Below are 57,081 nucleotides of genomic sequence, written 5' to 3' on the forward strand. Positions count from 1 at the left end.
CGTAAATCTCCAACCCAATCTTCAGCAAGACCTGCTAAATCAGGACGTCCAATAGAATCGACAAATAAAATATCCCCTGTTAACAAATATTTGCTATCGACAACAAATGATGTAGAGCCAATTGTATGACCTGGTGAGTAGATAGCTCCTACATCTATTTTGGACGTTCCAATTTGAACAGTCACTCCATCAACTAACGGTGTATACGGAAAAACAACCTCTTCTGCATCTTTCGGTGGTAAGTAATAGACTGCACCAGTGGCCTCAGCTATATGACGTCCACCCGAAATATGATCGGCATGTAAATGCGTATCAAAAATATGTCTGATTTTCACATTCTTCTGTTCTGCAAAACTTGTAAATACATCTGTAAAACGAACAGCATCAATGATTGCTGCCTCTCCTTCAGATATCACCATGTAAGAAAGACAGCCCTTCCCTAAACGTACGAATTGATAAAGTTCTCCACCGCCTGTTAAATCTCCAACTTTAATAGGCTCTAAATACTCACTCCAAGATTTCATGCCCCCTGCTAAATAAGCAACATCACGACCAGCTTCTGACAACATTTCAGCGACCATCAATGATGATCCCTCTTTAGCACAAACTACAAGAATTTTTTTATTGGAGGGGATTTTCGGCAAAATCTCCTCCACACCATCTAGCAGTTCAAAATATGGTACATTTAAATATTCAAATCGATGACCTTCAATTTTCCAATCTTCGAACGCATCTGCATTACGAACATCTAAAATAAACAACTCTTCATTGTTAATGACCTTTTTAGCAATTTGTGAAGCGTCCCATTTCTGCGTTGACATATATATAACCCCCATAGGTATAATTTCGAAGTTTTTAGAGTGGAGAGCGTTTTTCACTCTCCGCCTTCATTGCACAAAAACCATTTAGAAAGTTAGTGATGGTGCTGCATCTTTTGCAAATTCAAGGAAGGTTACAGCTCCACCCACTGCAATACCGTCAATAAAATCATCCGTCGATAAACTCATTACATCCATAGTCATTTGACAAGCAATAAATGTCACACCTAATTCTTGTGCCATTTCCACTAGTTGAGGTATGGTCGGAACATTAGCTTTCGCAAAACCTTCTGCATAATGCTCTGCTCCAGCAGGCATTGGTAATGCATGCATGCCTTGCTTATGAATCAGATTTAAACCTTCAAACGTGAAAAAGATTGCTACCTCCTTCTCAGAAGCTGCAGCTGCTGTTGCGATGTTAAACACCTTATACGCATCAAATAAACCACCGTTACTTGCAATAATCGCTACTTTGTTTGACATAATAAAATTCCTCCAATTAAATGTTTTTTGTTAAATCACCTTTCCAGGATGTCATTCCTGGTAAGACGTTAAATACCTTTGCAAAACCACGTGAAGCTAGCTTCTGCGCAGCCATATCACTACGCTTGCCAGTACGACAAATAACATAGATCTCCTGCTCTTTATCGAGCTCCGAAAGACGTGTATCTAATTCACTAATCGGAATAGATTTAGCGCCTTCAATATGCCCGAAAGCAAATTCAGCTTCCTCTCGTACATCAAGAATTAATCCATCACGATTGGTGATCTGCTCTAGGTCAATTGTTTGATCAAATGTAACTTCTTCTATTAGATCGTTTGTACATTTGCGAATATAGTGCTTTAGCACGCCATCATTTTCTAATGTGCCAATATATTGGTGACCTACAGTTTCTGCCCATGCTGCAACATCAGCTTTTGATCCTTTATCTGTCGCAGATACTTCTAATATTTGACCATCCACTAAATCAGCCATTGCTTTTTTCGTTTTCACAATTGGCATTGGGCAAGAAAGGCCCTTGGCATCTAGCTGAAAATCCACCTTCATACTCATTACAACCTCCATATACCTATAAGGGTATTATTTTTAACAAAAAAATTTAGCGATAATCGATTATTGTACTTCGCCCTCCCAGGCTAACATACCACCAACCATATTTGAGACTTCAAAGCCTTTACTTTCTAATATTTCGGTAGCACGGCCACTACGAGCACCAGATCGACAAACCATTATATATTGTTCATTTTTATTTAAATCCTGTATTCGAAACTCTAATAAGCCAAGTGGTATATGCATGACACCAGGAATATGCCCTGCTGCTACCTCATCTACCTCTCGTACATCAATAAGGTTCAACTTTTTTTCCTGTTCTATCGCTTGTTGTACTTCTTTTGCTGTAATTTCCCTCATTTGCTCTCCTCCTAATATGCGCTCATTCCACCACGAACATTTGTAACACGCTCAAAGCCTTGCTTTTTCAATTGCTTACATGCCTGACTACTCCGCATACCACTTTGACAAATAACTATTACTTCTTTATCTTTTGGTAGTTTGTCAAAGCTCGATCCAAGTGGCATGTTTTTAAATTGTGAGATATGACGGCCTTTATACTCAGCTGGCGTGCGTACATCTATAAATATCTTATCCTTATCATTCAGCACATTTTTTAATTGAGTGGTAGAGATCGACTGGACGCCCTTCGTTGGTTTCAATCGCCAAATGAAAAATGCTGCGATAATCGCAATAATGATCCATGTTTCCAAATTTTTAGTCCTCCTTTTATATACGTTAAAGGGTATATTAAATCTATCGGCTTTTCACAACTAAATCCATTGCCTCTTGGATGGCTGAGTTCACTTTTTCCGTATCCCCTTCAGCACTAGATACACAATCCAATAAATTCTCACTAACAATAACACCTATCGTCCGATCAACCGCAGAACGCACCGCAGATAGCTGTGTAATCACATCTTTACAGTTTTGATCCTCTTCCATCATGCGTAAAATACCACGCAATTGACCTTCTATTCGTTTCACTCGATTAGCTGTTTTAGAACCATAAGCCATTCTGTTCCAGCCTCCTTTCAAAACGATAGATTAAACTCGCTTACGTGATTCATATTATACCCTAGCAGGTATATTGTCAACGTGAAAGCTTCAAATCTTTTTCTTAAAGGCCTCAATCCGTTGGCTACTACGTTTCATCCGTCAACTTGGCCTATCTATATTTATCTTCAACAAAAAAACCCCGCTATGAGTTGGTACTCATAACAGGGAATCCACCATTCTATTTAGCTAATTGCATGGCTGGTCCGAAGAACTCATAGTGAATTTTCTCATCTTCCACGCCAATTTCTTGTAAATTTTTAATAACAGCTTCCATAAAGCCTACTGGTCCACATACATAAACATCAGCGTTATCAGCTACTCTTTCTGCTAATAATTCTTTTGTAATAATTTTGTCTTCATCAGAGTATAGAGCTGTATAAGATGCATTTGGTAGCCCATTTACTTTCTCTTGAATATCATCGCTAAACGCTACAACTTTTTCATTACGTGCACATTGGATAAAGTTAACTTTATTCGTTGTATCATCTTTTAAAGATTGCAACATACTGTTTAATGGTGTTACACCAATACCACCACTAACAAATGTAATTGGAGCAGTAGTTTCTTCTAAAACAAACAACCCAGCAGGAGCGCTTACGTCGACTAAATCTCCCACTTGTAAGTCATCGTGAATAAAGTTTGAAACTTTGCCGTTTGGTGTATGATCACTTTCACGTTTCACAGAAATACGGTAACCATCTTCTGCACTTGCTTGTGAAAGTGTGTATTGACGATTCATTAAATACTCTTCACCAGGTACCTTCACACGTATGCTGATGTATTGACCTGGCTCGTAAGCAGGTAGTGATGAGCCATCTTCATTTACAAAATAAACAGATGTAACTAATTCACTTTCTACAACTTTTTTCGCCACTTTTAATGGTTTAAATAGGCGCCATCCACCAGTATTCTCCGTTTTTTGGTATAACTCTTCTTCTACTTGAATGAAAATATCTGCTATAACGCCATATGTCTCAGCCCATGCATTAATAATGTCATCTGTTGCCGCATCGCCAAGTACTTCTTTAATCGCCTTTAATAAGTTTTCTCCAACGATTGGATAATGTTCAGGTAAAATACCTAAACTACGGTGTTTATGCGCAATAAGCATTACTGCCGGTAAAATAGCTTCTAAATTTTCAATATGAACTGCAGCAGCATAAACTGTGTTTGCTAATGCTGTTTGCTGACGACCTTTTTCTTGGTTAGTGTGGTTAAAAATATTCAGTAATTCTGGATGAGCTTGAAACATATTTTTATAAAACGTCTTTGTAATCTCTACACCATGTACTTCTAATACAGGGACTGTTGCCTTAATGATTTGAATTGTTTCTTGTTTTAACATATCGCATACCATCCTTTCGTGATTACAATATAACGCTTTCATTTTCTTAAAGCAATATATTAAATACATCTTTAACAAAATGGACATAATTAATGTATTTTAAATACATCTTTAAAAGGGGTTTGAAAATATTATACTTCATTGTAAAAATGCTATAATTATTTTGAATTATAGAAAGTAGGGTGTTCTTATGCGCTTAACTTTATACACAGATTATTCTCTGCGCACACTTATTTACTTAGGTGCAAAGGAAGATGGTCAATTATCAACTATTCAAGAGATTTCAGAGGCTTATAATATATCGAAAAACCATTTAATGAAGGTGACGCACCAACTAGGATTATTAGGCTATATTGAAACAATCCGTGGACGAGGTGGAGGTATTCGCTTAGCTATCGACCCAAAAACCGTTACCATTGGTGAAATTGTTCGTCATACAGAAGAGGATTTTCATTTAGTAGAATGTTTCGATAAAGAGAATAATTTATGTAAAATAGCTCCTGAGTGTCAGCTAAAAGGTGTCTTGTATGAAGCTTTACAAGCGTACCTAACCGTGCTGGATCGCTACACATTGGATGACTTCTTACATTCGAAGGAAAAATTAATGGCCCTCCTGCTCGGTAAATAAAAATACCCGCTCAACCTTTGTTGGCGGGTATTTCTTTATGAAAATGTTTATAATTGCTTGGAAAAGAAAATCATATCTAAAGCACGAATGCCATTTTCAAAAATTGGCTCTGAGTAGTCACGAAAGAAATCTTTTTCAATGGACTCCATGCGAAAACCTGCCTTTTGATAAAAAGCTATATTATCAATACTTGAATTGGCTGTTCCAACTAAAAGAGTTTGATAGCCCTCCATCTGGCAAATAGATGTAAGCTGTCGTAATGCCTCTTTACCAATCCCTTTCCCTTGGTATTTTGGCATAATAGCAATATTCTTCAACTCAATGGTTGCATTAGATTGAGGAATTAATAAAGCCACTCCCGCAAGCTGTTCTCCACATTTAATTTCATATAAGGTACCCTCATCTAAGTATTTTCGAATAGCCTCTTCACTCTCATCAGCTAGTAAAAGTTGCGGTAAAAAGACTTCTCGCTTGCCATCTACTTTTTTAAGAGCTGTACGATATTGAACAAAATCCGCACGTTCAAAAACATTTAAAACACATGGTTGTTTTTCCTTCACTTCTAGCCATGAGTGCTCCTCTGGGTAATCTTTTTCCACATCTAACCGAATAAAAGGCAGCTTTTCCTGTGCCTTTTGTGAACGAATATTAACCTTCCTAGCTCCTGCAAAAACTCGTGCCAATCCTAGCTCAAAAAAGGCAATATCTAAAATAGCTGTTTTAGCCTCAAGATTATAACCTTTCCCCCAAAATTGATAGCCGAGCCAAGACCCGATATGACAACTGTTTTTATGATGGTCTATAAACATTAATGCGGTCACACCGATTAATTGCCCCTCCTCATTTAAAACAACACGAGGAACTGTCTTCCCTTCTTCTTCATCTATACATTCACGTTTAATAAAATGAATTGTATCTTCTACTTTTCCAACAGGTAACCCAAGTGCATCTCGAACCTGTGGCATAGAAGACAACTCATGCATGGCCTCAGCATATTTGATAGCGTGTTTCACTAAAGTTACTGTCATCTTCTATTCCCCCTTTACTAACATTCTATTGTTATACTCCATTCCATCAACTATAAGATAGCTGCCAGGAGACGCCAAAGCAATCTTGAACCCACGCAAATTGTTTAGAAAACCCATAATTATCAAGTGGCATTAACGCTTGTCCACTCTCCACTATTTGAGCAACTAAATTCTTTATTTCTTCCTCAGAATCACATTCTATAAAGATAGAGGTTGATGGCGTAAACGTAAAATCATGTTGAATGACACTATCATTCAACATCAGTTTCAACCCCTTTAAATGTAGGATTGCCATCGCTACCTGCCGAGAATTTTTCATGTATTCTATCGTTACGACCTCTAAATCTTGAAACCACTGCTGATATTGTTCAATAGCTTCATGGGCTTGTCCTTGAAACATTAAAAAAGTTGTCGCGCTTTTCATCTATTTTTTCGCTCCTTCATAATGTGAAATCCACTCTGCTGGCGTCATTTTTGTCATAAGCTCACCAATTAAATCAAATGGAATATTCTTTGTGCTTGTAAAACGAATACAACTTTTCCCCATATTTAATTTTGTCGGTACTCGCCTTGCATACTCTTCCTGAAACCAAGAAAGCAATGCTTGATCTGCATATATTCCCATGTGATATAGCGCTATATGACGTTTTTGGGCTGCAAGACTAATAAAAGGTAATGGCGTATTGGCTGTCACATGATAGCCCTTAGGATAGGTTGCCAATGGAACAACATAACTGACCATGTCATATTGCATAGTTTGCTCAAAACCTTCTGGTAAATTTGCTTCTACAACATCTACAAGCTTACTAAAGGCATCACGCCATTTTTCTTCTACTTGCTCCATATATATGCTCTTCATACCTTAGCCTCACTTTGTTGTTTATTTTCCTGCTTCATCATTTACTTGTGCTTTGCGATACAATTCCTTTGTTTTGTAGCCTAAACGAATAATTTCACGCATCTCCTGTAGGCGCGCTTCTTGTGTTTCCTGTTTTTTTGCACTATAGATATAGCGTGCCCAATCCCTTTGATATCCTGGAGTTAGCCCATCATAAAACGCTAAATCATCCTGATTATCGGCAAGCAAATCTCGTAATGGAGAGATCATACTCTCATAATCACTAACACATTGACTATTTGCTGTTTTCTTCTTCCCTCTACCTTTAGCATCTTTCTTAATGCTTAAGATCGAAAATGTCTCATCTAGTGACATCAAGCTAGAAAACTTAAAATCACTACCAACGATGTATTTTTCCTCGTCCACGTGGATTGCTGGAAAAATCTCATCACGGTGGATAAACTGTTGATATTTTTTATTACCCTTTTTAGGATATACAAAAAATAAATAGCCTTGCTCCATTAGACTATTATCTTTTAACACTTTTTGTAAATAAGTTACCATGTCATCTACCGAAAACGCAAAAGAAATAATACGGTCATAGGGTGCCTCTCCAGAATGAAAAACCCCGTCTAATAACAAATCATGTGGCTGGTTGTGTATGGTAATGGATAAGTCATCCTTCAGTTTAAATTTCTTTTGCATAGCTTAAACTCCTCTTCTAGCTCTCATTTTTAGCATCTAACAATGGGCTCATACATTTGCATCTTAGTTTTGATAGTATACTGAATAAATGGGAACTTGGGAACAAAAAATAAACGCTTGAAAATGTATCAAGCGTTTACGTTTAAACTTTATTTTATTTTGCTAGTAACTACTATCCCTTTAATAATTGGTACAGTTATCCCAATTATTATAATTGGCAAGAACCACCACCCTAATGAAGTTGTCTCGCCAAGACCAATGCGGACCATTTGAAACGATATACATGCAAATAAAATAACACAGAAATTTTTTACTTCGTTTAACATTTTTCTGCTATTTAAATAAAATGATTCCACATTCCGTTCATTCAAACGAGCTGGATAGTTATGCATATGTGGTGCCTTCTCTAAAAGACCCATTATAATCCATAAAAACATCCCTATAAACGGAAGAATAATGAGCTCTATTTTTGAACCCCATCGGTCAACCTCACCCTTACCATTAAAATGACCTGGAATTTCTTCAGGCAATTTACCCCACATCACCATGATATAAATGATAGATGAGACAAATATTATAGCACCAATATAGTCCCAAATCTTTTCAGATTTAGTTTTAGGTATGTTTAAAATTGGTCTATACATTTCATATCACCTCAGTTCATCTTCTTAACTAATTTACGTTACTACTACTGTATAAGTTTCAAAATTTATGAAAATTGGCTTAATATTCAACACACACCATTAACTATCGCTTTATTTTTAGAGTGTTATAGCAATAAATCTACTTTTTTTATTACTTCAAGCACAACTTTCTACCATCTTCAAACTATTTATTACAGTAAAAATACTCATAATACTTTGTAAAATTCGTATAATCTGATATAAATGATATATATACATATTTCATTAATTTGTAACATTTCTACTAAATGCTGAGAAAGGAAATTTCACCTATGCGATTTACTATCTACAAGAAATTATTACTCGGTTTTTTTATAGTGATTTTGGTTCTCGTTGCTACAATCGGCTTAAACATAAAGCAGCTTGATTCTGTGAACAAAACATATCGTACATTACTGGAGGAACAAACAACGAAATCTATCTCTATTCAGGAATTACGCGTCATTGCCAAACAAGAGATTGTCAGTTTGCGTGGCTATTTGCTGCTCGGAGATAAACAAAACCTTCAAAGTAATCAGGATTCACGCGCAGAATTCAAACAAAAATCTGAAGATCTAATGGCTTCTTTGACTTCCGAAAAATCCATTAAGCTTCTAGAAGCTATTAATAAAAGTGAGCAAAATGTTCAACAATTTGCGGATCGTATGTTTGAGTTAAAGGCTTCGGGAGAAACAGAAAAGTACGAAAAGTTAGATAGTACACAAGGACGTTTAATTATTAAACAATTTGACGAACGCGTTGAAAATCTTTCTGATTATCAAAATGAGTATATTGATGGAAAAATTGCTGCTACATCCAAACAAATTCAAGATATTAAGATCCAAATGATTCTTCTTGGGGGCCTTTCTGTTGTCATAAGTCTGATAATTGCAATGGTTGTAGGTAGCCTAATGTCTCGTCCAATCAACGGCATGGCGAAGGCAGCGAAAAAAATAGCAGAAGGTGACTTAACAGCTGAACAGATTCATATCAAAAATCGCGATGAAGTTGGTGATTTAGCACTAGCATTTAATCAAATGGCTGTTAATTTGAAGGATTTAATCACAAATGTACGTCACAACACTGTACAAGTTAGTGGCTCTGCTGCTGAATTAACAGCAAGTGCTGACCAAACAATCCAAGCTACAGAGCAAATCACATCTTCGATTCAAGAAGTGGCTAGTGGCTCTGAAGCTCAAGGCAAAAATGCTACAGAAAGCTCCGAAGCAATGAAAAACATGACAAAGGGCATACAACAATTAGCTTCTACTACTGCGGCAGTTTCTGAGCTAGCAATGGAAACAAATTCAGAGGCTCAGAAAGGAAATGAATCTTTACATCGAGTTATTTCGCAAATGACTACGATAAACACTGCTGTCTTAGAATCTGCAAGCGTTGTCAAAAATTTAGACGGACATTCTATTGAAATAGGAAATATCATTGGTATTATTACAGATATTGCAGAACAGACAAATTTATTAGCGCTCAATGCAGCTATCGAGGCGGCTCGTGCAGGTGATCATGGAAGAGGTTTTGCCGTTGTGGCAGATGAAGTGAAAAAGTTAGCTGAGCAATCCAAAAAATCAGCTGAGCAAATTGCTACTTTGATTGCTGAAATTCAACAAGATACAAATCGTGCTGTGAAGGTGATGGATACTGGTACACAAGAAGTTCAAATTGGTATGCAAGTGGTTCAGATAGCTGAAGAGGGTTTTTCCAAAATTGTGGAGCTTGTTGAACAAGTGTCGATGCAAATTCAAGAAGCAACAACAGTTTCGGAGGAAATGTCATCCAGTGCAGAGCAAATTTATGCATCCTTTGATGAAATAGCAACCATTGCTCAAATGTCTTCAAGTAATTTACAAAATGTCGCTTCTGCCTCTGAAGAGCAGTTAGCAACTATCGAGGAAGTAGCTGCCTCCGCAGCAACGCTTTCAAATATGGCTGAAGAGCTTCAAACTGAAGTCTCTCGTTTTAAATTAGACTAAAAAGAAAACTGCTCGACTTTCCTCTAGGAAACGAGCAGTTTTTTTCTATGTATGTACTATTGCTCACTTATATTTTGCGCTTAAAAGATTGAGCATTTCTATAATAGCTGCTTCCACACTCGGAACTTGCAAAGTAGCCTTCTCACGAACCTGATGCTCCCCCACACAAACACTTTCCTTTGCCTTCAAAAACATCGAGGCATCGTTCGCATCATTTCCAAATGCAATATACTCTCCTTCTACTACACCTAATTTAGTTAAGCCATTCCACTTATCAATGCCATTAGGGCTTAAATCTATAATATTTTCTGATGTATGTTCATAAAGCGAAACCGGAAGTTTCTGTAGCTCAAATAATACCTCATCTATATGCTCCCCAGGAAATAAAACAACTTTTACAATATCATGAATATCTTGCAACGCTACTTTTTTAGCTATTTCTAGAGGATCAAGATTTTGATAAATTGGATGATCCTCACTGCCTGTATAAGCATAATCCCAATGGCTATCTACTAGGTATGGTAATTGAAATATTGTAATGATCTGCAGAATTGCGCCAACTATATCAGTCTCAAATGTAGTTACCTCCATCGTTTTTCCATCACAAGCGACAAATGCTCCATTTCCACCTACCATTGGATATTCTCGCATCGTCACTGGCAATACAGGTAATAGATCGCGTATTGGTCTAGCGGAGGCAAAAATGACTTCATGCCCACTCTTTCTACATGCTTCTAAAGCATTGGTGATACCTTCGCTTAAGGGCTCTCCCTTAAAACAAATTGTACCGTCTAAATCAAAGACAAATTTCATGGTCTTCCTACCTTTCAAACGTCATTTCACAGCTTTTATTATCTCACAGAAATGACTATTTTTAGAGGCTACTTATTCATTTCACTAATTATCAAATATTTAATAAAGCAAATATTACTTTAGACAGAATTAAAAAAATTTTTAGAAAATTATTGACAGGCTATTAATATCCAAGTAATATTGCTTTCAACAACACATTGTAGGCCAAGATTGGAAATAGTAAAAGTGGTTGTGTACTTGTAGAGAGCCGATGGTTGGTGTAAATCGGTAGACACACATTTTGAACTCGTCCATGAGCTACTCCCTGAACAATTTAGTAAGGGATGTCGGTTTCCCCCGTTAACAGGATAGACAGTGATAGCTGTCGATAAGGGGACTTTTTCTGTAAAGAAAAGGTCAATTAGAGTGGTACCGCGAGCATAAACTCGTCTCTATTTTCAGATAGAGATGGGTTTTTTTGTTTTTTAATGAATCATTGGCCTAAGTGTAGATTTTAGATACTGATTACTACAAAAGGAGTGTTTAAAAATGGGAAGAAAAATTTGGGTATTTGATACAACATTACGAGATGGCGAACAGGTGCCAGGAGCAAAGCTAAATTTATATGAAAAAGTAGAGATTGCACAGCAACTTAAAAAATTGGGTGTCGATATTATCGAAGCTGGATTCCCTGCTTCATCACAGGGGGATTTTGATGCAGTCAAAGCTGTAGCAGAGAAGGTCGGTAATACAAGTGATATTATGATTACAGCATTAGCACGTGCTGTAAAGGCAGATATTGACGCTGTCTATAACGCTGTGAAATACGCTGAAAATCCTATGATTCACATGGTACTTGGAACATCAGATATACATGTGGAAAAAAAATTCAGCAAATCAAAAGATCAAATTCTACAAATTGGTGTAGATGCCGTAAAATATGCCAAAACGCTATTGCCACAAGTTCAATATTCCACAGAGGATGCATCCCGTTCAGATTTTGAGTATCTTTGGAAGACAATTGAAGCTGTTATGAGAGCTGGCGCTACTATTATTAACGTTCCTGATACAGTCGGCTATGCAGAACCAGAGGAATTCGGTGAAATGATCTATAAATTGAACAACCGTATGAAAAATTTAGACGACAGCGTTCTTCTTAGCGTTCATTGCCACAATGACCTTGGAATGGCGACAGCTAATACACTTGCTGCCATTAAAAATGGTGCCGATAAAGTAGAATGTACAATTAATGGTATTGGTGAACGTGCAGGTAATGCGGCATTAGAAGAAGTTGTCATGGCTCTAAAAACTCGTAGCAACGTCTACAATGCTGATACACGTATTAACACAAAAGAAATTATTAATACTTCTCGCCTTGTTTCTAGCTTTATGGGCTTAGATGTTCAAGTCAATAAAGCCATTACGGGAGATAATGCATTTGCCCATTCATCTGGCATTCATCAAGACGGATTACTAAAATCTCGTGATGCCTATGAAATTGTGCATCCTGAAGACGTAGGACTTGATGATATGGAGCTTGTACTAACAGCACGTTCAGGTCGTCATGCAGTAAAAAATGCTCTTGAAAAATTAGGGTTTTCGAATCTTTCTACAGATGAATTCGAAGGAATCTTTGAAGGCTTCCTAAAACTAGCGGACGCCAAAAAGGAAGTATATGATCACGATTTATACGTTATAGTTGAAAGCTATTACGAAAAACATGATGCTTCTAACAAAAATGCGACACATTACAGTGACCAATTCTTTGATATCGAAGATTTACAAGTCGTCAGCAATACAAGCTTCCCTTCTGCGAGCGTTAAAGTTCGTAAAGGTAATGAAGTATTTAAAGCCAGCGCGGTTGGCTCAGGTCCAATCGATGCCCTTTATTCAGCGATTGCAGAAATTACAAACATGGATGTAAAGCTAGTGGAATATAATATTAACAGTGTTTCGCGTGGCAAAGAGGCGTTAGGAAAAGTAAAAATCACGATTGAGCATGAAGGTGAAAAGTATATGGCTAAAGCAGCAGATACTGATATTCTAAAAGCGAGTGCCCTAGCCTATATTAATGCCATCAATAGCATTGTCGTGGCAAAATTAACACCTGTCATGAATTAAAACAAGAAAAGCAGTATGGCTAATTAGTCATACTGCTTTTTCGATCCTAGACACTATCTCTTACTAATTTTTGATATTCCTCTTCAATTAATTCTATGTCAAGACGTTCAAACAAGGGTGTTACATCATGAATGGTTTTAGGTAAATCCACTTGCTCATGCCACATCATTCCATCTATACCTAACATATTTCTTACTTTCTCTGCGGAAAACGGTAGGAATGGATGTAGTAACTGTCCAAGATTGGCAATAATATAGACGCAGGTTGCTAGTGTACAATTGCCAGCCTCCACATCTTCTTTTACTTGTAACCATGGCTGTTGTTCATCGAAGTAGCGATTAGTTCCACGAATATACTCAAAAATGGACTCTAATGCTTGCTTGAAATGACCACCCTCAATAAGAATACCCACTTCGTTAAATAGCTGAATGGTTTGTTTACGAATAGTACTATCCACCTCAGCCTGTGGCACTTGACTAGCAAAAGATTTCTCTATAAATTTCAATGTTCGGTTCACAAAATTACCATAGGCACCAAGTAATTCGCCATTATGGCTGTAAATAAATTCTCGCCATGAAAAATCCGTATCGTGATTTTCCGGTGCATTCATCGTTAAGAAGTAGCGAATAGAGTCCGCATCATAACGACTTAAAATATAAGGAACCCAAACAGCCCAGTTTTGACTAGTAGATAATTTGCGTTTTTCCAAGGTTAAATATTCATTAGATACGATATGTGTTGGCAATGCTTTAGCACCTATCCCCATCAAAATAGCTGGCCAAATAACTGTGTGGAATGGGATATTGTCCTTTCCATGGACATAGTACGAAATGGTTTCTTCATTCCATAAGTCTTCAATCGCCACATGATGTTGCTTTGCCCATTCTAGGCTAGCAGTTAAATACCCTGCTACTGCTTCAATCCACACATATATTTTCTTACCTTCAAAGCCTGGGACTGGAACATCTATTCCATTTGGTAAATCTCTCGTTACTGCTCGGTCAGGAACGCCCTCTGCTAAGTAGCGCTCAGTCAATCCTAAGGCATTGTCCCGCCAACGTTTTTCTGCCTTCGCCTCGGTTAAAAAGGACTCTAATTTTCCTTGAAATTGACTAAAGGTAAAATAAAAATGCTCTGTCTCTCGAATGACTGGCTCATTCCCACATATTTTACAGCACTTGTCGATTAAATCCAGTGGGTCTAAAATTTCCGAGCAGTTATCACATTGATCCCCTCTTGCCTTTGCACCACAATTTGGGCATATTCCTTCTACAAATCGATCTGGTAAAAATTGCTGATCCGTCTCACAGTAAGCCTGTTCAATTTTCTTTTTATATAAAAAATTGTTGGCAAGTAGCTGTAAAAATAAGCCCTTAACGGATTCATGATGGTGCACTGCGTCTGTTCTTGTGTATAAATCATAAGTAAATCCTAGCTCATTAAAACATCTTGTAAATTCATCATGATAATGATTAGCAATCGCCTCGGTTGTTGTGTTTTCCTGTGCTGCACGAATAGAAATTGGCGTACCATTACAGTCACTACCTGATACATATAATACTTGCTCACCTTTTTGTCGGTAATATCTAGCCAAAATATCACCTGGTAATAGTGCGGCTACATGTCCTAAATGCAAAGAGCCATTTGCATACGGCCAAGCGCCTCCAATAACAATGGTCATTCTAAATTGCTCCCCTCACATAAAAAATGGTAAAAAAAAATCGCCCTAATCAAATCTGATTAGGACGAGTATACCCGTGTTACCACCTATATTTACAAATAGCTCACACTATTTGCCTCATTCAGTACGTCTCCATCTAAATAAGAGATACTGCCGCTGTTGTAACGAGTGCCCATCTCGTCGTAATCTACTCGCTAAAAAGCTTTCGGTACGAAGCTCAAAGGTCATTTTCAAAAGGGTTCATTTACCTCATTTCCACCAACAGAGGCTCTCTACAAAATGCTGATCCAATTTACTTTTCCTTTTCAATGCTTTGTCTATAGGATTGGCACTATTTTACGCTTTCTTGTGATGAAATGCAATAATTGCCGTTAAATTGCTCTCACTTTTCAAAAAAGCTCCAATGTTGAGCGGTTTGTAATTTATTAACCTATCTTTATGTTTAATAACTCCGTCAAATCATCTATTACAATATTTGCCTTTCGCAATTCATGGTCCTGAGCAAAATCGAAACGGACACCTACTGAGAGAAGCTGATTATCGTGGGCAGCCTGTATATCCGAAGAACGATCTCCAACTACCACCCCGTCCTGTATTCCGTTCTCTTTCACTACTTTTTTAACTAAGTCCGATTTATGCCCACTTGCAATAGATTGAATGCTATAGGTTCCTCTTATAAAACGGTCTAACTGATATGTCTCTACAATTGCTTGTAAATAATCAACCTGCCCATTACTTGCTATGTATAAAGGATAGCTTTTTGACAATGCGGCAAGAGTTTGTTCAGCATTTGGATAGAGCGCACCCTTACGCTTATGGATTTGCTCCGTCAACTTTTCATGAAATAGCATATTGCTCTCTTCACGTATTTCTTTTGCATGCATTGGACATAAGGTCTCCCATACTACCGGTAGAGGGACACCCATAATTTCTCGATATTTTTCTATTGGTGTTTCTCCCTGCCATAAGCCCTTTGTACGCAGCACATCAAATGTGGCATCAAGTGCAGGCTCTAAAATAAGATTTGTTTGAAATAAGGTACCATCCATATCAAAAATAAAAGCTTTCGTCATAGTAATTCCTCCGCGATTAATTATCAAAAAACTCCATATGTAATTTTTCCTTCTTATAATAATCCAAACGATCTTGCAAAGTTCCCGTATGAAATTCAAACTTATGTCCATCAGGGTCAGTAAAGTAGATTGATTGTTTATCTTTTTCATCTCTTTGTCGACCATCTAAAATATTGACCTTCAATTGCACCAAATGATCATACATTTTATCGAATTCATCCTCAGAGATAGTGAAAGCGATATGTGTATAGGAGTGAATGATGTCATTGCGCGGGATATCTTTTTCTACATTAAGGGCAAGCCACAGCCCATTTACATCAAAATAGGCTGTGTTGTTCCCCTTTACTAATAACTTGGCATCGAAAACATTTTCATAAAATGCAATGGATTTTTCAAGATCAGACACTGAAAATAATAGATGATTGATGCTTTGTATTGTCATATGTGTGCTCCTATTCACTTTTTTCCTTTTTTAAATCCTTTGGAAATTTGCTTCCACTTACGTTGCTCCTCAAGCTTAGCCTGCACATTTGTTTTACGTTCCATATAAGCCAATTCCCTTTGTAGCTTAAAATAACTTTGCAGACGGTATTGATCGAGTTCACCATCTGTAATTGCTTGCCGCACTGCACAATAAGGCTCATTTTGATGCGTACAATCACGATAACGGCAAGCTGTTGCTAATTCCTCAATATCTTGAAAGCTAGAAGTTAAACTATCACCTTGATTCCATAATTGTAGCTCACGCATTCCTGGTGTATCAATCAAACAACCGCCAGCAGGTAACATTACTAACTCTCGATGGGTCGTTGTATGGCGCCCCTTAGCATCATCCTCACGAATCCCTGCTACCTTCATCAGCATTTCGCCACATAGCGCATTCGTTAATGTGGATTTCCCAGCACCCGAAGAGCCTAGTAATGCCCCAGTGACACCCTCTGTAAATAATGCTTGAATGTCTATTAGGCCTTCTCCAGATACAGCACTCGTTACAAAAATATCTACACCAAAGGCTATAGATTCAACTTCTTGCACTAAACTTGAAGCATCCTCACACAAATCTGCCTTTGTCAGAACAACAATGGGCTTTGCACCTGAATCCCAGGCAGCCACTAGATATCGCTCCAAACGACGAATATTAAAATCAGCATTCAAGCTCATGACAAGTAACACAATATCCACATTCGATGCAACAATTTGTTCCTGAATTTCCGTACCAGCCACTTTTCGTGAAAAAGCAGATTTTCGTTGGAATAATTGATGAATAATTGCCCGTTCCTCACCAGGCATTTTCTCCACCAATACCCAATCACCAACTGCTGGGTAATCTTCTCGAGCTAAAGATGTATAGGCATAATGACCAGCAATTGTCGCAAGCCATTCCCCTTCTTGTGCTAACACACGGTAGGAATGCTTATGCTCTAAAGTAACCCTCGCAGGCACACAATTCTTAAACTTAGTCTGTTTCTTCATTTCTATCATTTGTTCTTCAAAATACGTTGTAAAACCTAATGTTGTTAAATTCAATTTATTTTCCTCCTAAATGTGCATATCTATGATGCCTCTGCCTAGACATCAGCCAGAGACTTCATCTTGATTCATCAAATTTTGAACCACGATAAAAAAACCTTGTATCTACGCAATTCGGTAGTTACAAGGTTTCACACGCACGTTTAAAAGGATATACAAATACCTCGAGCTAAGCACGACGTCACTTTGTATATTTTAGGCGTGTGAAATGAAACAAACCGAATTGCAGTTCGCTAAAAATAGATCTATTCATCATGTCACATCACCTACTTTCCATTTAGTTGTTACCAATATAGCTAAAATTTAGGGAATTGTCAAATACAATATTATAAGCATGTATTCACTTCCTTAACGCATAGAATGAACAAGACCAATAAATACGAGGAGATGTTGAATTGCCTAAAATCATTTCTATTAGCACACATCAACCACCTTACACATTACAGCAAGCAAATGCAGAGGAACTAACGAAGGAGCTTTTCTATGCAAAGATCCCAAAATTAGAGCGCTATTTAAAGGTTTTTGAAAATGGTGGAATTGAAACTCGCCATTTTTGCGTACCACCAGAATGGCATCGTACAAATCACTCCTTTGAGGAACGCAATGATTTATATATTGAACTAGCTACGCAATACAGTGTAAGCGTCATCCAGGCATGTTTACAAAATGAAGCCTTCTTACGTTCACCCATTTCTCCTGAAGAAATTGATGCCATCATATTTGTTAGTAGTACAGGAATTTCAACACCTAGCATTGATGCACGTGTCATGAATAAGCTTCCTTTCACAGATCAGCTTAAACGTATTCCACTATGGGGATTAGGATGTGCAGGTGGAGCAGCTGGTGTTAGCAGGGCTTATGATTTTTGTAAAGCACACCCAAATGCAAAGGTACTTGTTGTTTGTGTTGAATTATGTAGCCTCACTTTTCAGCCAAATGATTTTTCAAAAAGTAATTTAATCGGTGCTTCACTTTTTGCCGACGGTGCCGCTTGTATTCTTGTTTGTGGTGATGAAATAACAATTGACACAAACAAATCATCACCACATATTATTGCTACAGGCTCTAAGTGGATGCCAGATTCAGAAAATGTAATGGGTTGGGATGTTAAAAATAATGGACTTCATGTCATCTTTCAAAAGAGTATCCCTGCTATTATTACAAATTGGCTTGGGCCATTCATTGAACAGTTTCTACTGGAGCAAGGAATTTACAGTGAGCAACTTACGCATTTCATTGCGCATCCTGGAGGAAAAAAGGTCTTAAAAGCCTATGAAGACACGCTTTATCTTTCTTCCCAAAAAACCGACATTTCTCGGGAAATATTACGCCGACATGGCAATATGTCGTCGCCAACAGTGTTATATGTATTAGAACAATTTATGTTACAAGAAGGACAAGTGGAGGATACAGGTTTACTCGTCGCTCTTGGCCCTGGTTTTTGTGCAGAAGCTGTATTATTAAACTGGAGGGAGTAGCATGATCATCTATCTAATTTTGACTCTTGTCATTCTACAAAGATTGACAGAGGTTATCATTGCAAAACGTAACGAGAAATGGATGCTTGCTCAAGGAGCTTATGAGGTAGGTAACTCTCACTACCCTTATATGGTCACTATGCATATTAGTTTTTTCTTATTTTTAATTGTCGAAGTAGTAACAAATAACAATGGTATTTCGCCCTTATTTCCATTATTTTTTACTTTATTTGTAGCTGTGCAGGCATTGCGTATTTGGTGTATTCGCTCTTTAGGCACTTTTTGGAATACAAAAATTCTTATTTTACCTGATGCACATGTCGTGCGTAAGGGGCCCTATGAATATATGCGCCACCCTAATTATGCTGTCGTTTGTTTGGAAATTCTCCTTCTACCCATTATGTTCCAGGCTTACTTTACAGCGTTTTGCTTTACACTATTAAACATTACAATGCTTTCTGTGAGAATCCCTGTAGAAGAAAAAGCATTACGTGATGCCACTAATTATAATCGTGTCTTTGAAAAGAAGATTTCGGAATCCTAACCGAAATCTTCTTTCTCATTAATGCCATTCCCAGTTAAATGGATCTTGTAGTAGTTCCCATGAGCTGCTAAACTCTTCATCTGTTAATAGACAGTTGTCCAGCTGTTGGATAATGAGCTCTCTATCCAGATCAATACCAATAAGAACAAGCTGAGTCATACGATCTCCGAACTCATGATCCCAAGCTTCCAACACCTCAGGGCTTTGTTGGAAAACATCTTGCTGTTGAGCTTTCGGTAATGCCGCTACCCAATAAGAAACAGGTTCAATTTTTGCAGATGAACCAGCCTGCGATAGCAATAACGCGACATCTTGATGTTTTGCACTCCAAACAATTCCTTTTGCTCGCACAATCGATTCTGGCATTTGGTCACACCACTCAACAAAGCGCATAGGATGGAAGGGTCTTCTACGTGCATAGGTAAACGAGGATATCCCGTACTCCTCTGTCTCTGGTGTATGATTTTCATGACCTAGTTCCAATTCTTTTAACCAGCCAGCTGATTCTGAGACACGCTCAAAGTCAAAGCGCCCTGTATTTAAAATTTCAGCAGGGTCAATTTCACCATTAACCGTTCGGATGATTTTTGCTTCAGGCTGTAGCGCACGCAATATACGTTCTAAACGATCAAGCTCTTCTACTGATACTACATCACATTTATTTAAAATAAGGACATCACAAAATTCAATTTGATCAATAAGCAGATCTGCAACATCACGTTCATCTAATTCCCCAATTGCTTCCTTACGCTCTAACAAGCTCTCCCCTGATCGAAAATCATGCCAAAAACGATGAGCATCCACGACGGTTACCATCGTATCCAATTGACAAAATCTCGTTAAATCAATGCCAAGCTCTTCATCTAAATAGCTAAATGTTTGTGCGACTGGAATCGGCTCACTAATCCCCGTCGATTCAATCAAAATGTAATCAATATTGCCAAGCTTCGCAAGACGTTCCACCTCCTGTAATAAATCTTCTCGCAATGTACAACAAATACACCCATTGGATAGCTCCACAAATTTTTCTTCTGTTCGCGAGATCCCACTACCATTGGCAACAAGTTCCGCATCAATATTAATTTCACTCATATCATTCACAATAACAGCAACACGTAAATCCTTTTCGTTTTGTAGGACATGATTCATCATTGTGGTCTTACCAGAACCTAAGTACCCACTTAATACAGTAACAGGAATTCTCTTTGTCATGTTTACAACTCCTTAAATCGTAATGATTACTATTTACAATTTGTAATTAAAACATATAATTTTACAAAATGCAAAGCTTTTTATTACTTGCCAAAATATACTTGACAATTATTCCACTAAATTATATTGTTTAAATCGTAATAATTACTATTTAAAAGGAGGTTCTTTTATGCGCGTACAAGTAACACTAGCCTGCACAGAAACCGGTGATAAAAACTATATCACGACGAAAAATAAACGTAATAATCCAGAGAGATTGGAACTTAAAAAGTATTCCCCTCGCTTAAAACGAAACACTTTACATCGGGAAACAAAGTAATTTGGACAGTGGTTATTTAATCTTGGTATACAACAGGGTATTTCTTTGATTAAGCAACTGGCCCTAAAAAAATAACTGTTTCAAAAGATTAGGCTTCCCCTCTTTTGAAACAGTGTTGTATCTATAACTATGCTACTTTCTATTTATTTCAAATGCAAGCTCGTTCAATTTTTGATCGAGTTCATCGAGCATTCGTAATCGATCATCAATCTGCTCGTCTAAATTTATTGATTGCCTACTGTTGTCAGTTTGATTTTTATATCCTTTTATCTCATCGGATAATTTCTTAATTTCTAGATTTTTCGTCTCTAATTCTTTTACTAATTGTTGATAAAGGCTGTCCGCCTCTTCTTTGTCTCTACTTGACTTTTCTATGGTCTCTACGATGCTTTCCATTTGTTGACCTGTTACTGTGGTAAAATCATTTAATCTTTTATCTAAACCTTCAATAATTGACTGATAGTTTGTATCTTCATTTGATAGTTCAATGCTATCCTTTAATAATTTATTTTCAGCTCGCAATTCGTTCAGTTCCTTTAATAATGACTCTATCGAAGCAATTTGTTTTTTTCTTTGTAACTCTCGCTTTTGTATCTCTTCATCATATGCTTCCAATTCCTTATCAAAATCTCTCTTCAACTTTAAGAGCTCCATCGAAAGATCTTTTCTTAGTTTTGTCAATTGTATATTTTCCCGTTCAAGGCGTAGCACTAATGTATAATAGTCACTATCCCTAAGCCTTTTCACTTCATTTTTATATTTAGCTAATTCGGCCCTTAAAAATATAATCATTTGTTGGAGTTGTAGAGGATCGCTGTTTTTGACAATATCGTTGTCCATCCTTGCACCTCCTAGCCTGAATAACTTTTCAGGATGTCAATTACTGCCTCAAACTGTACTTTACTGTCTTCTAGCATTTCATCTAGTTGTTTTATCCACTTTGCCTGTAGTTCCACATTATCATGTTGTTCGATGTTCTTCTTTTCCCCTGAAACAAGATAGCCAATTAATTGATGTAATGTACTTTTTTCAAGAAATGCAAAACTATTGTCTTGTTCATTTCGGCGGCTGAGCTGGTCCTTCAGCAATTGTTGGATTACGCCACTTAGCTCTTGCTTTTCATTATCACCCATTGTCTTCCTCCTGTGTCTGTGCCTGACTAATACCATTAAGATTAATAGGGTTTAATACAACAACACCTTCTGTTAGCTGATCACAATATGTAAAACCCATAATAGTGCCAGAGTACGATAAATTATGGGACCATATAATTTGAAAATTGGTAAATGAAATCGTTTCATTTGGTTCGATGGTAGATTTTCCTACTGGTCTCAGCCAATACTCCTCTTTGCTCGACTTGTCGTTAAAACGCTCCCAATTACTTTGCCCTTGCGTCTTTAAATTAGGTGTAAAGTTTTCGTGGACATACCTTCCAGAGAAATAGAATGGCGAATCTTTTGGTAATTGAATGCATAAATATGGATTTGTGACTGGTGTAGTACCAATATTACGAATATGATAGGAGCCTAAACATAGACTCTCTTGCTCAGAGTCATAGGATATATTGAACGAGGATGTAAAATAACTTATAAGGTTGACCTTGTTTGGAATCACCAGCTCCTCTACCAGCTTTTTAATTTCCTGAACATAAGTGTTTGTCTGTTCTTTTAACGCTTGTATCTTGTCTTCTACACGAATTATCACTTCTTGCCCCCTTACTAAGGTTCATAAAAAAAAGAGAGGATTATCCTCTCTTCATGATATGACTTTCCTCTATTTATTAGCACCATTAACCAACAGTTGGGAAAATAACGGGGCATTGTTGTGGACGAACCGCAGTTGGACATGTGAATGGTAAATCTGCTCTTGGCTCGCAGAAAGTTGCTAAGAATTCAACTGTAACAGGGAATGTAGATTGAATACTTTGGCAAACAGCAACAGTAATTGTTAACGCAGAGAATGTGATTGTACCTACTGCAGTACCTGTTCCAACAGTAAGTGATCCAGTCGTACATACGAAGCAATCTAAATCTGTATATAGAATTTCTACATCTGTACCTTTAGGTGCACATAATGTTACTTGCTCACAGCGTGAAACAGGAATTTCAGTGCTTGTGAACATTGTTCCATTTGGTAAGGTAACTACGATCGTAAGAATGAAATTCTTTTGAATATTTAAATGTTGCAGACAAACAGTTGATCCATCAATAGAGAATTGGCGATTCTCACGGTTCAGAATCACAATTGGATTTGTAGCTGCTGGAATTACTCGACAAGTAACAATAGCACCTGTTAAGTCAGTAGTTGCTGTAACACCTGGGAATGTAATTGGTCCAGTAGGTGAAATATCAAACGACATTTCCTTTACAATCCAGTCGTATACCTTATCAACATTTATACAGATTAGTTCCTGCACTTGGGATGGCATATGTTCTTGCATCCTTTTGACACCTCCATAAAATTTTTATCTTTCGTTTGTAGCATATGTTTTTCAGCTATAAGTGCATGGGCTATTACATTGGATATTTATTAAAATCAGCAACGATCATTTTTACATACAATACTTTCTTTATAGTAAGACTAAAATGTTGAAAGAACCGGTATATTTGTAACAGAAAGTAAATATTTTTAATAAACTAATAATGGACTGAAAGGGGTGAACTACAATGGAAGAGTCAAAATTGTATACCACTCAAGAAATTGAAAATTTAAAGCAAAAAATTGAAACCTATAGAGAATCGTTAACTTCATTAAAAATGGGGACGTCCATTGAAGATTTCCTTTATATGAAGCAGGAGTTTGATGGACTGAAAACACAGATGGCTCATTTAGAGGGGATCACAGAGACTTTGGATACTAAACAAAATTCATATATAAAAGGATATGATGATCAAATAAAGCTTCTTTCAATACAGCTTGAGTCTCTGAATCAAACCATTGAAGGAATGAATCAAGAGATTTTAGCGGTTTTAAACAAATTAGTAACTGTTGAAGGAAATGATACACCAACCATCTCTCCCACCATTGAAATGCCTTCTCAAACTTCGGCTACTCTTTTACCTAGACAACCTAGAATGACACAGACAGCAGATCAAACTACGATTACATCAGCACAACCATCTTATAGAATGCTGCAAGGTTTGGCAGGTAAAGCCACAAACCACAAACCAAATGTAAATGACGGCGCTCCCTCTCCTCACAATGGTCTATATGGAACTAAACCTGAAGAGCGGCATTTTAATCAGCAATATTTTCAATCAATCAATACGCACCCAAGCCAAATATACAATGGTTTATACAGAAACACGACAGTTGAATCCACCTTCCATTTTAAAAATGCTACGGATGCAAAGGAAGTTCCAGTAAGTGTTTATGATCCATCTACTGTACAGCCTACTCCAAGTGAAGAAAACATCGAGAATGATCCTTTACAATCTTCTACTGTTCATGAGTCGGATAGTACTGAAGCCGAAACGTTAGATAATCCTATCGAGGCTATGCATAATGAAAATGAACGTAACAATCTTGAGATTTCCAAAGTATCTAAAGAATCGTTTGAACAAATTATTTCAGAGCTGCCTAGTGAGCCTGTTAGTCAAGACATTGCAGCAATAGCTAGCGAGCCTCTAAACCAAGTCATTTCAGAAGCAATAGCACAACCTGCTGACACATATCATTCTCCTTCATTGGAAACAGAAAAATATGTTGAAGTGTATCATGCTGGAGCAGCCTATGAGGTTCATCCGTCCCTTGAAGAAGAGAATACGCAACCTGAACCTGTAAACAAGCCGATCGAGGAAGAAAATAAGAAGGGAAAAAGCTCATTTTTCGATTTCTTTAAAAGATGGAGTTAAATTTAACATTCTATAAAACATCCACTATGTATGAAAAATACATAGTGGATGTTTTTATGTTTCAAATAAAAGCTGGCTTTAAGAAATCATTGAATTTATAGGTAAAGTAGATATTTGCCCTCCCCACTCTTTCACATATGAATAGAATAATGAAGAAAGGGGGTGTAAAAATGTGTTTAAATAATTCAATGTGTGGCTGTTCATGTAACGGCCATGGTAATGGGGAGTGTACAGCACTTGGACCATTTGTAGCAATTGATGCTGCATGTATTCCGCCAGCAGTTAACACAGGTTCAATAATCGCATTTTCTTCAGGTTTAACTACAGTTGCATTAGCTACTGTTGGTGCTGGAGTTATTGATGTGCCTTGGCTTGTTGGATTCGGTTCAGCTGTTCCAGGCGTTGCTATTTTAGGCAATACTCTAGACTTATCAGGTGTTGTCACAGAGGCATTTGTTGTGCCAAGAGCTGGTAATATAACAGCTATTTCTGCATCTTTTTCTGCTTTCTTAGGCGCAGCAATTGTAGGAACAACAACATTAAGAGCGCAAATTTATCGTGCACCGGCAGGAAGTAACGTATACACTGCTACAGGCGCAGTAGTAGACTTAGCTCCGCCACTTACTGGACCTTTAAGCGCTGGAGAAATTACATTTGGTTCAGCTAATGTTGCTCCAGTTCCAGTTGTTACAGGTGATAAGTTAGTTATGGTATTCTCAATTGCAGCAACAACAGGAGTTACTGTAGCACAAATTGTTACAGGAACAGCAAGTGCAGGTATTACCATCTCATAAAAAGCTTCCAGTCTAAATTAATCACTATCAAATAATAGTTACTTAACACTAAGGTTGGCCTCTTGTATTAGTAAATAACTAGAGGTCAACTTGCTATTTTTTCTTGTATTTAGACATCTTATTTATACTTTCGCCAAAGCATTCTGAATATGTGCTAAATGGTGTTTGCCATGCCATGCATATAAACCAATTGCATGCTCAAGTGTCGTCAGTCCTGAATCAGGGTGGTTAAAGGCTCTTTGTAATTGTTCATCTGTCAAACTTGTGAGCAAGTAAACCCAACGTTCATGTAAACTTTCGATTAATTTAAGAGAAGTTGCTATTGGCATTTCTGAATCTGGGAGCATTGCCCATTCAGCCTCATTGTATGGCTTAATAGTTGGTTCGTCCTCCGTTAAAGCTAGCTTAAAACGGATATAGCTGTTCATATGACTATCAGCAATATGATGGACTAGCTGTAGAACGTTCCAGCCATTCTCACGATAGGATTTTGCCAATGCTTGCTCAGTTGCTCTACTCAATGCTTCTTCAAGCTGCTTTGGTAATAAACGAATGTCTTCCACCCATTCATTTACCTGCTGTGATGTCACTTCTTTTGGAAATTGAAACTTCCCAATAGGATATCGTAAATCGATCAAATCGCTCTCCTCCATTTCTACTCTTTTACATTTCCATAGTGCTTAAAAGATCACTACTACTATTCCTGAATATCATAAATCAACGTATCAAAGAATTTACCATTTGTATACAGTAAAATAGCCCATTCCCCAGGCTTAGGAATTTTAACGCTCGAAGGACTATGAGCATCTGCTCCGTTGACTGGCCCACCAAGACCTGTGCTCCATCCATCAACTAAAATTGGTTGGATGGATTTAGAATCTTTGTGGTAGCCTACAATTGTTAACTCTGTACTACCACTTCTTTCAATTCCCCAAAGATGCCACATCCATTTTTGTGTGCTTAAACTCGGCATATCAGCACCAATGACACCTGACTTATTGGCATTCCCCATAATGGCCCTATCACCAAATTCCACTGCTTTATGGTCCCAATTAATTGATGCAAAATCACTCTCTTGCACAAAATCTGGGATATTCTCTGGCATTGCAACCCTTTCTTTATCTGCACAGCCTACTACCACTAGCAACATTGCACATAAAAGGACAAATCGTTTCACAACATCCTCCATTTTTTATTAAAAGTATCCTTCTATAAATTATTACAGATAATTCTGTTAATTAAAATGCCAAATGGCTAAAGTTTTTCAATAACAGCTACTAATGCTTTTAATGGATGAATAATTGGGATGGCTGTTCTCTCTTCAAATTGTTGTGCAGCACCCACCATCGAGAGCTGTGCCACCGAAATTGGCTTTTGCTCATTTGCTAAATGATGCAGAGTCTGTAAAATTGCATCATTATAGGCTTTCTTTTTCCCCTGCATAATGAGATCAAATGTATGCTCGATAACTTTCGCCGTAACATTTATTGATTTGCCTTGCTTGTTAGCATATTGATGAAGTCTTGTCATCGTTCCCTCTACAGTCGCAGGATTTGTAAATAGTATAATTTGAGGCTGTTGCTCGCTACATATGATTTCAAAATAAGGTTCATCAATTTTTATAATCGGAATAGAAGAAACTAATGCAGCATCGTTGTCTAACAATGCAATATAATTTGTGCACGTTATTAAAATAGCATCTAGATCACAGCTAGCCATCCATTTAATTTGCTCCCGAATCTTACATGTTAACGCTGTAACTCCTTTTGATACTTGGTGAATAAGCCCAGGATCTACAAAATGAATCATTTCTATATCTTCAGTGTTTTGGAAAACTTGTTCTATGTACTCTATATTGGAGTGATGTGCATGCAAGCATCCCAGTTTTTTTCTCAAATAAACTCCCCCTAATTTGAAAGCCTTTTTTCCATTGTTACTGTAGCCAAAGAAATACCGTTACGATTCTCGCCCATTTCTTTTTTTGTTACGACATAACCCAACGAGCGATATAATTCAATATTTCGAGGAACATTCCATCGTACTTTACACTGACTTATCTTTTTCCCCTTCATTAATGCATATTGTTCAAGCTTAGCTATCAATGCTTTTGCTAACCCTTGTCCTTGTCTTTCTGGAATGACTGATAGTCTAAAGAAATAAATACTCTGTGTGCTAAGCGTAAATCTTACCATAGCAACTGGCTGCTGCTCCATATATCCGATAAATGTCTGCTCGCCAGCCCGCATCGCCTGTTCAATCGATTCAACCGTTTCACTCAGTGCATTAGATGGTGGCGTTGCCCTTTCATACTCTTGAAATGCCTGTATCATCACCTTATGTATAATTGGTGCATCTTTTATCTCTGCCAAAACTAGTTCCATAATCAACCTCCACAAATGTTTTTCAATACATATTAATGTATATTCAAACAAAAAGAAACCGTATTACTCATGAATGAATAATACAGTTTACTACTTCATTTTTTTTCTTTAGCCTTTGCTTCTTTTTCAAGATGCTTTCTGGCAACCTTCAATCGTTGTATGTCTTTTTTCTTTAGAGGAATAATCTCTTCCTTCATCATTTTAATGTAAGAGATCATTAATAGCAGTAAAACAACAGTAAAAGGTAAAGCGGCAATTAACGAGGCGGTTTGCAATGCTTCCAGCCCTCCTGTGTACAATAAAACACCTGAAATTGCAGCCATTAAAACACCCCATACTAGCTTCGAAAATACGGACGGATTTAAAGATCCTTTTGTTGTCATACTTGCCATAATAAAAGTGGCGGAATCAGCAGAGGTAATTAAAAATATAATGATTAGCAGTAAGCCAATAACGGAAGCAATTGTTGAAAGTGGCAAATGCTCTAACATCTGAAATAAAGCCACTGTGACATCGCTATGAACTGTTTGCGCAATTTGTGCATCTTGATGTAAATCAAACCACATCGCGGTTCCACCAAAAGTGGCAATCCAAAAGCAAGCAATAAGGGGTGGGATAATTAAGACCCCTATAATAAATTCTCGAATCGTCCTCCCTTTAGATACACGGGCAATAAAGGAGCCGACAAAGGGCGACCAAGCTATTGCCCAAGCCCAGTAAAAGATTGTCCAATCCTTCACCCAAGTTCCACCAACATATGGCTGCATTCTTAAACTGTATTGAATAAAGTTCGAAATATAATCACCTATTGCTAATGTAAAGGTTTCGAGTATGAAAATGGTTGGGCCTGTAATAAAAACAAATAACAGTAAGACAATTGCTAAGGTCATATTGACATTACTTAAAATTTTCATTCCCTTTTGAAGACCTGTCGTTGCAGACAACATATAGCCAATAAACATGATAAGAATAATGGTTACTTGCAAGATAAATGTATCTGGCAAACCAAAGACGAAAGTCAAGCCTCCATTAGTCTGCAGCACACCAAGCCCAATGGATGTTGCTACGCCCATAACGGTCGCAATGACGGCGAGAATATCAATCGTTCCTTTAACGATACGATTTGTACCCGTGACTGGCTCTAAAGCAGTAGAGATGAGCATATTTCTTTTTTTATTGAATTGTACATAGGCCATAACAAGCCCCAAAATAGCATAAACCGACCATTGGCTTAATCCCCAATGAAAGAAAGAATACCCCATTGCCAGTCTCGCTGCATCCGTTGATAGAGGATCTGTGTCACTGAAGGGAGGTGAAAAATAATGACTCATAGGCTCTGCTACTCCCCAAAAGACCAAGCCGACACCAAGTCCAGCAGAAAAGAGCATAGAAATCCACGTTAAAAAACTAAATTCGGGACGACTATCTTCTGCTCCTAAGCGAATGGTGCCATATTTGCTAATTGCCAAGCCAAATAGAAAAATAACGATAATGAATACTGCCATTAAATAAAACCAGCCAAAATAATCGGTTGTCATATGAAATACGCTGTTTGCTACTTTCTTAAATTGTTCCGGTATCGTTGCTCCAATAATAACCAAGAGTAAAATTGCCCCACTAGAAATAATAAATACTGGGTTTTTTAAATTTTTATTTTGCATACAGCGCCTCCATTTATCCCAGACAGATGACTAAATTTCCTTTATTATGCGTATAAATCGAGTATTTTATTAAAGAAAAAAAGAAACCGCATTATCAAAAGACAATGCGGTCTACCAATTATTTCGATTTATGCATAAAACGTATTGCTCTGCTCATAACAGTTGGTACGATTGAAGCATGATTTTCATCTAATGCCTCATAAAAATCAACCTTCATTATTTTTTCTAACACCGTCGCCATTTGTCGCGCATCATCCACCATAAAGGTTTCCAGTTCACCTGCACTAATAAACAATGTTTCGTTCATATCTTGATGCTCGTTCAAAAATACTGACGCACACTGTACTAATTCATGCTCATTCCACCAAATTGAAGGGCTAATAGCTAGATAGCGTTGAAAGCTAGATTGATGGTGCAATAGTTGCCAAAGCGTAAAATAACCAGCTAATGAGTGACCAAATAAAGATTGCTGTGCTTTATTCACTGGATAATGAGCTTCAATCATTGGTTTTAGTTCTTCTTCTAAGAATCGACTAAAGTCTGCTGCTCCACCAAGTTTCTCATGCCCCTTACCTTTAAACCTTGCTGGATAAATATACGTCTCTGCTGGTGCCGTAAAATCATAAAATCGTCGTTCACGCATATCGTCACCATGCCCTATACCAACAACAATAGATGGTTTAACACCCGTTTTCGGTGCATTACGGCTTTGCAAGCGTACTGCTTCCTTTACAAGGTGAAAATAAGAAGAGCCATCCAATACATAGATGATAGGAAAACCTTCTTTTGGCGCTTCCTCATTTGGCACATAAACGTTAATCCCATACGTATACTCTGCCAGTTTTGAAGTCATTTGTTGTGTAGAGTAATCAATTTCAACTAGATTCATTTGTTATCCTCCTTCAATATGTCATAGCCATAGCATACAGGTGTATTCGTTGCTGGATCTTCCATAATACGTGCATCAATGTTAAAGACTTGACGCATCACTTCTGCGCACAAGATTTCCTGTGGTGTTCCTGTTTGCATAATAACACCCTTTCGCATTGCAATAAGATGATCTGAATACCTTGCAGCATGGTTAATATCATGAAGGACCATGACGATTGTACAATCATGTTGTTCATTTAGGTTTTTAACTATATCAAGTACTTCCAACTGGTGGGCCATATCTAAATAAGTAGTCGGTTCATCGAGCAACAAGATATTTGTTTCTTGGGCTAAGGCCATGGCAAGCCATACACGCTGACGCTGGCCGCCAGAAAGCTGTGCCAGCTCCCGATTTCGATATTCCATCGTATTTGTGACCGTTAACGCCCACTCAATCATTTCTTCATCCTTATTTGTTAAGCGATTAACATTGTTCCGATGTGGATATCGGCCATAAGCAATGAGCTCCTCGACTTTTAATTGACCCGGTGCAATAGGTGTCTGCGATAATATTGCTAGCTTTTGTGCAATATCCTTTGTCGATAAATTTTGCATATTTTGCTCCTGCAAGTACACCGTGCCCTGTTGCTTTTTTAGAATACGCCCTATTGTTTTGAGGAGCGTTGATTTACCGCAGCCATTGGGTCCGATAATCGTTGTGACCTTGCCCTCCTCAATCGTTAAATTTAAACCTTCAAACACTCGAACTTGCTCATAACCCGAAGCCAAGTTTTCCATTCTAAATGCAGTTTGCACACCGTTTCCTCCTATGCCTTAGATTTCACAAGTAAATACAAGAAATATGGAATTCCTATAATTGACACTACTATTCCAACAGCCAGCTCAGATGGTGCGAATACGGTTTTGCCGATAAAATCAGCAAGGATTAACAAGCCTGCACCAATTAATGCGCTTACTGGCATGACGTAACGGTGCTGAATACCTACAAGTTGTTTTGCAATATGTGGCGCCATTAAACCAATAAAACCAATGCTCCCTGATACGGATACGCAGGCACTCACAATCCCCACACTGGCTAATAACAGCTTCATTTTCTCTTTTTCAACAGCAATTCCTAAACTTGTGATGCTATCCTCTTCAAGCTGAAAATAATCAAGTAAATACGATTTTCTATGCACATAAATTCCTAAGATCAAAAGCCAAGGTAACATCGTGAGGGCAAAAATCCAATTCGCATTGTAAATAGAACCAGCCATCCAAATGGCCGCAGATTCAAAATCCTGCGCACTCATTTTTAAAGATAGAAACAACGATAAAGCCCCAAATCCACTGTTTATTGCTATCCCAGTCAATATTAATCGCTGCATATCAAGATGACCATTTTTCAAAGCAAATGTAAAAATCAATATAGCAGCAATTGTCCCACCGATAAAACCGAACAATGGCATCATTAAAATAGAAAGCCAGCTGTTCATATCTGCACTCACTAATTTTAATTGAAAGAAAAACATAAAAATTACGACTGCGGCACCAGCACCAGCATTAATCCCTAAAATCCCTGGATCTGCTAGCCCATTGCGTGTAATACCTTGTAAAACAACCCCTGCCATACCTAAGCCAATACCAACAAGTCCGGCAATGACGATTCGAGGCAAGCGGAATTCAAAAATAACAAGATCAAATTTTGAATTAGGCTCGATGCGCAACAATGTTTTTATGACATCCATCACTGACATATCAAAAACACCATTTGTAATATGTAGATAACTAGCAACTAAAATCAAAAGTATAAGCATCGACATGGTCAAAAAGAATACACTTGAGGTTTTTTTACGCACGTTTTTCACCTCCGTGCTTACGAACTAAATATAAGAAGAATGGCACACCAACCAATGCTGTTAAGACTCCAATTGGCGTTTCAAACGGATAATTGACAAAGCGGCTAAGGACATCACAAAGTGCTAAGAAAAAGGCACCTATGACTGCGGCACAAGGAATGATATAGCGATAATCTACACCTACAAGGAAGCGAGTAATGTGTGGAATGACTAACCCTACAAAGGCAATTTTCCCAACAAGGGCGACCGCTGTCCCTGTCAAACATACGACGGCTAGCATGCTAATAATCCGAACTGCTTTTGTTTTCTGCCCTAGCCCCATTGCAATATCTTCACCTAGCGAGGTAATAGTAATGGCCCTCGCAGATAGTAAAGCCAAAAATAAACCAGCTAACCCAAATGGAATAGAAAGAATCAGCATATCCATATCTACCATATGTACCTTTGTGTTATACCAAGCACTTACTGTTTGTGATACTTGGAAATACATCGCAATCGCTGTGGCGATACTGCTTAAGAATGTACCAATAACTGTCCCAATAATGGCTAACCTTACTGGTGATAAACCATTTCGAATTAACGAGCCAAAGCCAAAAACAATACCCGCACCCATTGCAGAACCTAGCATAGATAATAAAATCATCTGATAATTAGGTAGTCCTGGGAAAAAGACAATCGCTAATGTTATAACAAATGCAGAGCCATCGTTGACACCCATCAATGACGGAGATGCTAAATAATTTCGTGTAATCCCCTGCATAACTGCACCAGCAACTGCCAAAAATGCTCCAACTAACAATACTGCAGCTACGCGTGGAATACGTCCTGTCCGTATAATTTGATGATCAACATTGGAGGGATCAAATGCTGATATCGCCTGCCACACGGTGATTGCACTAATATCTTTTGTTCCATACAAAACAGAAATAAGTGCCACAAGGGCTATAAGGAAAGGAGATACCGCTAATATTGAAAATGACACTATGTTTGTTTTTTTCAACTTTCACACCTTTTTCTTTACTATTTTCGCATCCAATCTTCTACTGAACAAAGGCCGGTAATAGCCCGGTGATATCACCAAATCTACTACCAGCCTGTTTATACTATTTAAGTAATTTTTCAGCTGCGGCATCTAAGAATTTAACTTTAGACCAAGCGGTACCACCTTGTGCTAATGGCTCAATTGCATTTACATAAATTTCATTATTTTGTGATGCCTTTAAGCTAGTGAAAATTGGATTCTTTTGTAGTTCCTCTAATGCCTTTGGCGTATCCTTATTTTCTGACTCCTCAAATTGAAGGAAAATCGCATCTGGATTTACTTGAGCCAATGTTTCCAGTGATAATTCTGCTTGTGCTTTAGCTGTAGTAACTACTTCTGGGACTGGTGCACCTAAATCTTCATAAAGTACAGGATTTAAATAAACACCCGCTGGATAAATGTACATCACACCACCACGAACACGGATGATTAACACTTGTTTATCAGTTAATTGCTCCTTCGACTTCATTTGTGCGTCAGCAACTTTTGCTTCATAGTCGGAGATGATTTTTTTGGCATCTTCTTCTTTACCAGCTAGCTGTGCAAGCACTGTTAAATTTTCCTTCCAGTTTGTTGAAATATGTGAGTATGGAATCATTGTTTGAATTTTGTTCAATTTTTCAGCCGTTTCTTCAGGGAATTTTGAAGTACCCACGATTACATCAGGATCCAGATTAAGAATGGCCTCTGCATTTGGTTCCATTTTATTACCTACAAGTGTAGCACCTTCAAAGTCAGATGCTAGATAAGCAGGAACTTTCCCACCAACTTCAAGTACACCTATTGGCTTAATGCCAAGCATTGCAGCATCTTCCATAGATTCAAGACTTGCAGCGACAATATTTTTCACTTCTGCTGGAAGCTCATATTTCTCACCTAAGTACGTAATTGTCTGTGTCTTAGCTTGCTCTGTCTGTGATTCTGTTGCACTTGTCTCAGCTGTATTACTTGTTGAAGTAGACTCCTCTGCCTTATCTGTTCCACATGCAGCTAATGATAGTGCTAAAAGTGCTGGCGCACACATTTTAAAATATTTATTCATAGATATTCTCTCCTAACGAGCTCTTATTGATAATGATAATCGTTTTCACATGTATGTCAATACATAATTGATACTCATTATCATTTACGGATACTATCCTAACAAAGTGAAAAAAGATTGTGAATGGACGATTTCGAAAATGACATGGACTTTTGCCGATTTAATCAATAAAAAAAACTGCTTCTTTCTTACAAGAAACAGTCATTCATACATATTTGGCTTCCTCTATTTTTATCTTTCGATAGGCTGAAGGCGATAAACCAGTACATTTTTTAAACACCCTACTAAAATAAAAACAATCTACATATCCCACACATTCTGCAATTTCTGCTACAGAAATTACACCATATTCTAGTAAATCCTTTGCACGCCGTATACGGTATTCGGTTATATAAGTACTAGGATTCATGCCTGTATGTTGCTCAAATAAATAGGCAAAACGGCGCCGTTCAATTCCAAATTCACTAGCAATATTGGATACTGAAAGCTGCTCCGCGTAATTTTCATGTATATACTGTAAAGCCTGCTCCATCAATTCACTAGCATTATCCAGAACCTTCATTTTTGCCGCAATAAGAATGTGTTCCAGCAAATTCATGAATAATGTCTTGGACTTAAATATCGCCATAGTACCTGGAAAGGAATAGCTTTCAACTAATTGCTGTACCTGAGTGATAATTTGCGTATTGTAGCCTGTTTTAATGAGAAAATGTTGCTCTGCTAGTGGATAAAGAACCGCTTCCTCTATAGGTAGATTATAATGAACTACAGCATATTCCCAAACCTTTTGGCTCGTTACTTTCACCTCTATTGGCATTTGAGGGCCTGCATGCACAATCACACCTGGTTCCATCACATAAGGCGTGCCATTCAAGCTAAATATGGCACTACCTGCAAGTGGCACAATTAATCCACACTTTTCTGGCGCAGTAGTTCTTCCTAAATCAACTTCCCCTGGCTCCATCCTTTTGGTAAAAACATCAGTAAATTTTACAGACGCTTGTGCAAAGTAATCTATTAAATACTTGATATCCATGTCCTAGCTCCTATACATGTACAACGTTCTGAATTTGTGAAAAATGATGTAAATCATGGTCGATTAATCCTACAAAATAATCGGCAATAGTTAACTTTGATTGCCCAATATTCAAGGGCTGTTGCCATTGTTCATCTGTTAGTTGTTGAATGGCCTGTAGCAATTGACTCCTTACCAAAACAAATTCAGTAATCGTTTCTTCTAAATGCTTTTCACGACTTTTCTTAGCTGCCATCGCATTCATATGTTCGATGTCTGGCCCTTTTGGTAGACATGTATTGGTAAATAAATATGGTATTCGGTGTTCTAACACAAATTTATCCCATGGTGTAAGATGCCCAATCGCCTCTGCAACCGACCATTTTCCATCTTCAATTGGCATACGCCATTGCTCCTCAGATAGATTCCTCAAAGCCTTTACCTCATGAAGGGATTTTTCATAGTGTTTAATGATAGACATTTTGTCTTGCAGCAATGGATCTTCCCTCTTTCTAAAGTTTATGGTAGATGAATTTCTAGTTTAGGCCATATTAAATGCCACTGCTTATGATTAATTCTTTGGTGATATACCGTATATCTTTCTTTATTTTCGAGAAAAAATGGCGTTGGTTCCACTATGCCGGCTCCTAATTGCCAAATCCCATATGGTGCAGCTAGTTCAAGTTGTCCATTCGTTAATTTAATGCCGATTGCGGTTGGGATTTCAGGAAAATGAAAAATTCCATCTAAAGAAGATTGATATGGCTCACTACCATTTATCACATGCATTCTTGCTTGGTTTTTCACCGACCAAGGCTCGTTTCCTGAAACCTTCCCAAGCTCCTGCTCATAATGTTTCTCTACTTCCTCTGTTACATTACATTGATCAAAATAGATCACATCAATATCCGCAATTGGTGTTCTATCTTCTTTCTCATAAATGTAATCCCAAACCTTTGAACGAATGAATCCTGCACACACCCACCAATCTGGGAGCTGTAATACTTCAACAGTTGCCAAAACGTTCATCATCCAATCATCAGCTGCTATTAAGCTTTTTAATTCTTCCTCTGTTTGTAACAATCTCATTAAATCAACCTCTAATTAAACTTTCACACCAAACTTTTAATGTTGTTGCAACCATTTCAGGTGCATCTCGAAAAATATCATGTCCTGCCCCTACAATTGGTTCAGCATCTAAATGGTCTATTTTCAATTGTAAGTTCTGGATACAATTTTTTCTTATCGTTCTTAACTCCGCAGGAATGGTAGCATGTAATAATAAGGTCGGACATGTAACCAAGCTTAATACTTGTTCAACTGGCTCCATATTCATACCTTTTATCATCGCTTGTGCTGTGAAGGTTGAAAGAGTTAGTCTGATCTCTCCGTTTTGTTCCTTCACTTGTGCTTTTGAAGCCACTCTCAGCTCCTCTGACCATCGAGAAAGCTCTTCTTTTTCAGATTTAAAAAATTCTTCCCACGATGAAAAGCGGACATTTTCGCAAAACTTTTCAACGTCCTTTAATTCCTTTTCAAGGGTAATGCCTAGATCTTTCCCTGACATATATCCCCCATCTAGTAAAACAACACCTTTTATTTGCCTTGGATATTTTGAACTGAAATGGATAGCTAAATCTGCTCCAAAAGAATGCCCGATCAAATAAAATGTTTTACCCTTTATATAGGTACTTATGATTTCATCTACCATTTTAATTAAATTTGATGGTAAATAGTTCTTCTCGTCTTCTAAAGCTGTACTATAACCGTGTCCAGGTAAATCAAAAGAAATAACATGATACTCAGTTAAATATGTTGATAACTCTCCAAACGCTAAACCACTGCTTCCTAGTCCATGTAAAAAAACTAAAGATGTATTAGTTGGATCTCCCCATTGATATACATGTTGAGACATTTTAAAATCTCCTTTTTAATAAATTTATTTTATAAATTCCTCAAAATAATATATTAGATTTATATATTAACAATATTTACTCTAAAGCTATTAAAGTGAGGAGAGAAGCTTATGAAAAAATTTTTTCTGTTATCATTCTTTGTACTACTTAGCTTAATTGGGCTTTACTATACAAAAATTTCATTAATACTTGTATGTATTGGAACAATAGCAGCCTTTATCGGTACACTTGCGGGCGGTGGAGGGCTTATCACGCTTCCAGCTATGATGTTGGTCGGCATCCCCATTCAGACAAGTATTGCAACAAATAAATTTTCAACAGGCATTTCAGCTTTATCCAGCATTTTTTATTTGCTCTACCATAAGGAGCTACATGTTAAAGCTATTTTAAAATACATAGCTATTGCTGTTGCAGGAGGGATTTGTGGCGCGCTTCTAGCCGTGTCACTCTCAGAAGAAACCATGAACTTCACAGCCTGTATCCTACTAATTTCCGCATTGATAGTCACTTTAAAAAATAAGGCCTGGACTGAAACTGCGAATCATACAAAGCATAAAACGTCTTCCCTCTGGCAGCCATTTTTTATTGCTATGTATGATGGAGGCTTTGGCCCTGGCTCTTCAACTTTTAGTATTTTACATTATTTGCGTTGGCATCACACTTACATAAAAGCTGTACAACTCACACGTGTGCTCATTTTTGGGAGCTGTACAGGCGCATTTGTTGTTTTTTATCAAACTGGTTTTATTCAATGGCGCTATGCGATTGCCATGGCACTTGGATCAATTATAGGCTCTCAATTGGGCCTCCTAGTCCTTCCGCGTATTCCATTAAAAATAGCCAAACTACTACTAACTGTGATTATTTCGTTGTTGATCATTCAAGTGGTGTTGAAAATATATTAATGAGCCCCACTTAAATGTTCATGAATTAACTTCCATTCATCCTTCACCAACGTAAAAATATTTGTCGCCCTACCGCTACCTGATACAAATTTTCCATTATGGTAGCCTTCAAAGTGATATGTATAAAGACAGGTAGCAGTCTTTTCATCAACTGTTATCCATTTTATATTAGTCGCTGCATAAACCTCTTCTTTAATCAAATTCCATGCATGATTGAAGTAAGCACCAATTTCCTCTGTGGTAGTGCATGTTTTATCTGAAAACCAATAAACTGCCTGTGGATGCAAAATAGCTTTTACTTGTTTAAAATCATGGGTATTTGTTGCTTGTATATAACGTTCTAATGCTTGTTGATGTGTCATCATCGCCCCTCCTTTTTAACAATATTATCCTAAAATTAACTTCTTATAAATAACGAATGTTGTGTGACTTTCTACTTTGACAGTTAATAAAGAACACCTATAATGAAAACAAAACCACAAAGACGGAGGCTATCTATGCTAGCTACTATTGAAAAACAATCCAATCGCCATGTGGCAAAATTCAAGCGCCCGCTGCCGCATTCAGTAGATGCTGTTTGGGCAGCAATCACTAACAATGAAATGCTGCAAAAATGGATGAGTAATCTAGAAATCCTTGATCTTCGAAAGAATGGTAAAATGCATTTTAATATGAACGATGGAACTGATGCCTATGAGAAAATAGACATTACAGATTATGCAGAGAATGAAGTACTTGAATTTGATTGGGGTAGAGATACTGTAAGATTTGAACTGTCTTCTACTGACAAGGGCACGTTATTACTATTAGTGGAGACACTTCAAGAATTAACAGAGCATACACCAAAAGATTTAGCTGGATGGCATATATGCCTGGACTTGCTCACTGATTTGCTAGATGGCATTGAACAGCAAAGTTTCCCCATGGACGCTTGGCAACAGCGATTCTACGAATACAAGGAGCTTGTAGACACTGTAAAGTAAACTTCCAAAAAAATCCTAGAGCAGCAAAGGCTCTAGGATTTTTATTATTGGTAAAATGCTGTGGCTATTGCTATGGCTTTTAAAGGATCCTTTATCGAATCAAGTGTATACACAAGCTTTTTATCCTGCCAAACAATTAAATTGCCTGTTTGATAAACGTCCAACTGAGCCATACCATATTGCTTGGGAATAGGTAGCATATGACTTTCTAGATATTCTACTACCTGCTTAGCAAGCTTGATACCAGCCTCAGGATTGTCTGTTCGGGTATGTGTGGCAATTGCCCATCTCCCTTCATTCCAACCAGTCCATAATGAGCCGGCTCCTGCGTCTTGATAGCCTTTGATGTTATAACCAAGATCCACCTTTTGCCCACCGTTTTGACTAAAATTATCAAATGCTATCTGAGCGCTTGCACCTTCTGCATTTTTATATTGCTTGACTATCAATCGCCCAATGACAGTTGCTGATTTCTTTAATCGAATATCATTAATGGGCATATTCTCTTTGCTTTCATAAAAGATAATGTCCACTTGGTTCCCTTCAGTCCTTGTAGTTGCTGTTAAAAAAGCATCCTGTGAAATAGGTATAGTCGTTGGCATTTTTATAGGGAAATCAGCAGGTATTTGATCCTTTATTTGTTGCAGGATTTCTGTTTGTTTCATAGTTGTTCCACTATTGTCATTATTAGATTGTTCTACAGGTATATGGACCTCGCTTTCATGTGCTTGTTGTTTTTTTTCACGATCCGTACAGGCACTCATCATACATATACTCAGAAAAAGGAGAAATACCGTTCTTTTCATCTTATTAACCCCCATTTATCAATTTCCTTCTATTGGTATTTTCCCCTAGCAAAGTTCAACTTAAACGTTTATCTATGGAAGCTCATTGATTCGCTTCGTCAGCTCGTTAAACTTTTGGTCAAGCTTAGCGTAGCCCTTATCATTAGCTGTCAGAAAGCTCAGTTTACCTAATATTTCTTGCCGCTCGGTTTCGAGCTTTAAACGAAGACCCATTGTATCATCCACTTGCTTCGGAGCATCTTTTCTCCATTTTTTCTCAATATGTTGACTGTGAACCTCCCATACACTATTCGTTACCTTTTCTAGAAAGTATCGATCGTGTGAGACAACAAGTAATGTTCCATTATATTGGGCAAGCGTTTGCTCTAACTGCTCACGAGAAGGCAGATCAAGATGATTCGTTGGTTCATCTAAAATAAGAACGTTTTTGTCTCCTAATATATAGGCCATCAATTTACATTTCACCCGCTCTCCCATGCTCATCTCACCTATAGCAGATGTCCAATGTGTAGAAGTAAATCCTAGATTCTTCATGAGGTTGCGAACTTTCCCTCGCTCTTCAAATGTTTCGTGATAAAAATATTGCTCTGGTGTCTGATCAAGCGGTAAGTCAAAAACTTCCTGTGTTAAATAACCAATATTAGCCGCTGGAGATAGCCAGACTTCGCCCCCTGCCTTTAATTGACCTAGGATAACTTTTAAAAAACTTGTTTTTCCGCTACCATTTGTTCCTGTAACGGCAATTTTATCTCCAAATTGAGCAGTGACGTTGACATCTTTAAACAACATTCGGTCACCGAAGTGCAAGGATAAATTCTTGGCCTCCAAAAAGCGTTTACCAACACGTTGATCGGTGCCTAAAGAAAAGCGTATTTCTGCTTCTGGCTCCACAGCTTCGACCCTTGCCTTCTCGAGCTCTGCTTCTAATCGCTTTTTCTTAGATTTCACCTGTGAATCTAGACGCTTTGCTTTCACACGATGGTATTCCTTAAAACCTTCTAGTTTTGTAGACTGTGCATGACCCTTTTGAGACCAGGATGTCAGTTCTTGCATCTGTGCCTCAATACGCTCAATGTTTTTTTGCTGCTTTTCGTATGCGCGTTGCTGCGTTAATCTTCGATGCTCTCTTTCAGCCATATAGTTTGAATAATTACCTTCATGCTCAATCATTCTCTTATCTTCAATAGACCAAATTTTTGTAGCTACTTTATCTAAAAAATAGCGGTCATGTGAGACAACAATAATCGTTCCCTTATAGCTTTGTACTTGTTTTATCAAAAAAGCGGTACTTTTTTCATCTAAATGATTGGTTGGTTCATCCAGCAATAGAATTTGTGCATTCTGCGAAAAACCTTCTGCCAGGCGCATTTTCAGTTTTTCCCCACCACTTAATGCTGCAAATGATACATTTGGTACCTGCCATTTAGATAGTAAATCTGCCTCTGTTGCCGTTATCTCCACCCTATCGAAATGGGCCAGCTCTTGCGCTACAAATGCCGTTTGTACAGTTTGTAACCCTGCTATTTCTCCCGCTGTGGGCACTAAGATACCTTGTATGAATTGGAGCAGTGTGGACTTCCCAGCACCATTCCTACCAATAATGCCGATAACCTCACCTTGCTTTACTGTGCCTGTCACATGTTTAAAAAGTAACGTATCTTTTATTTCATAACTAATATCCTGTAATTTTAAAAGTTCCTTCATAACATCCATCCTCTCCAGTTGGAGGAATCAAAAAAATCCCTCCAAGTATTTTGGAAGGATTAGTCGCTACATATCATACAAAAATAAGCTTTTGAAATAGCTATTTTTGTTACTCCATTGCTTATTTAAGACATAGTAAAATAAGCTTGCGAAGTAGCGCTTTATTGGCTCATTAAGACCAATAGAAGCTTTAATTATGGAAAATGGGCAGACTAATCCTATTTTTGTTGTTCGTGAAATATAAAATTTCATGTGCAAAAAATAAGATTAGTTATTCATTAGCCACCCATCGTCCCTTCATCGTTTATTACCGTCATTGTAACACCATTTTTTTAGAAATTAAACATTTTTTGTATGACATTATCTGAAACATTCAAATGAACGAATTTGATTTCTCGTTATGGTACGGAAATACCAGCCATACCTACGACTCCAGCGAAAGCCTGCAATGAATTCCCGTCCTATAACGGTTGGGAAAAACCAAAAACTTCTACCTGTATTCATCCAAATATAGGTATTTCTAAATAAACAGGAACGAATACCACTTGATCCTTCTCGCCATGCGGGAACTGGTGGCGAAAAGCCAGGTGGTGCGCTCATTGGCATTTGTCCTGCTGGAGGCGGTCCGAAACTAGGTGGCCCAAAAGGTTGCCCATACGGCGATGTTTCAAAATCGTCATTGTCACCCCTGTCAGGTCTTCTAAAATTATCTTCTCTAAATGGATTATTGTACACAAAAACCCTCCTTTTACATTATTCAATATATGTAAAAGGGCGTTTAACCGTTGAGCAATTGCCCATCTAGTGAAGATATCGATTCCATCGTTGCATAATGGAAGGGGAATTTTCATAAAAGTGATTTAGTCATTGTGGAGCTGCTTGAAATACAGCAAAAAAAGTTCAAGGAATTTTGCACGCATAAAGCAGCAATCACATTTATTGAGATAGATATGACAGCATAATTCGCCAATCCTCTACCTTTTCGGCAAAAGATTTAATATTTTTTCCTGGTATTGGGCTCGTTGATGGCATTTTTTTATAGGCTCGTCTGGCTAAAAGCTCTAGGCCAATATGCTTTTTAAAAACCTCGAATGCCTTCGCTCCATTAAAGAGTACCAACTGGATGTTCGGGTAGTTTTCAAAAAGGGTTTGAAAATCATTCGGCTTTTCATTGCGAATCGCTGCATCTAGGCTCCCTATACGCTCACAGGCTTCAATTGTATCCCAAAGACCGATCGCACGGTTTTTTAATATAGCAATCCTCCCACCATAATCATAAGGTATTTCAATCTCTAATAGCTCCCCGATAATGGGCCAAAAGTGATTGCGTGGATTGCCATAGTACTGCTGCTTTTCTAATGATTGTTTCCCTGGCATGGAGCCAACAATTAGCACCCTTGTGGACGAATCTACGATTGGTAATAATACATTTTTTATTTCACTAACCACAACAATCACTCCTTTTCTCTATTGTAGCGGAAAATCAGAGCCGGCAAGTATATCTTGACTTGCCTTTAATAAAGGATACTGTGTTGAATGGTTCGTAAGATACGACTGAACTATTTCATAGCCTATACAATAGCCTATCCATGGCGGAAGCTCCCCACCGTATAAAAATGGTTGATGTTTTTCCAATCCCTGAAGTTGTAAATTTGGCAAGAAGTAAGTCTTCCATAGAGACATTTCCTGTTCAAATGTATAGTTATTTAACCATGGTGCTAACCATTTATCTCCGTATAATTCTTTCACCGCACATTCTGCTAACCCCTCTAAAATAAGAGAATCCAACAAAGTCATATTATCGAGAGACTTCTTAAAATGATGTAAACGGCAAACATGGTTATATTCATGAGCAAATAATGCTTGAAGTTCCTGTTTTTCTACTTCTCCTACAAATAAAAAAAGCGAATGAGGATAAGCCACACCGTTTTTATTGGTGATTTTTTGCTGTTGGGTAATTGGAAATATATAAATAGGTATAGTTGGACCATTCCACTTCTGCTGTAAGTCCATAAACTCCTGTTCCACACAGCCCCACACATTCATCTGTTTCAGTCTCTCTAGATCAATCTCTTCCTCTGGTAGAAAAAGACCCTGTTGCTGTAATTCAAAGTGTGTTTCCTCCGTATATCCTTCCTGAAATAGTTTGACCAAACGACCACATAGAACCGAACATTGTAAGCTGTATAGCTCATCACTGCTTGTAGATTTCCTGGAAAATTCATACTCCTCAAGCCATTTATCTGTAGACACAACTGCCATGTCATCACCTCTTGACAGTATATGTGACGAATAGACAATCGGCTAAAGATAAATGCATCAATTTGCATATATTAGCTTGTAATGAAGTAGAAGGGAGGGATATTTGTGAATCCAACTGATGCTTATAATCTCTGTTGTAAATATCACGGTAAACGCGTTAGAATTTCGGATACATCTGGTAGAGTACATGTTGGGGAAATCACGAGGGTAGACAGAAGACAGGTATGGATTCTACCTGATAGAAGATATGGTGGTTATGGTCTAGGGTTTTGGGGATTTGGAGGAAGAGGCTTTGGCTTTGGTATTGCCATAGGAACTATTCTAGGGATTGCACTGGCTCCAATCATTTTCTTCTAACTCAATCAATGCTATTTAGGTGAAAAATAAGCCATTTCAAGCATTGTTGAGATGGCTCATTTTTCTTATTGAATTTGCTCTTGCTGTTGTTTACTTTCAATCAACTCGGATATTGTCACAAATGTGTAGCCCTGTTTTTTTAATGCTGGTATTATCTCCTCTAATGCCTTAATGGTTTGTGTACGGTTACCACCACCATCATGAAATAATATGACATCGCCAGGCTTTGTGCCTTTCATAACCTTTTGCACAATCTTCTTTACACCGGGTTCCTTCCAGTCTTGAGTATCTTGGTGCCAAGACCACATCACGACCTTGTAGCCATCCTTAACAGCGGCATTTATCATAGCATCTGTGTAATTTCCACCCACAGGACGGAATAAAACCGGGGAAAAACCAGTAATACTATAAATTGTGTCATTCGTCTGTCGAAGCTCTTCTTGTAATTTATTGATGGAAACTTTAAACGAGTGTGTATACGTATGATTTGCTAATTCATGCCCTTCTGTATAAGAACGTAAAACAAGCTCTGGATATTTGTCAGCATTTTTCCCAACAATAAAAAAGGTAGCTTTAGCATCATATTTCGCTAATAAATCAAGCACCGCTGTTGTGTATTTGGGATGTGGGCCATCATCAAAGGTAAGTGCCACAATTTTATCCTCCGTGTTTATATCCCACACAACTTCTCCTGTCTCTTCATAATACGGACGTCCCTTATCAGCATGGGCTTCGTGCCCTACGAAAAAAACCGAGATGATTAAAAAGAAAACCGTTAAACCCCATACATATTTACGTGACATAGCATCACCTCCCAAGTCCACATTCACAGAACTCCGTCAACTTACTATTTGCGAATTACAGTGAATTATACTTATGAAGGATTGTCTGTTTTCCAGTTTTAATTATTTCAAAAAAATTTTATAAATTTGAACGATATGTGAAACATAAGAGATAACCTTTTATTTTCTCCTTTATTCATGTAAACTGATATATAACAACAATTACAATTGAATAATTGTTATGTAACACAACAAAGGAGATGTCATAAATGTGGGTAATTACAGTATTTGAAGAAAACACATATCGCATGTTTGAGTATAGTTCTAAAAGTGAGGCAACTATTGCATTAAATAAATTTAAACAAACAGCTTTATTATCTTATACAAAGTAAATGTTAAAAGGAATCTATTCACCAAGAGTAGATTCCTTTTTCTACAATAATTTTGTTTCTGCCTTCTTTTCCTTACGTATGAGAATGATTAGGGGCGTTATGACACCATTAGAGATTTTTTTAATGGAAATGTCGAACACCTCGTTAGTCATCACCATATTGTATATAGAGAAAAGGAGTGATTTCAATGGTGACAATTGAACCTATTATGATTAAGGGGCATTTCTTCACTGCAGTAGTTGTTCAATTACCTAAAACCACGCTACTGACCATTTCCAATAATACAGGCTACATTATGTGCGGTGCATTAGATGTAGGTCTATTAAATAGTCGCTTAGTTGATCGAAAAATTATTGCTGGTCGGGCAGTAGGTGTAAAGACGATTGATGAGTTATTAACGGCTCCCTTAGAGTCAGTTACTTATGAAGCCGAACAACTTGGCATTACAGAGGGAATGAGTGGCGTCGAGGCACTTTTAAAAATGATCTAATCTAAAAAAGCGTCGGTTCTAGAATGACTAGACGCTTTTCCTTTTTTTGATCCCCAACATGGATTGAATAAGCAAACTCCCTCTTCCCCATACTGTGGGACAAAGGGAGCGTGTTGTAATGAATAGTAGTAAACATTTTATAATACATGTGACTTTCCTTGCCATTGTCTTGATCGTTTTCATCTGGTCTGTCATTAAGCCATCCTCCTACTTAGATTGGCTGGCTGAAGTTAGCCCAGGGATAGTTGCGATAATTGTTGTGGTTTGTATCTATAATAAATTTCGATTCACAACAATTTCTTACTTCATCATTGCCCTATTATCGATTCTAACATTTATAGGTGGGCATTATACCTATTCGGAAGTCCCACTATTCAACTGGATAAAAGAGGAGTTTAATTTACAACGTAATCACTATGATCGTTTTGGCCATTTTTTAAAAGGTTTATTGACCATCGTTATAAGGGAAATACTAATTAGAAAGACACCGCTTACTAAAGGAGCTTGGTTAACAGGCATTTCCATCAGTATTTTGCTGGCGATTGCTTCACTCTATGAAATCATTGAATGGTTAAGCACACGAATTTCCAAGGGAAGTAAAGGGGCAAAAGATTTTTTAGGGATGCAGGGAGATCGGTGGGATGCCCAATGGGACATGTTTTTAGCCTTGTTGGGTTCAATGATAACCTTACTTTTATTGACAAAGCTCCATGATAAGTTTTTAAGAAGACTAAACAAATAAAATCTTTTTTTGCCTAGTATGATTAATAAAAAGCCTTATGAAAGGTGGTATTTTATGTACTATGCACAGGTTGATCATCAATCACCCCATGCCCCACGTATTATAACTGTAACGGGCAATGGACATGTAATGGCTAAACCAGGCTCTGTTCAACTACAAATTGAAGTTCAAACCCAGGGCCAAAATGTACAAGGGCCACAGCAGGAGAATGCGGCAATTATGAAGCAAGTCATTCAATCACTTACAGCCCTTGGTATTCTAAATGAAAATATTCAAACCGCTGCTTATACAATTACACCGCTCTATCATTTTGAAGACGGGAAACAAATCTTTAACGGTTATGAAGTGACTAATGCTATCACCGTCCATGCCTTAAATCCTGAAAGTATTGGCCTAATCATTGATACGGCCGTAGAAAATGGGGCGAATCGTATCACTAACATACAATTCAAAGTTGACCATGCAGATGTTTACTACCAGCAAGCATTGAGTTTAGCTCTTCATAATGCTCAAGCAAAGGCGAAAACAATTGCAGAAACTATGCATTTACCATTGCAACTACTCCCCACTGAAATTGTGGAAGAACAAGTTCATACGCCTATCCTATATCGCTCAATGGCTATTTCCTCAGATTCTACACCTATAGAACAAGGACAAATCGACATAAATGCCTCTGTCCGTGTGAACTTTCAATATTAAATGACTTGAGCCTTCAGCGACTTAATAGCAGAAGGCTTCCTCATCCAGGCAACCTACTAAGGACGCCATACTCGCTCTATCATTACTTTGTTGTGCTCAACTTGTAATAGAAAGACATCTGGATTACTTAATTTTTGCCAACACTGAAAATCAATATCGTTATTGTAATGTTTCAATAACAAAGCGATGATATTGCCATGACTCACTATTAATGTATTTTCAACATTTCGAGCAAACACCTCTTCTACAACACTCACAATTCGTTCCATTGCATCTTTGCTGGATTCTCCCCCATCAAATTTTAAGGACATATCCAAAAATGTTGCCTGTAATTTTTCGTACCAATCTGGCAAATCTTTAGTGCTTAAAAGTCGTTCAGACAGTCGCTTATCTATTTCAACTTTTATATCTTTCCTTTCACTTACAGATTCAATAGATTGGACTGCTCGTAAGAAAGGACTTGATAAGATTCGATGAATTGTGATGTCTTTGAAAAAATCAGCTAAGCTTTCTGCTTGTTTCATGCCTGTCTGCGTTAAAGGAGCATCTGGTGATTGCCCCTCTGCTAGACAATGTCTAATGATATAAATTTTACTCATAAAAAACCCTCCATTCTAGAAAATAGTTGTTTTATATGAATTATTTAACATTTATTATACCTGCTTTACTAACTAGCACCAATCTATTTGTTGCCTCATCAATCGTCCCCTTCTTTGAATCTTCTTGAACATCTTTATGGTTAAAACCTCCTATTTTATCTACGTTCACATTTTAATATTCCTTTTGGTTTTTGTGAACAACCCGCTCTTTTGATAACAAAAGTGCACTAAGAATAATACATATTCCTATGAAATGTCGGGTTACTAATGGCTCATCCAAAATAAAATAGCCCAATGTCACACCTACTACAGGAACTATGTAATTACTAAAAGATGCAAATAAGGCGCCCTCCTTTTTAATCAAAAGGTTATACAGCAAGTAAACAATCCCCGAATGGAAAATGCCCAAAATAATAATGGCCACCAACTGGAATCCACTCATGCTTATTTGTAAGGGTTGTTCAAAGATAATAGCCATTGGTAATAAAATTACAGTGGCAATCCCTAAAACATTCCGCATATGAACGATTGGTGAACCACCTTCTAGCTTTTCCATTAAAATTAATGATAGTGCAAAGCTCATTGCAGCCAATAGAAGCAATACAGTCCCGAATAGTGTACCTGAACCATTCATTTCATGTGTTGGCCATGAAAGAACACCTATTCCAAAGAAACCCAATAAAATGCCAATGGTTTGGAACTTACTAACTTTTTTCTTAAAGAAATAAACGAAAAGAACTAATGTGATAATGGGAACCATCGCTATTAACATAGACGCAATACTGCTGGAAACATATTTTTGACCTTGTGCAATAAGGATAAAGGGGATCACAACTTCAAAAATAGCAATCAACACATAGTATTTACTATTCACATTGCTGTTTTCTCTTTTCAAAAATGCGCTCATCATACTTAAGCAAACAGCACCGATTAAAGCTTTCAACAACGATAAAGTAATTGCCCCAACATCATTCGTCACTAATGCAACGAAGAAAAATTGAGAGCCCCATATACAACTTATTATTAATAAAAGGCTATATTTTCTCATTTTTTGCTACCCTCTTTAGGCCAAAATAATTTGTTCCAATAACACCCATAACTATCATGAATCCCCCTATTAAATGGTATATACGGAATGATTCCTGTAAAAATAAAATACCAGCAAGTATAGTAATGAGCGTAGCCAAATTACTAAAAACACTCATTTTGGAAGCTTCTAATATTGATAGAGCATAATTTGATAGATAAGATGTACCGAGTGAAGATAATAGACCTAAATATAAAATGGCGATGATAAAATCAACATGTAGAAATGGCTTAAAAAAATCATTGATAGTGCCCTTTGTGACATGATCTCCAATAGCTATCCCATTAAAAATGACAAATCCACATAATGTCATGACATATGTTAATGTCAGTAAAGAATATTGCTTTGTGAGCCTTCTTGCAAATACGTTATAAATGGATGCCGCAATAGCTGAAAGTATAATAAATCCACTGCCAATAACATTTCCTGTAGTAGTATTAGCCCCATTCATCATTAGCATATAAATTACACCAAATACAGAAAACGCTATGGAGACAAACTGTCCACGTGTAGCTTTTTCCTTTAACAATAAACCCGCTAGTGCTAATGTAAAAATAGGAATTGTTGCTTGAATAATTCCCGCTTCTGATGAGGAAATTCTAGCAAGTCCAAGCACTTGGAACGTGAAAAAAACAATGGGATACAATAAAGCTAAAGGTAAAATTTTTAGTAGATCCTGTTTTTTTATTGTTAGCTTATTTTTTGTAAATACGATTAAAATAACAATACCAATGAAGGCAACTGTAAAGCGATGAGCTAATGTATCAATAGGGCTCGCCACAGTCAATGTAACTTTCACAAACATGAATGAAAGTCCAATGACAAATGCATACAAAATCGCTGCTATATAGGCTTTTCTTTTTTCTGACATACGATAATTCTCCTTTTCAATCATTTCCTGCTGGTATGGTTATCGTATTAAAAAGAGCAAACATTGACGATATGAAAAAAACACATCTGTACCGATACAGATGTGCTGGAGGTTATATATGCTTAAATATGAATGGATTTATTCACAGCTTATGACTCAAATACAAGCAGGTACTCTTCAATCAGGGGCAAAGCTTCCCTCTATTCGCCAGTTATCACAGCAATACTCCTGCAGTAAAAGTACTATCGTAACTTCTTTAAAGAAACTTGAGGATCAGCATCTTATCTATGCATTACCGAAAAGCGGCTACTATGTTGTTGACCATCAGTTACCCTTTCAGCCACAGGTTCAAGATCATATAGATTTTGCTACCTCCTCACCCAGCTGGCATGCTTTCCCGTACCAAGATTTTCAACATTGCATCAACAAGGCAATCGATACATACCAAGCAGACCTATTTAGATACGGGACACCTAAAGGCTTACCATCCTTAATAAAAGAAGCAAAAAAATTATTAGCAAACTATCAAGTGTTCACAAAAGAAGACAATATTTTCATTACTTCAGGCGTCCAGCAATCCCTGTCTCTGCTAAGTATTATGCCATTTCCAAATGGTCGCTCAACCATTTTAGTGGAACAACCTAGTTATCATTTGTTTATGGATTATTTAAAAACCTATAGAATTCCCGCCATCGGCATCAAAAGAACAACAGAAGGCATTGATCTATATGAGTTAGAGCGCATTTTTAGTAAACACGACATTAAGTTTTTTTACACGATGCCTCGCCTGCACAATCCTCTAGGTACTTCTTATAGCAAACAGGAAAAAGATAGGATTCGTAAACTTGCTTATCAATATAATGTTTACATTGTTGAAGATGATTATTTAGCGGATTTCGAGCAAAATTCGAAAATAGATCCCATTCATTCAGATGATACACAGCAACATGTCATCTATTTAAAAAGCTTCTCTAAAATAATGTTTCCTGGCTTACGTATAGGTCTAGCTGTTTTACCAGAGGTCTTTATTCAAACATTTCAGCAACATAAAAATACCACTGATATTGATAGCTCGATGATTTCCCAGGCTGCCTTAGAGCTCTACTTAAAAAGTGGTATGTTTGAACGGTATCAAAAGAAGGTCAGCGAGTCTTATGCCATACGAGCAAACATACTTCAACAATCGATAACAACCCATTTGGCAGAATATAAGGCATCTCGGGAAATCTGTATGCATAGCCACATCATTTTACCAAGACAGGTCAATACCGATAAGCTTATCCAACATTTGAAACGAAGCAATATACATCTTGATTCTATTAACCGCAATTATTTAAATGAATTTTATCAGGAACGAATTTTGAAATTCAATGTTTCCAATGTGGAAGATTCAAAAATTGATATCGGTATAAAGGAAATTTCGTTGTCTCTTAACAACCCTAACAATTACTTTTATTAAAAGTCATTCATGAAACCTTATTGTTCTTCATATATTTAGACATCATAAATTGGCTCAATAAGGAGGATTCAATGCAATCTGAAAAATTGCGACTAAGGAAAATTCAGCGTCTTGCCTATGAAATCATGGATGAGATGCACAAAGAAAAAGACCGCATGGAAATGCATAAATTAATCCCAATCATTGATAACTTGTCCCGGGCAATTGGTGATTTAACAGATTCCGTTGGTAAATACTCATTGGATTATGTAGAAGAAAAAGTAAAAAATGCACATGAACTTTTATTTAACAAAGAAAAGGTCGATGTTTATTCATAAAGACAGGGAGAAAGGGTAACCATATATATGGCTACCCCTTTTTTTCATTAATGCGTGTCAGGTTCGAATGTTTTACAGTCAGTTTCCTCACTGTTGGAAGCATGTTGTCCCTTCTGGCTGACAACATAAATTTTTTCTGCTGTGCATTTGTTTCCAGAATCCCAAAATGTGCAGTTATTGACTTCACAAAGAATTTCTTGTGCCATCGTTTCACACCTCCTCTTTGTTAGCTTTAACAAATTAGAGGTAAACAATACGTTGTTCAGCAAAGTCAGTCCTCGGTTCACTCCATACTAAAGTCTAAATTCGCTGGTTGTTTCGGTAATCTCTCCTGCGAAAGCATATTGGTTGAGGCAACCTTATCGTTGACTTCTTCAAAACGGAAGCCATCTGCCCATACTTTCCCTGTGCCGATTAACAACACACCAAAATAAATGGAGTCACCTTCTTCGGGTACATCTAAAATAATAGAATAATGATTCCATTCAGTAGTTCCCGTCACAGAACGCTGATCCATATTATCAAATTGAATGGTATCACCCGTAGCATTGTCTATACGCATCCACGCTCCACATTTTGTAGCTTCAGCCGTTTTTAAGTAGCATGACATTTTGAGCCGCTTCCCTTTATAGTCAGCTGCCTGAAAGCCCTGCATCATCGTAGCAAATTGCCCGTTATTCGCTGATGCAGTTGTGGAAAATATTACACCAGAGCGCTTTCCTGAATGAAATACCTTATCATCCGTATGAAATTGATATAATTCTGGATTTGCGCCGCTCAGCATCCAACCCGTAACCTGTTCATTTAATTCCATCAACTTTTCCTCCTCCATCATAGCTAGTGATTGCATCAATTTTCGGTACTTTCCTGGTGGCAAAGCATACACTTCTTTAAAAGCTCTTGTAAAAGCCTCTTGAGATTGAAATTGAAATGTAAAGGCAATCGTTATTATCGATGCATTGGAGTATATTAAACTACTGGCAGCCATAGCTAATCGGCGCATCCGAATGTATTCACCAATCGTAAGCCCTGTTTCTTGTTTAAAAATTCGACTTAGATGGAACTTCGAATAGCCAGTAATATTCGGCATAAACTCAAGTGCTATTTCTTCCACCAATTGCTCCTCAATATAAGTAATAATCCTTTGTGTTGCCTGACTATACTCCATATTTCCCACCTCACTTTTATCATAATGGAGAAGAAAAGAGATTTTTTGATGTGGATTGCTAAAATTTAACTAATCTATTATTTTTGTTGGTGTTGCTTCCTGCACAACTATAAGACCGTCATATGCAACAGCAGGTGTCATTTTAATGGTATAGAGCATTTTTGTAAGCTTATACCAAGGACGAAAATCATCGCCAATATTGCCCATTCTTTGCTCTTTCGAAAGAATATTTGATAGCTCTTCTGATTGACTAGCATTTTCAAAGTCTACATAAAAGATGTTGTCATGAATATCACTAAAGGCATCCACTAAAGCGTTATGATGTTCTATCGTATACTCCTTACGTTCACCAGACCCATTTTGTGCTTGAAATGTATTTTTCACAAAGTCCGTACCAATGGCAAAGTACTGATCTTTATATTGTTCGTTTAAATATTGTCCCATTGACTTATAACTTGCCATTGTAGCAGAAGTTTTCTCAATATGACCATTATGACCAGACATCAGTACTTTATCATGGCCCTTAGTCGCTTCGAAATCAACAATCCATTGTAAATTTTCAGCTAAGTATTCGTCGCGTAAATTCATGTAATTACCATCGTTTAAAAACAATTGTGTTCGTTGCTTTAGTATTTGTGCGTATTGGGCAGCAAAGGAATAGGCATCCTTTGATGACTTTTTCTCATATGCCTCTTTGTTCGATTGTAAATCTTTGATAATGGCATCGATCGTTTTATCGAGCTCTACTAACTGGCTGTTCGATAAATCTCTCATCGTTTTATTTGACACATGTTCTAGCTGAGCTGTATATTTCTTAGCCGTTTCAGCATGGACATCCGCATAATAATCAAGTAAACCCCTTTTGCTATCATCATAGCGTTGCATATCATTGCCATAGAAATAAATTTTATCTTCATCACTGGCTGTTTGGTTATAGTCATGTATCCATTGCACAAACTCCACCATTTGTTCAGTTTGATAAATGCCATAATCCAGTGCTTTAATAGCTTTTTCCGCCGTGCCAGTACTATTTACAATAAATTGATTAATTTGCTGGGCACCACCAAAATCTCCTTCTAAAACAAAGACATGAACATTTTCATTCTTAATCATTGCTTTAAAAAAATCCTTTTTTAATGTTTGAAATTCTACATTTCCGTGTGTTGCTTCTCCAAAGCCAATAATTTTCACATCATCAGGAATAGTAATATCTTTTATTTCACTACTATATTGTGAGGCATTTTTCACAGGCTCCCCCTGTCCACATCCAGCTAAAACAAATAGTAGCATACATGCGGTCAATAATCGTAAGCTTCGTTTAATCTTTATCATTTCAGTTCTCCCTTAAGGTTAAATTGCTTTTCGTTGGAAATAGAAATATCCTCCAAGGAAAAACAGGATGAATCCACCACCAACAACTGTTAATAATTGCTCCCATGGCACAAAGAAGACATCGTCTGTGCTGCCACCAATATACATCATAGAAAAGGGCTGTGCCCAAGGATAATAAGGACCAATACGTTCAGAATTAATAGCAAAAATAGAAGGTAACGTAAATACCACATTGACAGCAAAAGGAGCAGCAAAACTTTTAAACATAATGGACATCCATAATTGGAGGGCCACTAAAGGCAATGTCGCTACCCATCCCCCCATAATACTTTTCCAAACAATCTCCATTGGGAAAGGATCTGTATAGCCCTTTATCAACCCAACAGCAAAAACTGAACATAAATACAGTAACTGCATCGCCATAACAAGTAGCATAATTAACACATATTTAGCTATAAATACTTTACCCCTCGTTACAGGCAGTGCTAAGAGCTGCTTCCATCCACCAGATTGATGTTCATACCGACAAATGAGACTAGCAAAAACACCTGTAATAAGCGGTAAAAATAATAAAGCGTATGTTAAATTCATGGAGAACAAAGCAATATACCATTCATTGATTGGGACCCCTGACATATTATCCTCTAAATTGGCTGATAGTCCGATAAACAGTCCAATCACTGGTCCTGCCAAGATAATCGGTACCATTTTTGATTTATGTAACTTAAACCATTCAGCTCGCAGTATAGCACTCATTATTTCACGTCCCTTCTTGCAAAATCGATCATACCGACAATATAGAGTAAGATACCAATCCCTACACCCAACATGACATTGATGATTGGCTCATCCCATTGATTCATCAAAGATGGCCACTTCCATATCATCCAATCGGGTAAAACATAAGAAGAATAGGCAAAAATCACTCCGAAAATACCTACAGTAATTGGAATACCTTGATTATGGCAAACACTTGCAATCCACAATTGAAGAGCTAGAATTGGCAATGCTGCAAGAGCTGGGAAGTAACTAAACTTGGCGAGTTCCAAGTAAGGTACAGGTTCACCTAAGTTTAAAAATAGGCCATAACTAAGTGTAAAAATCATTAACAGTGTCGACGACAAGAATAGCAGTATAGCCAACACCGTAAATTTAGATAGATATACGGATAATTTTGAAACAGGTAATGCGATGAGTTGCTTCCACGCATTTGTCTCATTTTCAATACTCGCCATGAATGACGTTAGAATAGCAATACCTAAGACAATGGCCAGCGGTGTAAATGAATGAATATTTAATAAAAAATAACCCCAATCATCATCGCTTTGCTGTAAAAGATAGTCTTTCCTAACACCGTAATTGACCATTTGCAGAGCGACTACACCAATAGGACCTAAGAGTGTTAAAAACCATAAACCTTTGCGTTTAATCTTTAAGAAATCAGCAGTTAACAGTTTACCCATCATATCGTCAGCTCTCCTGCCGTCATTTGCAGGAATATTTCCTCCAATGAACGTTTTTCTTCCTCAACTCGGAATACGGAGATACCTTCCTGAACAAGTACCTGGACAATATGAGCCACCTTTTCATCCGAGCATTCCTCTAAGAAAATCACGCCATCATGATAGTCCGCCTTAATCCCATTGGCTAAAAGAGAACGCCATCCTTTCTCGCTATTACTTACTTTAAAAGTAACTTTTGGTTGTGCAAATTTACGCATCTCCTCAATGGAATCTTGAAAAATCAATGTTCCCTTAGAAACAATGCCTACCTGTGTAGCCATTTGATCGATCTCTGATAATAAATGGCTGGAAATAATAATGGTCATGCCGTATTCCTTCGGTAGTCTTTTAATTAAATTGCGAATCTCAATAATACCTGAAGGATCGAGACCATTCGTTGGTTCGTCTAAAATGAGTAATTCTGGGTTGTGAAGTAAAGCAGCAGCAATACCAAGTCGTTGTTTCATTCCTAGTGAAAAGCCCTTTACTTTCTTGTTGGCAGCTTCCTTCAAACGAACAATTTGGAGAACTTCATCAATTCTAGCTTTTGGTACACCTAGTATTTTTCTTAGTGCCTCCAAATTTTCATAGGCCGTCAAATGTGGATAATAAGAAGGATTTTCAACTAATGAACCAACATTGGCTAATATTTGAATACGTTCCTTCATAATATCCTTTTGAAAGATTTTTATTGTTCCTGATGATGGCTTCATTAGACCAAGTAGCATGCGAATTGTTGTAGTTTTCCCCGCACCATTTGGTCCTAAAAATCCGTATATTTCACCTTTGCGTATTTGCAAATTTATATTTGAGACAGCTTGTTCTTTTCCAAAGCATTTCGATAAGTTTTGTGTTTGTACGATATATTCCAATGTCCTCACCTCTTTTACTATCTTAAAATTGGCAGTTTAAAAACAGGTAGGGACTAAGTTTAAATTTTGTTTAAAAAAGCAATTTTTTCATAAAAAAAATCTGCGAGCTGTTACTGTCCAAGCATCGCAGATTGATTTACATGTTTTATAATAATTTTTGTACCCGATGGATCTGAACAGATATCCCATTCTAAATGCATGCCCTTTACCATGACATCTACAATTGATAAACCAATTCCTGCACCCTTTGCATTCGATTCATTTTTCATACCATTTCCATGATCCTCGATAATAAATGCCGTATAACTCGCTGTCGATTCCGTTTTCACACCTATATATTTCCCGCTATTTGCGTGCCGCAGTACATTTTGGAAGACATTATCCAATATTCGCCCTAACCAAATGGGGTCTACACACCATTCATGATGTTCAAATGCTTGTAGCTC

The 57,081-nt window shown here is 37.4% G+C and carries 71 protein-coding genes and 2 other annotated features (2 of these 73 running past the window's edge); of the genes, 17 read left to right on the top strand and 54 right to left on the bottom strand.

Going from position 1 to position 57,081, the window contains the following annotated elements:
* From AO843_RS02090 to hmpA, 7 genes are all read right to left on the bottom strand, one after another.
* Positions 1-821: the 5' portion of an MBL fold metallo-hydrolase gene (locus AO843_RS02090; RefSeq protein ID WP_054609497.1), read on the bottom strand. Its footprint begins 307 nt before the window's first position; 821 of the gene's 1,128 nt are visible here — the first part of the coding sequence; the start codon lies at positions 819-821; the stop codon falls past the left edge of the window.
* 84 nt (positions 822-905) lie between these two features.
* Positions 906-1,301 (bottom strand): DsrE/DsrF/DrsH-like family protein, encoded by a 396-nt coding sequence (locus AO843_RS02095; RefSeq protein WP_054609498.1) that lies wholly within the window; start codon positions 1,299-1,301, stop codon positions 906-908.
* 16 nt (positions 1,302-1,317) lie between these two features.
* Positions 1,318-1,866 (bottom strand): sulfurtransferase TusA family protein, encoded by a 549-nt coding sequence (locus AO843_RS02100; protein WP_054609650.1) that lies wholly within the window; start codon positions 1,864-1,866, stop codon positions 1,318-1,320.
* Positions 1,867-1,932: 66 nt separating this feature from the next.
* Positions 1,933-2,229, bottom strand: a complete 297-nt coding sequence (locus AO843_RS02105) for a rhodanese-like domain-containing protein (protein WP_054609499.1) — start codon at positions 2,227-2,229, stop codon at positions 1,933-1,935.
* An 11-nt stretch (positions 2,230-2,240) separates the two neighbouring features.
* Positions 2,241-2,582 (bottom strand): rhodanese-like domain-containing protein, encoded by a 342-nt coding sequence (locus tag AO843_RS02110; protein WP_054609500.1) that lies wholly within the window; start codon positions 2,580-2,582, stop codon positions 2,241-2,243.
* Between the two features lie 43 nt (positions 2,583-2,625).
* Positions 2,626-2,886 carry a metal-sensitive transcriptional regulator gene (locus AO843_RS02115; protein ID WP_054609501.1) on the bottom strand — a complete coding sequence of 87 codons (261 nt, stop codon included), beginning with the start codon at positions 2,884-2,886 and terminating at the stop codon, positions 2,626-2,628.
* A 220-nt stretch (positions 2,887-3,106) separates the two neighbouring features.
* Positions 3,107-4,273, bottom strand: coding sequence for an NO-inducible flavohemoprotein (hmpA, locus tag AO843_RS02120; protein ID WP_054609502.1), 1,167 nt, complete (start codon positions 4,271-4,273; stop codon positions 3,107-3,109).
* A 190-nt stretch (positions 4,274-4,463) separates the two neighbouring features.
* Between hmpA and AO843_RS02125 the strand changes: the two genes are divergently transcribed.
* The gene (locus AO843_RS02125) at positions 4,464-4,901 is read left to right on the top strand and encodes an Rrf2 family transcriptional regulator (protein ID WP_054609503.1); all 438 of its coding nucleotides are present in this window, start codon (positions 4,464-4,466) and stop codon (positions 4,899-4,901) included.
* Positions 4,902-4,948: 47 nt separating this feature from the next.
* Here the strand turns inward: AO843_RS02125 and AO843_RS02130 are convergent, their stop codons facing one another.
* From AO843_RS02130 to AO843_RS02150, 5 genes are all read right to left on the bottom strand, one after another.
* Positions 4,949-5,929, bottom strand: a complete 981-nt coding sequence (locus tag AO843_RS02130; protein ID WP_054609504.1) for a GNAT family N-acetyltransferase — start codon at positions 5,927-5,929, stop codon at positions 4,949-4,951.
* Positions 5,930-5,975: 46 nt separating this feature from the next.
* Positions 5,976-6,353 (bottom strand): VOC family protein, encoded by a 378-nt coding sequence (locus AO843_RS02135; RefSeq protein WP_054609505.1) that lies wholly within the window; start codon positions 6,351-6,353, stop codon positions 5,976-5,978.
* On the bottom strand, positions 6,354-6,788 hold the full coding sequence (locus AO843_RS02140; protein WP_054609506.1) for a DUF1801 domain-containing protein: 435 nt from the start codon (positions 6,786-6,788) through the stop codon (positions 6,354-6,356).
* Between the two features lie 21 nt (positions 6,789-6,809).
* Positions 6,810-7,472, bottom strand: coding sequence for a YdeI/OmpD-associated family protein (locus AO843_RS02145; protein ID WP_054609507.1), 663 nt, complete (start codon positions 7,470-7,472; stop codon positions 6,810-6,812).
* Between the two features lie 149 nt (positions 7,473-7,621).
* Positions 7,622-8,116 (bottom strand): DUF1648 domain-containing protein, encoded by a 495-nt coding sequence (locus AO843_RS02150; RefSeq protein WP_054609508.1) that lies wholly within the window; start codon positions 8,114-8,116, stop codon positions 7,622-7,624.
* 311 nt (positions 8,117-8,427) lie between these two features.
* Between AO843_RS02150 and AO843_RS02155 the strand changes: the two genes are divergently transcribed.
* The gene (locus tag AO843_RS02155; protein WP_054609509.1) at positions 8,428-10,122 is read left to right on the top strand and encodes a methyl-accepting chemotaxis protein; all 1,695 of its coding nucleotides are present in this window, start codon (positions 8,428-8,430) and stop codon (positions 10,120-10,122) included.
* A gap of 63 nt (positions 10,123-10,185) precedes the next feature.
* Here the strand turns inward: AO843_RS02155 and AO843_RS02160 are convergent, their stop codons facing one another.
* Positions 10,186-10,935: an HAD-IIB family hydrolase gene (locus AO843_RS02160; protein WP_054609510.1), complete on the bottom strand. Its 750-nt coding sequence runs from the start codon at positions 10,933-10,935 to the stop codon at positions 10,186-10,188.
* Positions 10,936-11,132: 197 nt separating this feature from the next.
* Positions 11,133-11,371 (top strand) — a binding site (T-box leader).
* Between the two features lie 92 nt (positions 11,372-11,463).
* Between AO843_RS02160 and AO843_RS02165 the strand changes: the two genes are divergently transcribed.
* Positions 11,464-13,035, top strand: a complete 1,572-nt coding sequence (locus AO843_RS02165; protein WP_054609511.1) for a 2-isopropylmalate synthase — start codon at positions 11,464-11,466, stop codon at positions 13,033-13,035.
* Between the two features lie 46 nt (positions 13,036-13,081).
* Here the strand turns inward: AO843_RS02165 and metG are convergent, their stop codons facing one another.
* The 4 genes from metG to rsgA all read right to left on the bottom strand — a co-directional run bounded on the left by metG (position 13,082) and on the right by rsgA (position 17,316).
* Entirely contained in the window at positions 13,082-14,716 is a 1,635-nt protein-coding gene (gene metG / locus AO843_RS02170; RefSeq protein ID WP_054609512.1) for a methionine--tRNA ligase, read from the bottom strand.
* A 57-nt stretch (positions 14,717-14,773) separates the two neighbouring features.
* Positions 14,774-15,034 (bottom strand) — a binding site (T-box leader).
* Between the two features lie 107 nt (positions 15,035-15,141).
* Positions 15,142-15,789 (bottom strand): HAD-IA family hydrolase, encoded by a 648-nt coding sequence (locus AO843_RS02175; RefSeq protein WP_054609513.1) that lies wholly within the window; start codon positions 15,787-15,789, stop codon positions 15,142-15,144.
* 16 nt (positions 15,790-15,805) lie between these two features.
* Positions 15,806-16,231, bottom strand: a complete 426-nt coding sequence (fosM, locus tag AO843_RS02180; protein ID WP_054609514.1) for a FosM family fosfomycin resistance protein — start codon at positions 16,229-16,231, stop codon at positions 15,806-15,808.
* 14 nt (positions 16,232-16,245) lie between these two features.
* Positions 16,246-17,316: a ribosome small subunit-dependent GTPase A gene (gene rsgA / locus AO843_RS02185; protein WP_054609515.1), complete on the bottom strand. Its 1,071-nt coding sequence runs from the start codon at positions 17,314-17,316 to the stop codon at positions 16,246-16,248.
* Between the two features lie 398 nt (positions 17,317-17,714).
* On the opposite strand from rsgA, the gene AO843_RS02190 reads away from it, so the two are divergent.
* Both AO843_RS02190 and AO843_RS02195 read left to right on the top strand, forming a co-directional pair.
* Positions 17,715-18,797 (top strand): type III polyketide synthase, encoded by a 1,083-nt coding sequence (locus tag AO843_RS02190; protein ID WP_054609516.1) that lies wholly within the window; start codon positions 17,715-17,717, stop codon positions 18,795-18,797.
* A 1-nt stretch (position 18,798) separates the two neighbouring features.
* Positions 18,799-19,341 carry an isoprenylcysteine carboxyl methyltransferase family protein gene (locus AO843_RS02195; RefSeq protein ID WP_054609517.1) on the top strand — a complete coding sequence of 181 codons (543 nt, stop codon included), beginning with the start codon at positions 18,799-18,801 and terminating at the stop codon, positions 19,339-19,341.
* 18 nt (positions 19,342-19,359) lie between these two features.
* Here the strand turns inward: AO843_RS02195 and AO843_RS02200 are convergent, their stop codons facing one another.
* Entirely contained in the window at positions 19,360-20,553 is a 1,194-nt protein-coding gene (locus AO843_RS02200) for a GTP-binding protein (protein ID WP_054609518.1), read from the bottom strand.
* A gap of 169 nt (positions 20,554-20,722) precedes the next feature.
* On the opposite strand from AO843_RS02200, the gene rpmG reads away from it, so the two are divergent.
* Positions 20,723-20,872, top strand: coding sequence for a 50S ribosomal protein L33 (rpmG, locus tag AO843_RS02205; protein ID WP_054609519.1), 150 nt, complete (start codon positions 20,723-20,725; stop codon positions 20,870-20,872).
* 132 nt (positions 20,873-21,004) lie between these two features.
* On the opposite strand, the gene AO843_RS02210 is transcribed toward rpmG, so the two are convergent.
* From AO843_RS02210 to AO843_RS02225, 4 genes are all read right to left on the bottom strand, one after another.
* Positions 21,005-21,712 (bottom strand): hypothetical protein, encoded by a 708-nt coding sequence (locus AO843_RS02210; RefSeq protein ID WP_054609520.1) that lies wholly within the window; start codon positions 21,710-21,712, stop codon positions 21,005-21,007.
* Between the two features lie 11 nt (positions 21,713-21,723).
* Positions 21,724-22,005 carry a hypothetical protein gene (locus AO843_RS02215; protein WP_054609521.1) on the bottom strand — a complete coding sequence of 94 codons (282 nt, stop codon included), beginning with the start codon at positions 22,003-22,005 and terminating at the stop codon, positions 21,724-21,726.
* Positions 21,998-22,576 carry a hypothetical protein gene (locus tag AO843_RS02220; protein WP_054609522.1) on the bottom strand — a complete coding sequence of 193 codons (579 nt, stop codon included), beginning with the start codon at positions 22,574-22,576 and terminating at the stop codon, positions 21,998-22,000. The genes AO843_RS02215 and AO843_RS02220 overlap by 8 nt, the downstream gene beginning before the upstream one ends.
* 85 nt (positions 22,577-22,661) lie before the next feature.
* The gene (locus tag AO843_RS02225; RefSeq protein ID WP_054609523.1) at positions 22,662-23,312 is read right to left on the bottom strand and encodes a BMQ_0737 family morphogenetic spore coat protein; all 651 of its coding nucleotides are present in this window, start codon (positions 23,310-23,312) and stop codon (positions 22,662-22,664) included.
* Between the two features lie 226 nt (positions 23,313-23,538).
* Between AO843_RS02225 and AO843_RS02230 the strand changes: the two genes are divergently transcribed.
* Positions 23,539-24,726 carry a hypothetical protein gene (locus AO843_RS02230; RefSeq protein WP_054609524.1) on the top strand — a complete coding sequence of 396 codons (1,188 nt, stop codon included), beginning with the start codon at positions 23,539-23,541 and terminating at the stop codon, positions 24,724-24,726.
* 170 nt (positions 24,727-24,896) lie between these two features.
* On the top strand, positions 24,897-25,520 hold the full coding sequence (locus tag AO843_RS02235) for an exosporium glycoprotein BclB-related protein (protein WP_054609525.1): 624 nt from the start codon (positions 24,897-24,899) through the stop codon (positions 25,518-25,520).
* A 122-nt stretch (positions 25,521-25,642) separates the two neighbouring features.
* On the opposite strand, the gene AO843_RS02240 is transcribed toward AO843_RS02235, so the two are convergent.
* The 14 genes from AO843_RS02240 to AO843_RS02305 form a co-directional block, all read right to left on the bottom strand.
* Positions 25,643-26,158: a YfiT family bacillithiol transferase gene (locus AO843_RS02240; protein ID WP_054609526.1), complete on the bottom strand. Its 516-nt coding sequence runs from the start codon at positions 26,156-26,158 to the stop codon at positions 25,643-25,645.
* A gap of 59 nt (positions 26,159-26,217) precedes the next feature.
* Entirely contained in the window at positions 26,218-26,697 is a 480-nt protein-coding gene (locus AO843_RS02245) for a hypothetical protein (RefSeq protein ID WP_054609527.1), read from the bottom strand.
* 77 nt (positions 26,698-26,774) lie between these two features.
* Positions 26,775-27,416, bottom strand: a complete 642-nt coding sequence (locus tag AO843_RS02250; protein ID WP_054609528.1) for a hypothetical protein — start codon at positions 27,414-27,416, stop codon at positions 26,775-26,777.
* An 11-nt stretch (positions 27,417-27,427) separates the two neighbouring features.
* Entirely contained in the window at positions 27,428-27,901 is a 474-nt protein-coding gene (locus tag AO843_RS02255) for a GNAT family N-acetyltransferase (RefSeq protein WP_054609529.1), read from the bottom strand.
* 95 nt (positions 27,902-27,996) lie between these two features.
* Complete coding sequence (locus tag AO843_RS02260) at positions 27,997-29,562, bottom strand: BCCT family transporter (protein ID WP_054609530.1); 1,566 nt, start codon at positions 29,560-29,562, stop codon at positions 27,997-27,999.
* Positions 29,563-29,680: 118 nt separating this feature from the next.
* Positions 29,681-30,451: an alpha/beta hydrolase gene (locus AO843_RS02265; RefSeq protein WP_054609531.1), complete on the bottom strand. Its 771-nt coding sequence runs from the start codon at positions 30,449-30,451 to the stop codon at positions 29,681-29,683.
* Positions 30,448-31,230, bottom strand: coding sequence for an ABC transporter ATP-binding protein (locus tag AO843_RS02270; RefSeq protein ID WP_054609651.1), 783 nt, complete (start codon positions 31,228-31,230; stop codon positions 30,448-30,450). Before AO843_RS02270 ends, AO843_RS02265 begins: the two co-directional genes overlap by 4 nt.
* 29 nt (positions 31,231-31,259) lie before the next feature.
* Positions 31,260-32,291: a FecCD family ABC transporter permease gene (locus AO843_RS02275; RefSeq protein WP_369814392.1), complete on the bottom strand. Its 1,032-nt coding sequence runs from the start codon at positions 32,289-32,291 to the stop codon at positions 31,260-31,262.
* Entirely contained in the window at positions 32,284-33,291 is a 1,008-nt protein-coding gene (locus AO843_RS02280) for a FecCD family ABC transporter permease (protein ID WP_054609532.1), read from the bottom strand. The genes AO843_RS02275 and AO843_RS02280 overlap by 8 nt, the downstream gene beginning before the upstream one ends.
* Positions 33,292-33,394: 103 nt before the next feature.
* On the bottom strand, positions 33,395-34,375 hold the full coding sequence (locus AO843_RS02285) for an ABC transporter substrate-binding protein (protein WP_054609533.1): 981 nt from the start codon (positions 34,373-34,375) through the stop codon (positions 33,395-33,397).
* Positions 34,376-34,580: 205 nt separating this feature from the next.
* The gene (locus AO843_RS02290) at positions 34,581-35,411 is read right to left on the bottom strand and encodes a helix-turn-helix domain-containing protein (protein ID WP_054609534.1); all 831 of its coding nucleotides are present in this window, start codon (positions 35,409-35,411) and stop codon (positions 34,581-34,583) included.
* A gap of 10 nt (positions 35,412-35,421) precedes the next feature.
* Entirely contained in the window at positions 35,422-35,886 is a 465-nt protein-coding gene (locus AO843_RS02295; RefSeq protein WP_054609535.1) for a DinB family protein, read from the bottom strand.
* 23 nt (positions 35,887-35,909) lie between these two features.
* The gene (locus AO843_RS02300; RefSeq protein WP_054609536.1) at positions 35,910-36,479 is read right to left on the bottom strand and encodes a nucleotidyltransferase family protein; all 570 of its coding nucleotides are present in this window, start codon (positions 36,477-36,479) and stop codon (positions 35,910-35,912) included.
* 4 nt (positions 36,480-36,483) lie between these two features.
* Positions 36,484-37,305: an alpha/beta fold hydrolase gene (locus AO843_RS02305; RefSeq protein ID WP_054609537.1), complete on the bottom strand. Its 822-nt coding sequence runs from the start codon at positions 37,303-37,305 to the stop codon at positions 36,484-36,486.
* A 111-nt stretch (positions 37,306-37,416) separates the two neighbouring features.
* On the opposite strand from AO843_RS02305, the gene AO843_RS02310 reads away from it, so the two are divergent.
* Positions 37,417-38,211, top strand: a complete 795-nt coding sequence (locus tag AO843_RS02310; RefSeq protein ID WP_054609538.1) for a sulfite exporter TauE/SafE family protein — start codon at positions 37,417-37,419, stop codon at positions 38,209-38,211.
* Here the strand turns inward: AO843_RS02310 and AO843_RS02315 are convergent.
* Positions 38,208-38,573, bottom strand: a complete 366-nt coding sequence (locus tag AO843_RS02315) for a YybH family protein (RefSeq protein ID WP_054609539.1) — start codon at positions 38,571-38,573, stop codon at positions 38,208-38,210. The genes AO843_RS02310 and AO843_RS02315 overlap by 4 nt on opposite strands.
* Before the next feature lie 135 nt (positions 38,574-38,708).
* On the opposite strand from AO843_RS02315, the gene AO843_RS02320 reads away from it, so the two are divergent.
* Positions 38,709-39,194, top strand: coding sequence for an SRPBCC family protein (locus tag AO843_RS02320; protein WP_054609540.1), 486 nt, complete (start codon positions 38,709-38,711; stop codon positions 39,192-39,194).
* Positions 39,195-39,238: 44 nt separating this feature from the next.
* On the opposite strand, the gene AO843_RS02325 is transcribed toward AO843_RS02320, so the two are convergent.
* From AO843_RS02325 to AO843_RS02350, 5 genes are all read right to left on the bottom strand, one after another.
* Positions 39,239-40,000 (bottom strand): hypothetical protein, encoded by a 762-nt coding sequence (locus tag AO843_RS02325; RefSeq protein WP_054609541.1) that lies wholly within the window; start codon positions 39,998-40,000, stop codon positions 39,239-39,241.
* Between the two features lie 72 nt (positions 40,001-40,072).
* Complete coding sequence (gene abc-f / locus AO843_RS02330) at positions 40,073-41,704, bottom strand: ribosomal protection-like ABC-F family protein (RefSeq protein WP_054609653.1); 1,632 nt, start codon at positions 41,702-41,704, stop codon at positions 40,073-40,075.
* Positions 41,705-42,064: 360 nt separating this feature from the next.
* Positions 42,065-42,439: a hypothetical protein gene (locus AO843_RS02340; protein ID WP_054609543.1), complete on the bottom strand. Its 375-nt coding sequence runs from the start codon at positions 42,437-42,439 to the stop codon at positions 42,065-42,067.
* Between the two features lie 201 nt (positions 42,440-42,640).
* Positions 42,641-43,153 carry a DNA-deoxyinosine glycosylase gene (locus tag AO843_RS02345; RefSeq protein WP_054609544.1) on the bottom strand — a complete coding sequence of 171 codons (513 nt, stop codon included), beginning with the start codon at positions 43,151-43,153 and terminating at the stop codon, positions 42,641-42,643.
* An 18-nt stretch (positions 43,154-43,171) separates the two neighbouring features.
* Positions 43,172-43,966, bottom strand: a complete 795-nt coding sequence (locus tag AO843_RS02350) for a DUF2268 domain-containing putative Zn-dependent protease (protein WP_054609545.1) — start codon at positions 43,964-43,966, stop codon at positions 43,172-43,174.
* 105 nt (positions 43,967-44,071) lie between these two features.
* Here AO843_RS02350 and AO843_RS02355 point away from each other — a divergent pair, with 105 nt between their 5' ends.
* Entirely contained in the window at positions 44,072-44,323 is a 252-nt protein-coding gene (locus tag AO843_RS02355; RefSeq protein ID WP_054609546.1) for a hypothetical protein, read from the top strand.
* A gap of 65 nt (positions 44,324-44,388) precedes the next feature.
* Here AO843_RS02355 and AO843_RS02360 read toward each other — a convergent pair whose 3' ends face one another.
* Positions 44,389-45,126: a polysaccharide deacetylase family protein gene (locus AO843_RS02360; RefSeq protein WP_054609547.1), complete on the bottom strand. Its 738-nt coding sequence runs from the start codon at positions 45,124-45,126 to the stop codon at positions 44,389-44,391.
* Between the two features lie 248 nt (positions 45,127-45,374).
* Between AO843_RS02360 and AO843_RS25335 the strand changes: the two genes are divergently transcribed.
* The 4 genes from AO843_RS25335 (at position 45,375) to AO843_RS02375 (ending at position 47,428) form a co-directional block, all read left to right on the top strand.
* On the top strand, positions 45,375-45,497 hold the full coding sequence (locus tag AO843_RS25335; RefSeq protein ID WP_255350363.1) for a hypothetical protein: 123 nt from the start codon (positions 45,375-45,377) through the stop codon (positions 45,495-45,497).
* Positions 45,498-45,684: 187 nt separating this feature from the next.
* The gene (locus tag AO843_RS02365) at positions 45,685-45,987 is read left to right on the top strand and encodes a YunC family protein (protein WP_008175342.1); all 303 of its coding nucleotides are present in this window, start codon (positions 45,685-45,687) and stop codon (positions 45,985-45,987) included.
* 118 nt (positions 45,988-46,105) lie between these two features.
* On the top strand, positions 46,106-46,729 hold the full coding sequence (locus tag AO843_RS02370; RefSeq protein ID WP_054609548.1) for a DUF2238 domain-containing protein: 624 nt from the start codon (positions 46,106-46,108) through the stop codon (positions 46,727-46,729).
* 54 nt (positions 46,730-46,783) lie between these two features.
* Entirely contained in the window at positions 46,784-47,428 is a 645-nt protein-coding gene (locus AO843_RS02375; RefSeq protein ID WP_054609549.1) for an SIMPL domain-containing protein, read from the top strand.
* Between the two features lie 56 nt (positions 47,429-47,484).
* On the opposite strand, the gene AO843_RS02380 is transcribed toward AO843_RS02375, so the two are convergent.
* From AO843_RS02380 to AO843_RS02390, 4 genes are read right to left on the bottom strand one after another with little or no spacing between them, the layout of a single operon-like run.
* Entirely contained in the window at positions 47,485-48,027 is a 543-nt protein-coding gene (locus tag AO843_RS02380) for a histidine phosphatase family protein (RefSeq protein WP_054609550.1), read from the bottom strand.
* A gap of 40 nt (positions 48,028-48,067) precedes the next feature.
* On the bottom strand, positions 48,068-48,196 hold the full coding sequence (locus tag AO843_RS25340) for a hypothetical protein (RefSeq protein ID WP_255350364.1): 129 nt from the start codon (positions 48,194-48,196) through the stop codon (positions 48,068-48,070).
* A gap of 3 nt (positions 48,197-48,199) precedes the next feature.
* Entirely contained in the window at positions 48,200-49,075 is an 876-nt protein-coding gene (locus AO843_RS02385; protein WP_054609551.1) for a DMT family transporter, read from the bottom strand.
* A complete protein-coding gene (locus tag AO843_RS02390; protein WP_054609552.1) occupies positions 49,062-49,985 on the bottom strand; it encodes a DMT family transporter in 924 nt (307 codons plus the stop codon). Before AO843_RS02390 ends, AO843_RS02385 begins: the two co-directional genes overlap by 14 nt.
* Positions 49,986-50,103: 118 nt before the next feature.
* Here AO843_RS02390 and AO843_RS02395 point away from each other — a divergent pair, with 118 nt between their 5' ends.
* Together AO843_RS02395 and AO843_RS02400 are read left to right on the top strand one after the other, a co-directional pair.
* Positions 50,104-51,444, top strand: coding sequence for an aminotransferase-like domain-containing protein (locus tag AO843_RS02395; RefSeq protein ID WP_054609553.1), 1,341 nt, complete (start codon positions 50,104-50,106; stop codon positions 51,442-51,444).
* 71 nt (positions 51,445-51,515) lie between these two features.
* Positions 51,516-51,761 carry a hypothetical protein gene (locus AO843_RS02400; protein ID WP_054609554.1) on the top strand — a complete coding sequence of 82 codons (246 nt, stop codon included), beginning with the start codon at positions 51,516-51,518 and terminating at the stop codon, positions 51,759-51,761.
* A 47-nt stretch (positions 51,762-51,808) separates the two neighbouring features.
* On the opposite strand, the gene AO843_RS23890 is transcribed toward AO843_RS02400, so the two are convergent.
* From AO843_RS23890 to AO843_RS02430, 7 genes are all read right to left on the bottom strand, one after another.
* On the bottom strand, positions 51,809-51,967 hold the full coding sequence (locus tag AO843_RS23890; protein WP_082389367.1) for a DUF1540 domain-containing protein: 159 nt from the start codon (positions 51,965-51,967) through the stop codon (positions 51,809-51,811).
* Positions 51,968-52,044: 77 nt separating this feature from the next.
* Positions 52,045-52,929 (bottom strand): helix-turn-helix transcriptional regulator, encoded by an 885-nt coding sequence (locus AO843_RS02405; RefSeq protein ID WP_054609555.1) that lies wholly within the window; start codon positions 52,927-52,929, stop codon positions 52,045-52,047.
* Between the two features lie 69 nt (positions 52,930-52,998).
* Positions 52,999-54,258 carry an erythromycin esterase family protein gene (locus tag AO843_RS02410; RefSeq protein WP_197278858.1) on the bottom strand — a complete coding sequence of 420 codons (1,260 nt, stop codon included), beginning with the start codon at positions 54,256-54,258 and terminating at the stop codon, positions 52,999-53,001.
* A gap of 21 nt (positions 54,259-54,279) precedes the next feature.
* On the bottom strand, positions 54,280-55,017 hold the full coding sequence (locus tag AO843_RS02415; RefSeq protein ID WP_054609557.1) for an ABC transporter permease: 738 nt from the start codon (positions 55,015-55,017) through the stop codon (positions 54,280-54,282).
* Complete coding sequence (locus tag AO843_RS02420) at positions 55,017-55,727, bottom strand: ABC transporter permease (RefSeq protein ID WP_054609558.1); 711 nt, start codon at positions 55,725-55,727, stop codon at positions 55,017-55,019. The genes AO843_RS02415 and AO843_RS02420 overlap by 1 nt, the downstream gene beginning before the upstream one ends.
* Complete coding sequence (locus AO843_RS02425) at positions 55,724-56,635, bottom strand: ABC transporter ATP-binding protein (RefSeq protein WP_054609559.1); 912 nt, start codon at positions 56,633-56,635, stop codon at positions 55,724-55,726. The genes AO843_RS02420 and AO843_RS02425 overlap by 4 nt, the downstream gene beginning before the upstream one ends.
* A gap of 110 nt (positions 56,636-56,745) precedes the next feature.
* A protein-coding gene (locus AO843_RS02430; protein ID WP_054609560.1) for a sensor histidine kinase crosses the window boundary here: on the bottom strand, positions 56,746-57,081 show its end. Its footprint extends 1,047 nt past the window's final position; the window shows 336 of its 1,383 coding nt (coding positions 1,048-1,383); the start codon falls outside the window, past its right edge; its stop codon occupies positions 56,746-56,748.

It is taken from the genome of Lysinibacillus sp. ZYM-1 (assembly GCF_001308875.1).
Taxonomy (GTDB): Bacteria; Bacillota; Bacilli; order Bacillales_A; family Planococcaceae; genus Lysinibacillus.

Bases quoted from the DNA above. Each gene is read 5' to 3' on its own strand.
- AO843_RS02265 (WP_054609531.1), bottom strand. From the start codon at position 30,451: ATGAATCTAGTTGAAATTGATTACTCTACACAACAAATGACTTCAAAA.
- abc-f (WP_054609653.1), bottom strand. From the start codon at position 41,704: ATGAAGGAACTTTTAAAATTACAGGATATTAGTTATGAAATAAAAGAT.
- AO843_RS25335 (WP_255350363.1), top strand. From the start codon at position 45,375: ATGTGGGTAATTACAGTATTTGAAGAAAACACATATCGCATGTTTGAG.
- AO843_RS02370 (WP_054609548.1), top strand. From the start codon at position 46,106: ATGAATAGTAGTAAACATTTTATAATACATGTGACTTTCCTTGCCATT.
- AO843_RS02165 (WP_054609511.1), top strand. From the start codon at position 11,464: ATGGGAAGAAAAATTTGGGTATTTGATACAACATTACGAGATGGCGAA.
- AO843_RS02300 (WP_054609536.1), bottom strand. From the start codon at position 36,479: ATGAGATTGTTACAAACAGAGGAAGAATTAAAAAGCTTAATAGCAGCT.
- AO843_RS02115 (WP_054609501.1), bottom strand. From the start codon at position 2,886: ATGGCTTATGGTTCTAAAACAGCTAATCGAGTGAAACGAATAGAAGGT.
- AO843_RS02320 (WP_054609540.1), top strand. From the start codon at position 38,709: ATGCTAGCTACTATTGAAAAACAATCCAATCGCCATGTGGCAAAATTC.
- AO843_RS02395 (WP_054609553.1), top strand. From the start codon at position 50,104: ATGCTTAAATATGAATGGATTTATTCACAGCTTATGACTCAAATACAA.
- AO843_RS02360 (WP_054609547.1), bottom strand. From the start codon at position 45,126: ATGTCACGTAAATATGTATGGGGTTTAACGGTTTTCTTTTTAATCATC.
- AO843_RS02420 (WP_054609558.1), bottom strand. From the start codon at position 55,727: ATGATGGGTAAACTGTTAACTGCTGATTTCTTAAAGATTAAACGCAAA.
- hmpA (WP_054609502.1), bottom strand. From the start codon at position 4,273: ATGTTAAAACAAGAAACAATTCAAATCATTAAGGCAACAGTCCCTGTA.
- AO843_RS02155 (WP_054609509.1), top strand. From the start codon at position 8,428: ATGCGATTTACTATCTACAAGAAATTATTACTCGGTTTTTTTATAGTG.
- AO843_RS02390 (WP_054609552.1), bottom strand. From the start codon at position 49,985: ATGTCAGAAAAAAGAAAAGCCTATATAGCAGCGATTTTGTATGCATTT.
- fosM (WP_054609514.1), bottom strand. From the start codon at position 16,231: ATGACAATACAAAGCATCAATCATCTATTATTTTCAGTGTCTGATCTT.
- AO843_RS02385 (WP_054609551.1), bottom strand. From the start codon at position 49,075: ATGAGAAAATATAGCCTTTTATTAATAATAAGTTGTATATGGGGCTCT.
- AO843_RS02255 (WP_054609529.1), bottom strand. From the start codon at position 27,901: ATGGAACTAGTTTTGGCAGAGATAAAAGATGCACCAATTATACATAAG.
- metG (WP_054609512.1), bottom strand. From the start codon at position 14,716: ATGACCATTGTTATTGGAGGCGCTTGGCCGTATGCAAATGGCTCTTTG.
- AO843_RS02105 (WP_054609499.1), bottom strand. From the start codon at position 2,229: ATGAGGGAAATTACAGCAAAAGAAGTACAACAAGCGATAGAACAGGAA.
- AO843_RS02200 (WP_054609518.1), bottom strand. From the start codon at position 20,553: ATGACAAAGAGAATTCCTGTTACTGTATTAAGTGGGTACTTAGGTTCT.
- AO843_RS02290 (WP_054609534.1), bottom strand. From the start codon at position 35,411: ATGGATATCAAGTATTTAATAGATTACTTTGCACAAGCGTCTGTAAAA.
- AO843_RS02140 (WP_054609506.1), bottom strand. From the start codon at position 6,788: ATGAAGAGCATATATATGGAGCAAGTAGAAGAAAAATGGCGTGATGCC.
- AO843_RS02315 (WP_054609539.1), bottom strand. From the start codon at position 38,573: ATGACACATCAACAAGCATTAGAACGTTATATACAAGCAACAAATACC.
- AO843_RS02415 (WP_054609557.1), bottom strand. From the start codon at position 55,017: ATGAGTGCTATACTGCGAGCTGAATGGTTTAAGTTACATAAATCAAAA.
- rpmG (WP_054609519.1), top strand. From the start codon at position 20,723: ATGCGCGTACAAGTAACACTAGCCTGCACAGAAACCGGTGATAAAAAC.
- AO843_RS02135 (WP_054609505.1), bottom strand. From the start codon at position 6,353: ATGAAAAGCGCGACAACTTTTTTAATGTTTCAAGGACAAGCCCATGAA.
- AO843_RS02230 (WP_054609524.1), top strand. From the start codon at position 23,539: ATGGAAGAGTCAAAATTGTATACCACTCAAGAAATTGAAAATTTAAAG.
- AO843_RS02260 (WP_054609530.1), bottom strand. From the start codon at position 29,562: ATGCAAAATAAAAATTTAAAAAACCCAGTATTTATTATTTCTAGTGGG.
- AO843_RS02095 (WP_054609498.1), bottom strand. From the start codon at position 1,301: ATGTCAAACAAAGTAGCGATTATTGCAAGTAACGGTGGTTTATTTGAT.
- AO843_RS02365 (WP_008175342.1), top strand. From the start codon at position 45,685: ATGGTGACAATTGAACCTATTATGATTAAGGGGCATTTCTTCACTGCA.
- AO843_RS02400 (WP_054609554.1), top strand. From the start codon at position 51,516: ATGCAATCTGAAAAATTGCGACTAAGGAAAATTCAGCGTCTTGCCTAT.
- AO843_RS02225 (WP_054609523.1), bottom strand. From the start codon at position 23,312: ATGCAAGAACATATGCCATCCCAAGTGCAGGAACTAATCTGTATAAAT.
- AO843_RS02125 (WP_054609503.1), top strand. From the start codon at position 4,464: ATGCGCTTAACTTTATACACAGATTATTCTCTGCGCACACTTATTTAC.
- AO843_RS02235 (WP_054609525.1), top strand. From the start codon at position 24,897: ATGTGTTTAAATAATTCAATGTGTGGCTGTTCATGTAACGGCCATGGT.
- AO843_RS23890 (WP_082389367.1), bottom strand. From the start codon at position 51,967: ATGGCACAAGAAATTCTTTGTGAAGTCAATAACTGCACATTTTGGGAT.
- AO843_RS02285 (WP_054609533.1), bottom strand. From the start codon at position 34,375: ATGAATAAATATTTTAAAATGTGTGCGCCAGCACTTTTAGCACTATCA.
- AO843_RS02305 (WP_054609537.1), bottom strand. From the start codon at position 37,305: ATGTCTCAACATGTATATCAATGGGGAGATCCAACTAATACATCTTTA.
- AO843_RS02195 (WP_054609517.1), top strand. From the start codon at position 18,799: ATGATCATCTATCTAATTTTGACTCTTGTCATTCTACAAAGATTGACA.
- AO843_RS02175 (WP_054609513.1), bottom strand. From the start codon at position 15,789: ATGACGAAAGCTTTTATTTTTGATATGGATGGTACCTTATTTCAAACA.
- AO843_RS02210 (WP_054609520.1), bottom strand. From the start codon at position 21,712: ATGGACAACGATATTGTCAAAAACAGCGATCCTCTACAACTCCAACAA.
- AO843_RS02150 (WP_054609508.1), bottom strand. From the start codon at position 8,116: ATGTATAGACCAATTTTAAACATACCTAAAACTAAATCTGAAAAGATT.
- AO843_RS02215 (WP_054609521.1), bottom strand. From the start codon at position 22,005: ATGGGTGATAATGAAAAGCAAGAGCTAAGTGGCGTAATCCAACAATTG.
- AO843_RS02375 (WP_054609549.1), top strand. From the start codon at position 46,784: ATGTACTATGCACAGGTTGATCATCAATCACCCCATGCCCCACGTATT.
- AO843_RS02350 (WP_054609545.1), bottom strand. From the start codon at position 43,966: ATGGCAGTTGTGTCTACAGATAAATGGCTTGAGGAGTATGAATTTTCC.
- AO843_RS02100 (WP_054609650.1), bottom strand. From the start codon at position 1,866: ATGAAGGTGGATTTTCAGCTAGATGCCAAGGGCCTTTCTTGCCCAATG.
- AO843_RS02130 (WP_054609504.1), bottom strand. From the start codon at position 5,929: ATGACAGTAACTTTAGTGAAACACGCTATCAAATATGCTGAGGCCATG.
- AO843_RS02325 (WP_054609541.1), bottom strand. From the start codon at position 40,000: ATGAAAAGAACGGTATTTCTCCTTTTTCTGAGTATATGTATGATGAGT.
- AO843_RS02380 (WP_054609550.1), bottom strand. From the start codon at position 48,027: ATGAGTAAAATTTATATCATTAGACATTGTCTAGCAGAGGGGCAATCA.
- AO843_RS02270 (WP_054609651.1), bottom strand. From the start codon at position 31,230: ATGGAAAACTTGGCTTCGGGTTATGAGCAAGTTCGAGTGTTTGAAGGT.
- AO843_RS02310 (WP_054609538.1), top strand. From the start codon at position 37,417: ATGAAAAAATTTTTTCTGTTATCATTCTTTGTACTACTTAGCTTAATT.
- AO843_RS02405 (WP_054609555.1), bottom strand. From the start codon at position 52,929: ATGGAGTATAGTCAGGCAACACAAAGGATTATTACTTATATTGAGGAG.
- AO843_RS02160 (WP_054609510.1), bottom strand. From the start codon at position 10,935: ATGAAATTTGTCTTTGATTTAGACGGTACAATTTGTTTTAAGGGAGAG.
- AO843_RS02145 (WP_054609507.1), bottom strand. From the start codon at position 7,472: ATGCAAAAGAAATTTAAACTGAAGGATGACTTATCCATTACCATACAC.